The sequence below is a fragment of the Mesorhizobium sp. LMG17149 genome (genome assembly GCF_024518695.1).
GTDB lineage: Bacteria > Pseudomonadota > Alphaproteobacteria > Rhizobiales > Rhizobiaceae > Mesorhizobium.
The window spans coordinates 1-54,727 of the sequence record NZ_JANIFL010000018.1 but is presented as its reverse complement, the minus strand read 5'-3'; the positions used below and the strand labels follow the sequence as shown (position 1 = coordinate 54,727).

The following is a 54,727-nucleotide window of genomic DNA, read 5'->3' as shown; positions in this document are numbered from 1 at the left end:
GCCACATGATCTTCAATGCGGCCGACCGCCCGGAGGCGGACAATGAGTTCGCACAAAATGTGAGCCATACGAGTATAGGCGTCGCGTCTTCCAACGTTGGTGACCCACTCTCGATAGATCGCCGCATCAATTACTGTCGAGCGCCAAAAAACCCTCATGATGGAGGGGTGCTGGTCGCAAATAGCGCGAAGGGCGTCATGCCGCATGAAGCCTACGCGAGAGGGCATTAGAGGTGTAAAACTGCAGTCCATGACCGACAGGTGCAGTCCATGGAGGTCAGGAATATCGCCGGGAACGAAAAACGAGGTGATCTGGCGTTTGCCATCGCCTGTCATTTTGGTCGAGCCTATCAGGCCGTCTAGAACAACAAAGGAAAGCGTCGGCTGGTCGCCGTCGCGCAGAATGTCCGCATTGGCCTGATATTCCTTCTCCTGAATTGCGACGCTTTCCAAAATCGCAGTGTCTGATTGTCTGAGGCCAGAGATCGTCTGGAGCTTACGGATCAAAATGTTCGAGGTAGGAACCTGCGCCATGAAGAACCTGTTGGGGTTGGCTCCCAACTTACAGCGGGCGCTAATGTTCCGCTGCGCTGCCGAGCGGATGACGGCCGTGGCCAGAAAGCGCGGCCATTCTTGCGACCGAAGCCTTTTTTGCGACAATCGAGATGTCACTATCATAGTTGATTGTGGCTGCTGGTGACCTTGCGTAAGGGGCAGCTATCGTAACTGTCCAACAAGGAAACGGTATGTTGTATCCGGGTAGGTTTTTGGAGCCGAGCGATATTGAGATGCTGGCCCGAGTTTGTCACACGGTCTGCAAAGAGCGCGGCGTACCTCTCGCTTCGGAGAGCGGAGGGCACATAGCTGCGCACGTACTCAGGTTGTTTATGAACGGCTTGACTGGGCAGAGTGAACTGCTCGACGCTGAAAGGAACTGGGTCAAGCAGCGTTCGGTCCAGCAGATCGATGGCAACTACGCAGGCATGAGAAAGGCCGCATGATCAGTTTGGTTGTTGCAGCCGAACACCTCTCCACTTGCGAAATGCCGCGTGAACGGGAACCATCCTTACTTTTGAAAGTTTGTAGAGCCGTTTCAGTGGACGACTAACCGAAATGCTCCTTGCCGTGGAAAGTGCGATCTCGACGGCCGTTTTGGCTGGCAGGAGCGCCAATGCGGAAGTTTTCGGTGTGGTCGACCTCACCACTAAAGCTGAGGCCGAAATCGGTCCCATCACCGTGGGAATGGCCATTCAGTTCGTGGCCAACGCCTCCGTGCTTGGATACGACGTTCGCCGAGCCATGGTCTTCTATGGCGAGCCGGGCACGGCGAGCTTAAGGACAAGAGAGTGCGAACGCTTGTGGGCGCAGTTTGGCGGGGCGCTTCTGCGGCCGTAACCCTACCATCTTCCGCACGATGCATCTCGAATGGGAGCATCTCCCATCGGGGTATATGTTTGGCAGATCACCGACAGGACAGTCGATCCGGTCAAGCGCAGGCGCAGGCCTCGGCGCTCGCTCGTCGGTTTGATGCTTAAGATCACCGTCTAGCTGTCCTGCGGGATGCAATTGCCCGCGCCCAAAATCCACGACTTTCCGCACTGTGCTGGCATGACCATGAGAGTTGAGGTTCTCGCTGGCAAGGCCCAGATCCAAAGGGGAGCGCCCGCGTTGCAACCCGCTTTGTACGTTTCCGGCTCTTGATTTTGTAAGGAAGTGGGCCTGAGAATGAGTGGTTGCGTTCTGTCTCTCTGGGAGGATGGGATGGATATTCAAACACCTGTTTGGCCTGCACAGCGCACGGCCAAGGAACTGGTTCGCGAGCTCCTGAAGGACTTTCAACCGGGCGACGTTATCTCCGTGAAAGTGATCATTACAACCATGCGCGAGCTTGGCCCCGGTCTGATGGAAGCCGACTGCCAGTTGGTCGCGATGGTCGTCGATTGTGCCACAAAATGGGGACTGTTCGTTGCTTTCGACGTGGGCGAACCCTGATGCCGCTTCGTTGGTTCAACCCGCCTGTCTACGTCAAGACCGACCGACCGGGGGTCCGGCTTGGGGTCAGCCGTATCGATACTGCCGCCGAAGAACTACTGAAATGGTCCAACCGTGGTCCCAAATGGCGACTGGCGGCGGAGGCCTGCCTGACGGCGATGGATGGCAAGATGCCGACAAACGACTTCCGTCTACTCTTCGAGGGTGCGGCTGAGGAGGAGGACATGCTGCTGCCCGATTAGCAATGTCTGTGCGTCGAGGAATCCCTCTACAACGTTCCGGAGTTCATGGGCCGGACCTAAGTCCCGCCGCCAAAACGCAATGGTCTGGGCGTGGCTTCCGACAGGAACTGTCGCGGACGATAGCAGTTGGTGCGCAGGCGCAGCCACGTCCCTTCCTGCGTCGTTTAGGGTTCGCTCGTCGGTTCGCATTGGCGGGCGAACCCTAACCTCAAATTTGGGATGGGCGGTAGTGTGTTAGCGTTGACGCGTTCTGCGTGGGATGGACGAATGACTATCCAATCTTTGGCCACGGTCACGGGGCTTATCCCGACCGCGGTTTGCCAAATGGATCGAAACTCCCCAAAAGGGACTATCAATGCCCATACCTAATGAGTTGGAGGATGCGGAGCTTGTCTTCGACTGTCCCAAATGCTCCCATCCTATTGTAAGGCGAGGGTCATGGTTCAAGGTGATATCCATGTTTCGCTGCGAGACGTGCGATGCTAAGATTCGTCTCGGCTACCCAGACAAGCTAGTGTTGTTCGAACGGCATCGCCATTTGATAAAAATCCCGCCAGCGGATGCATCGGCTGTTTGAATGAGACCGTAGCTCGGCGGACCTACTCTGGGATTCCGGCGTCGAAGTGAGCGATGGCTTCGACGAAGATGCGGTAAAGGCTATCCACATCCTCATCCAGCTCTATCCTCTTGATGCCGACTGCTTTGGCGTCGGCCAAGAGCTTATGGGTGAGTTCTCCGATTGAGACCGCATCGGGAGGCGCTGTCTCCGGGATGTCGCTAGCAATCCATTTGTGCAGAAAGTTCATGCCGCGTGTGCTCATCTAAAGATCCACCAGCCGCCAAGAGCACAGAACGCAAACACAACGACTGCGGCCGAGATCAAGATTCCCTTCCGGTTCTCACACTTTGGTGCAGGGCCGGGTACCAGCTTCTCGGCATGATCGTTCATTTCAAGACAAGCTACGCCGGGAGATTAGGTTCCGCTAATTTGACGCCGTCGGCGAACGGCAGGGCGCCGGAGAGGTAAGCTGGACGCAGCTAGTCGGCTTTGTGCCTATCGCTTAACCTTTGTTATTGCGGTGGTGCTGCCCTGCGGTATTTACGCTGCGCCGCTACGTCCTATGATCGGTCACCGAGAGCTTCCGAAAATTGAGCACGTGAAGGAATGGACCTATTTTGGGTGATGCCGATGCTCGTCATTGTCCACCTTTCGAGTGTCGCGAACGCCGCAGATCAACAGGATGGATTTGGCCGTGAAAGGAAGCCGACCGAGTATTTCGTTGTTCGATTTTGACATACTCTCCCGGGCTCTTACGTCAGCCGTCAGGGATAACCCGGCTTCCGATTGGAAGGTCCAGGCCCGCGAGCTGGTGCGTCTATACACCGGCAAAAAGTCAGCCGACGAAGATTTGATCGCAGCATTGCTTCATGCCAGTCGCGCCCAGTTGGACTTGGAGGAATCCAAGGCCGGTCGGCCCGGCAAGATTGACTGAATACCTCCACCTGCTCGACGTGCTCTCACCGGGTTCTAGATAGCGTTTCTGATGCAAACTAGATGCAGTGCGGCGGGTTTGACCTCGGGCATCTGAGTCACGCGATAAGGCCGTTCTCAGTTGAAAACACACTCACCACCAGTGGGTGCTGCATGGAACAGTTCCGGCAAATCCAAGTTCGGCTCCGAACGGAGACGGACATGGCGGTGACACAAAGTTCCAACGACAATCGAATGCCAGAACAGAAGCCGTTTGGCCGCGCGGGGGAGATGTCGCGCGAGCAGGCGGAAGAAGTAGTCAGATCGCGACGCAGGTACAAAATGGCGAGACGGGCACGGGAGTCGAAGCGAAGCTCGGCCATGACTCGCATCGTTGCGGTCAGAAGCCAAGAATAGGCCGTTGCCGCTCCCGCTGGTCAGGTTAACGGGAGACGGGTGACACGCGAAAGGCCGGGGCGTCAGAATGTCGGTTTAGTACAAACCCGAGCTTGGTACGTTTCCAACTCTGACATTCCTTCCAGGTCTTTTGTAATCACGGTGGCGGGGGCTCGCCGTGCATCGATTCGCATTCTCCTATGATTGTCGCGCCAAGAGGCGTAGCGTCACAAGATCGTCTGCACGTTTTTACGGGCGCGGACGGCAAGGAGATTGGAAAGCTCTTGCCCCAAGCGGGATTGAGCTATGACCAATCCAGAGAACGATTCCTATAAAAACCAATTGTTGCGTCGGCTTAACCCCGATGACCTGGAGCTTCTGCAGCCACACCTTGAGCCGTGTGCCCTCAATTTAAAAATGAACCTGGAGAAAGCCGCTTTGGAGATCGAGACGGTTTACTTCCTGGAGGACGGCATCGCTTCTGTGGTCGCGACGGCTTCAAGTAAGGAAGCCGAGGTAGGGCTTGTTGGCGTTGAGGGAATGACCGGTGCCGCGCTCGTGATGGGCGCTGACTATGCCCCGCATGAATGTTACGTCCAGTCGCCCGGCAACGCTTTCCGGATTGGGGCTGAGCCATTCAAAGCGGCTCTTATGAAGAGCCCGACGTTGCGCCTCTTCCTCTTGCGCTATGTCCACTACTTCCACATCCAAACCAGCTATACGGCCCTCATCAACGCAAAATCAAACCTTGAAGAGCGTTTGGCGCGATGGCTTCTGATGTGTGATGATCGGGTGCAAGGTAACCGTCTTGCGATCACCCATGAGTTTCTCGCCGTCATGCTCGGCGCAAGACGCCCAGGAGTTACCGTTGGGCTTCAGGTGCTGGAAGGACGTGGGCTCATCTATTCCCGACGTGGCGAAGTGCATATCCGGGACCGCAGCGGCCTTCTGGCATCTGCAAATGGCACCTACGGGCCGCCTGAGGCAGACTACGTTCGGCTGCTTGGAGATACGTCCGCTCGTCTCCAGGCCTGACGTTGGCCCGTTTGGAAGAATCAACGGGTTGCCATTAGAGGTCACGGGAATCTGACGTCCATCCACCACATTCAGGAGGTCCGTCGTCCGCATATGTGAAGATCTTCGGCCGGTGCGCTGCGGCGGAAGAGGGACCAGTAACAAGCGTACAAAGATGCCTGAAGGGACTTTTTACCGAAACAATTCGACCTCGAAAAGATTTCGTGAGGGATGAAACAGGGGCTTCAACATGCCGCGCTATTTTTTCGACTTTCATAACGATGGTGAAGAATCGACGGACGACGAAGGATCGGAGTGGGAAAGCCAACAAGACGCCATAGATGAAGCGGTTAGAGCCCTTGTCGAAATCACAAGGGAATTGCTGCCCGGCACCCTGCAAAAGGAACTCGCTCTCCGAGTTTTCGATGAGGCCCGTCGTCCGGTCGCCACGGCTACGATCAGATTCGAAGTGACGACCTGAATGGAGGAAGCGGGACTGACGACGGGCCGAGCGGCGACCTATCTGGTGGCCAAACTTGCTACAGAATGGGCGACGAGCACGACCCCTCAAGTGCGCACGGATGCGGGCGCTAGGCCAAGTAGGTTTCTTCGGTGAAGAGGACCGTCTTATATTCCGTAGCTCAGCGCAAGCCATAGCGCGGGGACAAAGATCAGGCAGACCGCCATCCCAACTACCAATGCGATGGCCTTGCGCTCGGTCCGCCTGACGAGGTCAGCGATGTTTTCATCATCGTCTGCCAGATAGATGCCGTCGACAGGCGAAAGAAATGCAGGAGCGGCATCATCGTTATCATTTGCAGGGCGGTTTGCGCCGTCACCGACATCGGATCTCTGGATCAAGTTCAACGCTTCTTGCTCCCACTATTCATGACCGAAGCTGGAACTACGGTCGGCGGCCCGGCGGTAACGCATCCGGTCCATACAGGTTGCACCGTAAGACCTCAGTCGGAGCGCTCCGCAGACCTTAGCCCCACGGCGGAACGCAACGCGGCGGGCAACGTTGATGATCCGTAACCGATTGAAATAGGAGAGGAAATCATGGCCGATGGCCCAACTGTTGTCAATTCGGGAGGTGGCGGCGGCACTGCGGTCGCCGTTGTTCTCGGACTGATCGCAATCGTTGTCTTGCTGATTTTCACCGGCGTTATCAACATTCAAGGTGGAAGCGGCAAGGATATCAACGTCAAGGTCGAGGCGCCAAAAGTGGAAGCGCCAGCCGCGCCCTCCAAGCCCTCAGCTCCTGCCCCTGCTGGCTAACGCCACTTGGCACCGCTGACTTATCTCCAAATCCCGAGAAGGACTTTCCAAATGAAAAAATTTGTCGTCAGCGCAACAGGCGCTCTCATGCTCATGGCCGGTATCGGCACTTCGTTTGCCGGTGACGTGCTGATCCTCAAGCCTGAGCAGCAGACGGTCGTTCGCGAATATATCCACAAGCAAAAGCTCGCATCGGTCAGCCTCCTAGGTGTGGAACTCAACGTCGGCACCGCGCTTCCGGATACCGTCGAGCTTCACACGATTGACGTCCCCGACGTGAGATACAAGTACACCGTTGTCGGCGATCATGCAGTGCTCGTAGATCCCGATACGCGCAAGGTCGTGCAGATCATCGAATGATACTATCCACCACGTGGAAGCCGCCCGCCGCTGAAGAGCGGCGGGCGTACTTTGTGAGACAGACACTTGTGCCGGTTGGGCAGACAACTCGAGTCCCGTCCCGGTCCAGACTGAAGCCCTATACGGAAACATTTGGCCTCGCTCGAAATGGCATTGATAGAGGCGAGCGGCACGGGCGACACCCGCCTCAACTACTTCGCTGATGCGGCGTTCTAGCCGCGCTCCATCGCCACCTTGTGCGCAGCATATTCTGGGAACTCGGCCTCGGCCCACGCACTCAGCGGCTTCACCAGAATGAGCGCATCATCGGCATAGCCGTTGCGGCTGTAGAATTTGTGTGTGCGCTCCTTGCCGAGAACCATTGAGATGCGGGTGATGTCGCAGCCGACACGCGCTGCTTCCTCCTCGATCCACGCCATCAGCTTGGCACCGATGCCAGCACTGCGCATCTGGGCATCGACAACTACATGGTCGGCCTCCGCCCACTTTCCTGCCCATAGCTGTACCCCTATCCAGAAGCCCGACATGCCGACCATCCTTTCACCGATGAAGGCGGCAACGCAGCGATAGTTGCCTTGGGCGATCATTGCGGCCAGCCGCTCACGAAACAAGCCCTCCGGCATGGACCCGGTTTGCTCATAGAGCGGGTAGATGGCGGCTATCTCTTCCAGGCCCACCAGTTCGCGAATGAGGATGTCCATTCAAAGCCCTCCCCTTGCACCCGGCGTCACGCCACCGTCATCTTACGTAAGGGAAGACCGTAATGTGAACAAGCCTGGAACCGATCAAGCCGGTGGTTGCCGCCCCTCGCTAGGGTTTTCATGCCGCCCGCGGCACCCACGAGGTGAACGTCGCCCGGTCATCGACACGCTGGTCCCATCGGCATCGCTTATGACATCCATCCTGGCCTCCGACTGTTTGACCAGAGCCTCGACGATAGCTGTTCCAAGGCCGGTAGTCGGTGTGTCGTTGGCGGTCTTGCCGACGCCATTGTCCGAAACGGTCAGTTTCCAGTCGCTGCCCGCGGTCTCGTAGCTCACTTGGATGCGAGCGCCAGCCTTCTGATTGGGGAAGGCATTTGATGGCGTTGAGGACGGGTTCGGTCACGATCAGTCCCAGGCTGACGGCACGCTACGAGTCCATTCTGCCGCCTTCGGCCGTGACGGTGACCGTAATCGGCTGAGCTTCGCCGACCAGCGACGAGGCAAGGCTGCTGCACAACTTCGGTAGCTAAGAGCCGACATCGATTTCGTCGACGCCGGCGGAGGTGTGGAGATGGCGTTGCACCTCGGCCACGGATAGAACGCGCTGATGGGCGTCCTTGAGATGCTGGCGCGTCTCTTCCGACGTGACCGAGCGTGCCCTCAGCAACAGGATCGAAGGCAATGATCTGCAGGCTGTTGGCAACCCGATGCTCCATCTCGCGCAGCATCGTGCTGCTGTTCACCCATGCGGCCCGAAACCTACAAAGCCCACCTATGTTTCATCGGATATGTCACCGACGGCGCCGAGGGCTGTAGGTCTACGTCGGCTTGAACTGCCCGCCACAAGACGGTCCTGATTGCCATCAGGTGCGTGATCTTTTGCACGCCCCCTTGGGAACATGGGTCTGAAATCGAAGTTGTGGATGGGCTTGGTAAGGAAATCTCCTTGAAACAGCCATGCACGGCCCGTCACTGGGGTGTCGAGACCCAGTGGCGGGCCACCCGCGATCAAATCTGTTCGTAGGGGTGGAACCTGTTTCTGAAATCGAAGTTGGAAATGTGCTTGGTTGAGATTCCCCTCCTCAAATCCAAGCTCTGGTGCAAGTGCAAGGCCCGCCGCTGTAATCGTGTCCTCAGCGGCGGGCTTACTCGTAAGAAGACCGACCGTCTCAGTGATGGCCTTGCCAGAGCTTCGCCCTCATGGATCGGCTCAGGGCCGAAGCGACAGCCATTCCGCGATAGCAGCCATATCACAGGGTCGGCCATATATTAGCTTGTTCTTGCGGCGGCCCACCCCGCCAGCCCGGCCGGCTCCAAACAAACCCGCCACAGGCGCCGGCCACCCCTCCCACGCCTCCGGAGATGTGCATTGCGGGCGATGCGCATCATTTATCGGCCCGTCACGCCTTTGACTCGCGGATAGCCCGCAAGGTCGCGTGGCGTAGCTTGTCCTCGCGCTTAAGGGTCTTCACTCGTCCGACAAGGCCAGGTTTGATCCATTCGGCGTCCGGCTTGTCGGCTCCCTTCGGTGGCGTGCCTTTCCCCTCCTCGACCTTGGCCCATAGGCGTTCGCGCATGGCTTTGGTCAGGGCGATGTTTGCTGATCCTACGTAGCGGCGTTCCGCATCGCGCGTTGCCATCAAAGCGAGGGGAGCCGATCCCGGTTTTAGCTGCACGCCGGCAACCTCAAAGTCGATTTCCTCGTAGCATTTGGTTTTCAGCCACGCTTCGGTATCGCCTGACCGATAGACGCTGTCAGGTCGCTTCGACACCATTCCCTCCAGGCCCATGCGATCAACCGCGGCGTAGAAGTCGGCCCCGCCGCCATGGACATGGTGACTGTACTGGATCACGCCCTTGGCAGGCTCGACGAGTTCGAACAGCTTTTCCCGACGTTCCAGCAAAGGCGCGGGGCGCAGGTTGACCCCGTCCAGATACAGCAGATCGAAGGCGACGAAGATGATCCGATCCGGCGCCCATCGCATAGCCGACCGCAGCGAATGGAAATCCGACACGCCCTTCTTGTTGAGGACAATTGCCTCGCCGTCGATGATCGCCGACTTGGGGGAAAGGGTTGCCGCCGCCTCGACAATCGTCTTGTACGTCGATGACGAGCAGCCCAGCACCGATGGTGGCGGCCTGGTCCGGCAAGGACCTGGTAGCATATTCTATACCTGCCCGACATGCGGGCAAAAGGTGGACATGCGCGATCTGCGCCAGGTCATCTTCTGGCACGAAAGGCCGGGGCACCAGCCGCTGGAACCGACAGCGGCAAACGATCCTGGGCGGGCCGCATCCGGATCCCAACAATCAGTGGATGTGTCCGACCAGGCGCGCGTACTCAGCTTCGGGCCTGCCATAAGATCCGTTCGCCATCTTGATCAGACCTGCCCGATCCCGGATGATGATCTCACCGCGATTGGAACGGATCAGCCCTCGTCCCTCCAATGTCTGCAGCGCGACCGTGACGCCCGGCCTTCTGACTCCGAGCATCACTGAGAGGAACTCATGCGTTATGGCCAATGGTTCGCCGTCGACGCGGTCGCCGCACATCACCAGCCACCTCGCCAGGCGCTCCTCCAGTTTCAAACGGGCATTGATCAGCCCGGTGAAGCTAGCCTGGATGTGGAAGTAGTGGGCATAGCGCAGCAGGAAGGTTCGCAACGATGGGCTTTCTGATAGCATCGACCTAACCGGAATGACATCGATGCAAAAAACCTCGGCATCCAATTGAATGTAGCAATCATGCGCCGATCGATCGTCGCCCATAACGAGCGCAGAGCCAGTCATACCTTCGAAGCCGATCATTCCGACTTCCGTGTCAACGTCTGTTCGAAGTTTCGCCACCACCGAACCAATCCCGCTTTCAAAGAAGTAGACGGCCTTGATCGGAACGTTCGCCGTTTCGAGCTGTGTCCTGAGCCCCAGAAATTGGCGGTGCAGGTGAGGCTCCAATAGGGCAATGTCGGTTGGGCACATACGCCGCAACAGTTCATTTCGATAGGTACCAGGCCGGATTTCGATCCGCTGGGTGCTGTCGCGGTCATTTGGCGTGACGAGTGGGGCATTGGGCTCTGTCATAGCTTCGTCTCCCTTGTGGGGCGGAAGCATGATCTTCGCTCACAGCCGGCGACGCCCTGAAAAGTTGTCGCCGATGACCGAACGTACTCCTCCAGGCTCTGAGAGTCCCAGAATTTCTCTGGAAATGTACGATTACAACCTTCCGGCGCGCTTCGTTGACGTACTCCGGATGGAAGTGTTCGGAAATGGATGATCACAATTCCCCCAACAGATCGCTTGGAAAGGCTCCGCCGTGAGGGCACGGGATTGACACGCGAGGCTCGCCTTCTCCGCAGCCAATGCGAGGTCTCCCGCACGCAGATGGCCCACTCGTGCGCCGAACTTAGGGAAATGGTCGAGAAAGCCAAAGCACGTATCGGCATCATATTGGAACGCTCTGGAAGACACGAATAGAGCCGGCCGCCCCTTATCCCTTCGCCTTTGACGGCTGGATAATCACAGCTGAAAGCGATTGTTGATAAGAAAATCGGCGGTTAGCCAAAAGCCGACAGCCATAAAAAACAGGATCGCAAAGGCGATAAACAAAACTCGCATGTGGCGGAATATACCACGCCGGAAATGAAAACCCCGCCGGCGGAAGCCAGCGGGCGGAGGTGGGGCTTCAGCGATTCCAACGCCGATAATCTATCGTGCGGCAGACTTCGACGACGGCATATAAATTGGTTAGCCAGGCCCAGGCAGCGGTCTCGTGCATTAATGGCGTTCCTTCAAAAACCGAGCCTCGCCGAACAGCGAATTCCAATCGGTTCCTACGAGCTTGACCAGATCGTGCGCATCCGACTCCGAATATGCCGACTTCTTTTGATAAACGTCGTGCATGCATTGCTGATTGCCTTTGGCCTCACGCCCGTCACCATCCTTTTTCATTGGGTCCTCCTTTGAACCAACCCAGGGCATGGCGTTTAGTTTCAGAAAATGGAAAAAAGCCCACCTCGCCATCCACAACTGGGGCGGGCCGTCCCAGGGATGAGAGGGACTTTCCGGGTGGATCGTTTTGGTTTGGCGCCGCACTTGCGATAAGCATTCCGGTAGCTTACCAAAACCGTGGCGAACGGATTCTTCCCACTTATCGCGCTGCACTCCGACAGGCACATGATGCCATGATCGGCACCTCTGCATGCGCCAGAGCCTGATCCAACTGCTGTCGGACGTCGCTGATTTCTAGCGCGTCACCCCGTCGGCTAAGGCATTCAAGCAGGCCGTGAAGGCTCCAGACGTTGCGTGGGTGTTGGCAAGGCCGCGGCAACGTCGCATCAAGCCCAAGGTCGGCGCGATAGACAGCCTCAGCTTCGCCATATCGTTCGGCATCCATCAGCAATGCGCCAAGCGCGTGTCGCGTCGGCTGCATCCAACCCCATGGCTCGTCATAGAGCAAATTGTCGTCGAGACCGACCGCACGCCGCAGGAAGTCGAGGCCTTCATGGAGGCGGCCGGACTTGTAATACAACTCCCCCAGCATCATGGCTTCGGCAACCTCGAGGATATCGGCGCATGGGTTGTTGAACAGCATGCGCTCGGGTTGCACTGCATCGCGCGCGGCCGCGAAAAGGCTAGCGCTTTCCTCTGCCTGTGGGATTTTACCGAGATTGGCCAGAGCCACGGTCCGGGCATAATGCAATAGGACGGTGCTGAACGAGTAGAGCTCGGCATCGTCAGGAAAGGCCTCTTCCAGGATGCAGGACCAGCGGCCAAAGCGGATAAGTACGTGCAACTTCATCGGCGCGAAGGCTTCAAACATCTCTGGCATGTAACGCACCACCGGCTCTGGCAGGTTTTCCGCCAGTGCCCTCGCGGCTTCGAAGGCATCTGAAGGGCGACCAAGAAACATGGCCCCGTAGATTTGAAAGTGAAGATTGTGGATCCGGTAGACCGTGTAAAAGTTCTTACCGCCTGCATGGGCGAAATATGAACGATCCACCCGAGCCGCCTGCCGGTTGCGCATCACGACTTTGTGGTAATCGCCGCAAAGCACGTCGATATGCGTCGCCATATGCACAAGATGCCCAGAGTCTGGCACGAGGCGCTCCAACCGATCTGCATGCGGCAAAGCTTTTTCCGGCGTCGACGACATCTCCATCAGATGAATGTAGAAATGCAACAACCCCGGATGTCCCCAGGCTACTGGCTGGGTCGTGAAGGCGCGGTCCAGAGCCGCCCGCGCTTCCTCCGTCGAGGTGCCAGCCGCAGGCTGCCCGGTACGAGTATCCCACAGCGCCCAAGGCGTGCGGTTGATCAGTGCCTCGACAAAGATCGCGGTCACATCCAGATCGTCAGGAAACCTCTCGTATACTGTGCGCATCGCTGCAGCGAAATCGTCATTCCAAGGGCCATAATCCGTAATCTTAGGGTCAGTAGGAAACCGCGACGTCAGCGCATCAAGCAGTGCGCGCTCGACTTCGATTGCAGGCAGATCGCACGCCTCCGCCAACAGCACATGCGCCCGCGTTAAAGCGACAATACGCTCTTCAGGCCCGAAGGAGGTCCATAACTTGTTGTAGTTTGGACCCAGACAGTGGGCAATTCCCCACCGCGCCATGACGTTTGTAGGCGCCACTTCGAGCACACGCTCGTAACAGGCAATGGCCTCTTCGTGGTTAAATCCGTATTGCCAGATCAGCCCCCGGTCGAACCAAATCTGCGCCTCGGAAGGCGTGTTGTTCAGCCGGCGGGAGAAGGTGCCTAGATCGAAATACGTCATCGTATCCAACTCCATGGCTGTCGGCGACTACCTGCCCAGACTACATCAAACCCCCGAAGGAAGGGAATCCGACTTCAGGATCCCGCACGATCATCCATCGCCTGCCGGATGCTTCTGTGCTCGAGCCTATCACGCGGCTGACGGACTCTGGTCGTCGAACGTAGTGTCTAAAGCCGCCATGACTTGCTTTGCCGCTTTGTCCTGCGCCTCATCGGAACGATGGACGACGCGGAGAACTGGTCCGTCCGGTCGCCGCGAGCCCGGCCCAGCAGCCCCCGTCAACTTTAGTCTCTCGCGCCTTGCGGCTTCCGGCTGGACAGAGACGAGGCGCAGAGCAGCCGTTCACTCCAGGTTCTGCCGATATCGCAATAAGTGGACCAGGCGCCGGACGCAGGAGAAGACATATCCATTCGTCAAAGGCGCTAAGGCCGATAAGATTGCCTGGGAGTTCCTCCGACCCAATTGGTTCAAAGGAGGAGCCAATGAAAAAGCATGGCGATGGACGTGTGGACAAGGGCAATTAGCAATTGCTTGCCCGACGTTCATCTGAAGAAGCGGTATTTCAGAGTTGAATGGGCGCATGAAGCTTATCGGTACGGATTGGAATTCGCTGCTTCGTGAAGCCAGATTTTTAAAAGAACGGCATTAGGCGCATAAGAGCCCGTCGCCTATTACGGCGCCGGCGGCGGACCCTGTTAAAGCGGCTACACCCTTGGGAATCGACCGCTCAGAGGGTCAATGTTCCACCTTCGGGACAGTTCCTTAGGATTTTAGGCAATGGGCAGCCCGGTTATGTCAAGACGACAAGGACCGCCTTGTGCTTGGCTGGTCGGGCCAAATTCCTGGCGAATGTCGCGCATGTGGACCTGCTGCCCGCACGCCGGTCCCGTTCTCGTCCGCCGGCTCGCCGCCGTGCTGTTTTCCGAGGATCGATGGTCCATTAGGATAACCTCATCATCGACTGCCCAGTGCTTTCGCTTCGCTCTCCAGCGTGTCACGGTCATTGCCGTGCTTTTTGATAAGTTCCCGGACTTCAGGGATGGTAAGCTGGAATTTGCTGGCGAGATAGCCGACCTCGTATTCCTCGTCGCCCGAAACGCGGTCTCGATCACGAAAATCACGTTTGCTTTTGTCATCTGGCATGGTTGTCCTCCTGAGAGCAGAACAGCGGGAGTGGCGCCGGGTTCCACGTAAGGGTGGCCAGCGCTTGTCGCAGAGTTGGCCCTGCGCCGGCTTGGTTCTGCCCGCACGGGATCCTTTGTGGAGGCTATTGATCTTGTGTGGCGGCCTCGACCAAACGCCGAATCCTGCCGGACCGCTCGATGTTTTGGGCCACCATCTTTTCCGAGCGCTCAATCGCGAGCTCGGCCCGTTCGAGGCGCTGCTTGGCACTGGCGACTTCGGCCGCCATCGCGATTCCCCGGCCTTTCGTGATGTTTGTCATGGGATTGAAACACCGGGAGGGCGGAATCGTTCCTTGACGCCGGCCAGGCGGCGCTCCAGCGACTGCAGCCGCTGGATCAAGATAACGCTCCTCAAGGTGCTCCGGAGCTGCCCAAGCGTCTGGTGCGTTCCTTTGCAACCATTTTAGCTTCTTCTAATTTAAAGTCGGTCAGTCCGAGTTAGCGTATGTTGAAAATTCATCCGGCCGATGTTCCCCACGCTTGTCGAGGTGCCGCCGACAGGGGCCGACTGGATTCACGAAATCAAGTATGATGGCTACCGGACCCAAGTCATTATCGAGAACGGCACTGCCCGAACGATCACGCGGAGAGGCTACGACTGGTCGTCCACGTACAAGACGATTGTCGAGGCTGCGGCAACCCTACCGGCCACGTCGGCAATCATTGACGGCGAGGCAATCGTCCTCAACGAGAAAGGCGTGTCGGATTTCCATTCGCTGCGGTCGGCGATGCGATAGGCGCCAGATCGGATCATCTTCGTCGCCTTCGATCTGCTGCACCATGACGGCATCGACCTGCGCCCCGAACCCTTGCTGGCACGCCGGGAAAAGCTGCTCGAACTCGTCAGGCCTGCCAAGGGCGTGATCCAGTACAGTCACCATGTGCATGGCGGCGGGGCCGACTTCTACGCCGCGGTTGACCGCATGGGCCTAGAGGGCATGGTGTCGAAGCGGCCTGACAGCGTCTATCGGTCAGGCGACACCGAAGCGTGGCTGAAAACGAAATGCTATGAGGAAGTCGACTTTGAAGTTGCAGGCGTGCAGCGAACGCCCGGTTCGGCTCCACTCGCCTTGATGGCAACCCGCGATGCGGAACGCCGCTACGTCGGCTCGGCAAACATCGTCCTGACCAAAGCCATGCGCGAACGCCTCTATGCCAAGGTGCAAGAGGGGAAAGGCGCGCCACCGAGGGGCGCCGACAAGCCCGATGCCGAATGGATCAAACCTGGCCTTGTCGGACGCGTGAAGACCCTTAAGCGCGAAAATAAACTACGCCACGCCACGCTACGGGCGATCCGGGGGCAAAGGCATGACGCATCGCCCACGATGCACATCTCGGAAATCGACCGGTGCGAGGGGTGGCCGGCGCCTGTGGCGGGTTTGTTGGGACGTTAGGCGCCGGCCGGGCGGGCGGGGTGGGCCGCCGCAAGCACAAGCTAATATATCCCGACTCTCATGCCTATGGTGCTATCGCGGAATGGCCTGACGGGCAGTCTAGGCCAACAGGATTAATTGCTGCGCTTTCATTCTGCCAGTAGCTTGCAGGCTTGGTCATTTAGCCCACCTTTGTGTTTTGCAAGGGCGGTGGAAAAGGCCGCGATGATCGCCTCGAGCGACACGCTCAGAGCATTCGAAAAGGTCCTGCCCTTCTGCCAAATCGCGACGTAATGATAAAGAGCTGACGGTTCCACCGGTTTTGCTTCGAGGTTAAACGCTTCGTATTCACGCGCAATGATTTCATTGGTTATGGAAATGCCCAGGCCAGCCGAAACGTATCCGGCCTCGTGACCGTTGCAGTCGAATTCCACCAGTATGTTCGGCTCAACGCCGGCGAAGCGCAAGGCATTGAAGTTCATCTGGTGGGCGGCGAACTGGGGATCGATATCGACGATCGTTTCGCCAGCCAAGTCGTGCGCCTGGATACAGGTCTGTTGTGAAAAGCGGTGGTCGGGATGAAAGATGCACACGTTGCGCGCCGACCCGAGCGGCGCCCATTCAAACAGGCGTGGGTCCAGCGGCAATCTCGAGATCCCCAGATCCGCGCGACCGGCCAAGATGTGCTCGCCGATCTGGTCGTAGCTTCCAGAAATTGACCGGACGTTCGAAGCGGTCTTTGCGTGGATAATCGCCACCACCTTGGGCAAGGTCACGAAACCGAAAACAGAAGGCGCGGCAATCGCAATCCTTTGCTTTTCCTCGTTCTTCATCGCGAAGATTGACGCTTCCAGCTGATCCAGGGACGTCAGGGCAAGTTCAACGTTTCGCAGGAGCTCCCATGCTTCCTGCAAGGGGACGATGCGGTTGGCTGATCTCTTGAAGAGGGTGATGCCGAGCGTGGTCTCGAGTTGCTTCACATGTTGACTGACAGCCGGCTGGCTTATCCCGAGGGCTGCCGCTGCTCGCCTTGTCGAACCGGCCCGCAACACTTCTCGGAAGACTTTCAGTTGACGGAGCTTCAGGTCGCTCTGCAGCAACTCCATTCCGGCGCTCCTTTCCCTGATAACGCCACCCGGGAAGCAGATACCGCCAACCTGGGGAAGCAATAAGCCACCCCAGTATATAAGGGCGGGTTATAGATAAAATATTAAAAATTATAGATTGAGTGTGGAATATTAAGCGATACAATTAGACGATATCTCAAATTAACTCCGAATTACAAATAAAACAATTCGCAACCTTGGGTTAAAAAGCTTGGTCTCAGTGAAAAAGATCGGCGTACCTGGCGGTATTGCGAGTCGAGGAAAGCGCCCTATGGGTGGTTTTACTACTCAGTTTATTGTCGCACTCACCGTGACCATAGGCCTGGCCCTTGTCAGCGGCTGCCTGGGTACGGCATTTGGGTTGTTTCTGGCGATTTCGAAGGGCACGGCACAACCGCGCCTCAACCGTGTCGTGACGGCCTACACCACGGTTGTCCGTGGTGTACCAGAACTTCTCATTATCCTGCTCATCTACTTCGGCGGAACCACGCTCGCCAGCAAGATCGCCGGCCGGTATGTGGAAGTGAATGCATTCACCGCAGGCGTTATCGCGCTCTCGGTCGTCTTCAGCGGTTATGCCACCGAAGTGTTCCGCGGTGCCATTGCGGCAGTGCCAGCGGGTCAAACCGAAGCGGCAAAATCGCTTGGGCTGAACGCCTGGCAGCGCTGGATGTTCGTTATCGGACCGCAGATGCTGCGGCTGGCGCTGCCTGCCTATGGCAATCTCTGGATTTCGCTCTTCAAGGATACCGCGCTGGTTTCGATCGTCGGACTGACCGACATCATGCGCGTGGCGTATGTGGGGGCCGGGTCCTTGCGCGCACCGTTGACCTTCTACCTTGCGGCCTCCGCTCTCTATCTTTCGCTGACCACCGTCACGCTGTTGTCGATCCGGCTGGCTGAGCGACGCTATCCGGCCCTCGGCCGGTAGGAGGGACCGCCGCATGAATCTCGGCTTGATGTTTGACGCCATGGTTGTCCTGCCTTCGGGCATTGGCCTCACCTTGACCCTGACGGTCTCGTCGCTGACGGCCGGATTTGTTCTGTCCGTGCCGCTCGCCTTCATGCGCGCGTTCGGACGTCCCGGCCTCTCGCTCGCGGTCCTCGCATACACCTATGTGATCCGCGGCACGCCGATGCTGGTTCAGCTCTTCCTGCTCTACTACGGCCTCGGTCAGATCGAGGCCGTGCGAACCAGCATCTTCTGGGTGATCCTGCGCGATCCTTTCTGGTGCGCCCTTCTGACATTTTCGCTGAACAGCGCGGCACACACCACCGAAATCCTGTGCCGCGGTCTCCAGTCGGTGCCCAAGGGTGTCACCGAGGCGGCCACGTCTCTCGGCTTGAAGCGCTTCCAGATCGCTCGCCTGGTCACCTTCCCGATCGCTTTCAGGATATCGCTTCCGGCCTACGGCAACGAGGTCGTGGGGATGATCAAGGGTTCGTCCCTGGCGAGCACCGTGACGCTGCTCGAGATCACCGGCATGGCGAGACAGATGGTTTCGACGACGTTCGCGCCTTACGAGATCTTCATCGTCGCCGGAGCGATCTACCTATCGCTCACCTCGATCGCGGTGAAAGCGATCCAGTTCCTGGAACGGCGACTGTCGACCGACGGCCATCGCGTGCGTCGACGAAAGCCGCGATTGCGCCCGCCCTTGCCTGACCCTGAGACCACGACGCCCCTGCCCTGACCCGCGGGTCTTTCGGCAGCCCTTTCCATCCAACCAACGAAGAGGTGCATCATGCGCATACCCCTGGCTATTGCTGTTTCCATCGCATCCCTGATGTCGGCATTTCCTGCCAGCGCCCAAAGCAAGAGCGTCATATCGATTGCCACTGAAGGCGCCTCCCCGCCCTGGGACGGTACCGACGCGAACGGTCAGCTCTACGGTTACGATATCGATGTCGGACTGGAGCTTTGCCGTCGCATCGAGATCAAATGTACCTTCGTCCCGCAGGATTGGGACGGTATCATCCCGGCGCTGCTTGTCGGCAAGTTCGACGTGATCATGTCCGGCATGGCAATCACGGAGAAACGCAAGCAGTCGATCGCGTTCTCGATCCCCTACGCCGCCGGCTTCAACCAGTTCGTGGTGCGCAAGGAGCTGGGTCTCGACGCCGGCGACACCAAGGAGAAGGTCAACCTTTCGACCATCGGGGACAAGGAAAAGGCGACCCTTGAACGCCTCAGGTCGACGCTCGCCGGCAAGGCGATCGGGGCCTTGCGCTCGTCGAATTCGGAAGCCGTCGTGAAGGAAATCCTGGGCGATGTCGTGACCATCCGCAGCTACGACAGCCTGGACAATTTAAAGCTCGACCTGGCCGCGGGTCGCATCGACGGCGGCCTCGCCGACTATTTCACCTGGCGGGATTTCCTGGAGACGCTTTCCGGTTCGGATGCGGTGTTTTTCGGGCCGGAGCTGAAAGGGGGGCTCTGGGGGCCAGGCGTCGGCGCCGGCATGCGAAAGGACGATACCGAGTTGCTCGCCAAGTTCAACGCAGCCATCGCCGCCGCCACCAAGGATGGGACGATCAAAGCGCTGAGCCTGAAATGGTTCAAGAGCGACATCTCGCCTGCCCTCTCGCAATAGGCGGGCACCCGACTTCGACATTGACGGGGCGCAGGCGCGGAACGCCAGCGCCCTCCCCTCCTTCAAGGCGAGTTCCATGAAAGACCAGTTCTGCGCGGTCGTCACCGGCCAATCCCTGATCACGCACGACATCCGTGACGTCAAAGACGAACGCTTCATCGCCGTTACGGACTTCCTGCGCCAAGGCGACGTCGTCTTCACCAACTTCGAGTCGACGATCCTGGGCAAGCACGGCGGCTGGCCGACCAAGGGCAAATACTTCGGCTATTCCAGGGCTGAAGTGCTCGACGCGTTGCAGGCCATCGGTTTCAACGCGCTTGCGCTCGCAAACAACCACGCCTTCGATCTCGGCGCCGGCGGCATCCTCTCGACGCTGGAGGAAGTGGAAGCGCGCGGCTTCCTCCATGCCGGCATCGGGGCCGACGAGACAGACGCGAGGAAACCGGGCGGCCGCCGCCTGGGCGCGAGCCAGGTCGCGCTTCTCGCGATGGATGCAGGCCCTGGCCCGACCAACATGTATGCCGAAGACCGCACGGCCTTCCGGCCGGCTCGGCCCGGCGTCAATCGTCTGACCACCGTTCGCAAGATGGGGGTGCCGGACGGACATTTCCGCAGACTGGCGAGGCTGGGCGCTCATTTGCAAAGCTCCCCTTTTGAACTGGCCAACTATGCGCAGCCGGAGGATCCTGTGGCGGTGTCGGCCGACAAGGAGATCAATTTCTACGGCACCGTGTTCACGCAAGCCGCCGATTTCGGCCGTCTGGTCGAAGTCGATCAGCGGAGCGCGAGTGTCCATCTGTCCGCCATCCGGCATGCGGCGGCACAAGGCGATTTCGTCATTGCCTATCTGCACCACCATCACTGGGAACCAGGTTGGCAGGACGTGCCGCGCTGGGTGCAGACCTTTGCCCGGATGTGCATCGACGCCGGCGCCAACCTTTTCGTCAGCCACGGCGCTCCGGTGCTGCAGGCCGTGGAAATCTACAATGGCGCGCCGATCTTCTACGGCCTCGGCAACTTCCTTTTCCACGTCCACCCCGAAGAAACCGAATGGAATCCCCCGGAGGTCTGGCAAAGCATTGTCGCCGCATGCCGCTATGATGGGAGCGGAAGTCTAACGGGAATAGACCTCCTGCCCGTAGCGATCGGCGCGGACCCCCAGTCCCTTGGCTCAGCAACGGGCAGACTGGTGCCCGTTGCCGTCACGGGAACCGCAGCGCGAGACATCCTGGAGGGATTCGCGACCCGCTCGCGGGCGTTCGGCGTCGAGATCGAAGTATCCTCGACCTGCGTCCGCATCGCCCTGCCCGCACGAAAATTCGGCTGACGGCCCCGACCGGCCGTCAGCCGGTCTTGCATTCGGCAGGCGCGGCTTCGCCGGCCGTCTCGCTATCCGCCTTTATGTCTGGCAGGGCCAGTTCTTCTCCTAACGCTGCGATCAGGGACGAGACGCGACCGCGCACACGCGGCGGAAGGTTCACAAGCCCCTCGATCAGGCGCCGGCCCTCCGCGCTGGCAATGAAATCCAGGCGCTCATCGACCGGCAGGGTCCGCGCCTCGACGCGGGTCTCACCGTTTCCCGGCAGGCCTGCGAAGAAGCGGCCGACAGGAACGCCCAACGAGCTGGCGATCTCGTAGAGCATCGACGCGCTCACGCGATTGCGCGCGTTTTCGTACTTCTGGAGCTGCTGGAAACTGATGCCTATGGATCGGGCAAGCTGCGCTTGCGAGACGTCGGATTGGACGCGAACCGTCGCAATCTGCCTGCCGACATGCTGATCGGCCGGATGAGGGTCACTGTCGATCTTTGGCTTCGGCCCCGTCCGAAGGAGGACGGTGCGTTGCGGTTTCAACAAGGCCTTTCGATCCTCCACTAGTCAGCCGGATAGAGAGTCTGTCGCGCGCGCTCCGGGCCTCTTCCTCCGAGGTCACCTGCAGATCGAATCGCCATTTAATATACCTTATAGGGTTCAAAATAACCCTATAGGTGGCAAAGAAAATCCGCCTGCCGATTGTGGACTCATGGTCAGTCCACGACAGATTCGAGCCGCAAGGGCCTTGCTTGGTTGGTCGCAGCAGGAGCTTGCCGACAAGGCCATTGTCTCGCTGAATGCGCTAACCCGGTTGGAAAACGGCAAGGTCGATTCCCGCATCAGCACTTTGCAGGCTATTGAGGCGGCTCTGATAAAAGCGGGTGTCGAATTCCTGTCCGCTGGCCAAAAGGGTGAAGGTGTACGGCTCTTAGATCCTTCGGTTTGACTGTCCCGTTGACGGAAGGACAGGTTCTCGCAGCTGCTACTCCCACAACTACCCTCCGGCGGGTGACGAGAGGCAAAGTCGTGGTATTGTTGGAATCAGCCATGATCCGAACTCCTGACAGCGCGGTTGTGGCCAGGCCGATCAAAGTGTTCCTGCACCTTGGTCGGTCGTAGTATGCGCGATGCATGTGCATTGCACGTGCTTTGTTATGCATTTTTTCTGCTCCAAGTTCAAGCCGAAAAGCGACAATGATAAAAAAGCCATTCACAACGCGTTTGGACCCATCTGTGCTAGCTCTGGCTGAACAACTCGCAGAGTCGGAACGTCGTTCGGTAACCGCTGTCATTGAGCTCGCATTGATCGAGTATGCAGAACGTCGCGGTGTTAAGGCGCGAGACGCCAAGAACAGCGGGTAGCTTCGTCGCGAATTGAACGGCCGACATGGGGCCGGAAGCTGACGGTCGGCTTTCAACTGTGAAAGGGGTGGAAGCGGACTTTCAGAACCTTGGGGAGCATCGACGCGATCTGACCCATTCCAGTCATTCCCAGAGCATTTCGGCGTCTCCAAAGCGGACACTCAAACCAAGCCGGCGCGCTGATGACCTAAGCGGACATCTTGTCGAGAGAGCATTCCGTTCAGATTCGTGGGTGGAAGGACCGGCGCGTTGCCATTCCGAGTAGCACCGCCATCCTCTAGCTGTGCCATAACACGGTCGCGCACACTCGCGTCCGAAGCAGGACTAGAATAGGCTGGAGCCAAAGCCGCTTGGACCGACCAGGGAAGGCGCAGGGCACGTATGGAGCGACGGCTTACAGCAATACTTGCTGCCGACGTGGTTGGTTACAGCCGCCTCATGGGCGAGGACGAGGTAGGAACGCTTGAGGGACTGAAGAGCTGCCGTCGCGAACTGATCGACCCCGAGATCAAGAAACACCACGGCCGCATAATCAAGCTAATGGGCGACGGCGCGCTCGTCGAGTTCGCCAGCGTCGTCGATGCCGTCCAGTGTGCTGCTGTGATCCAGCGCCGGATGGCCGACCGCAACAAGGGTATACCCGAAGCCCGGCAGCTCCGGTTTCGCATCGGCGTCAATCTCGGCGATGTCATCGTAGAGGGCGACGACATCTATGGAGATGGGGTGAATATCGCAGCGCGCCTGGAAGCGATGGCCGAGCCAAGCGGTGTTTGCATCTCCGGCACGGCGTTCGATCACGCGGCGCACAAAGTGGGTGTCGGTTTTGCGGATCTCGGAGGGCAGCGCCTCAAGAATATCGCCGATCCGGTTCGCGCCTATCGGGTTTTGCTTGATCCCGGAGACGCGGGGAAGATCTTAGCGGCGCCACGCCGGCCAGGTTCGCCCATCATGATTTTGGCAGGAGTAGCAGCGCTGCTCGTCGTCTTGCTTGCAGGCATTTTTGCATGGCAATGGCAAAAACTCTCCGCGCTCGAAAAGCCATCCATTGCAGTACTGCCGTTTACAAACCTGAGCGGCGATCCTGGCCAGGACTATTTTGCCGACGGCATCACTGAAGATTTGATCACTGATCTTGCAAAGCTTTCCGGGCTCGATGTGATCGCCCGTAACTCCGTCTTCGCCTACAAGGGAAAACCCCCCGTTTTGGCAGATATTGGGCGTGACCTTGGCGTGCAATTTGTCGTTGACGGCAGCGTGAGGCGGACCGGCGATCAAATCCGCCTCAACGCGCAGCTCATCGACATCGCCACTGGCGACAATCTATGGGCTAATCGGTTCAATCGCGGCATCGCGGACGTGTTTGCGGTCCAGGACGAGATGAGCCGGGAAATCGCCAAGGCGCTCGGCGTCCAAGCTTCGGCAGCCGAGAGCGAGCGAATGGCACGCCCGCCGACTGCAAATCTCGAAGCCTATGATACCTACCTCCGTGCGGAGCGGGAGGCGCGCACCGGTCGAGGCGACGGATTGCGCGAGGCGCTTGCGCTGTATGAGAAGGCGCAGAAGCTCGACCCCACCTTCGCCGAGGCCTTTGCTGCCGACGCACGGCTGAGTGTCTATCTTTGGCGCACTGCCTCCGATGATATCATTCAGAGCGCGCTTGCGCGAAAGAGAGCATATGAGAAGGCAAGCCGTGCTTTGGAGCTGGATTCGGAGTTTTCATCGCCCTACGCCGTTCTCGGGATTATGCAGGTCATGGATCGCCGCTATGAAGATGCCATCACCTCGGCGGAGCGTGCTGTCGCATTAGGCTCCGGAGACGCTGCGACGCAAATTGCCGTTGGTTATATCCAGCTGTTCGCCGGCAACCATAACAAAGCGGCATTGGCGGTCGAGACGGCATTGAAACTTGATCCCAATCTGGCTCCGATAGACCGGGAGGTTGTCGGGGTTGTCTTGCTTTTGCTCGGGGACATCAGGAAAGCCATTGAGACTCTCGAGCGCGCTCGCGACGATGCTCCAGAGGCGGGCAGCCTTAGGATTTTGCTCGCAGCGGCCTATGCCCGCGCCGGCCGCACAGAGGACGCCAAAGCGGCGATTGCGGACGGCCTCCGGCTGGTGACGAAGACCGAATCCTTGGCTCGACTGCGGTCGTTGGACGCGTTTCGGAATCACTATGCCCATCTTCGCAACGCTGAAGATTTGGCGCCGCTCATCGACGCCCTCCGCCTGGCAGGACTTCCCGAATGGCCGTTCGGCTTCACCGCCGACGAACAGGACCGGTTGAACGGTGCGGAAATCGCATCTTTTGTTGTTGGCAAGACCTTGAAAGGCAACCTCGAACCGGACGGGCTTCCAGCCATTATGCAGATAGAACAGGACGGCACGGCAGTCTTCCGAACGATGACACGAATGCTCACCGAGAGGGTCTACGTCGATCGCGACCTCTTATGTGAGCATAGCGAAAACATGTTTGGGCGGCCCATCTGTGGTCCCGTCTACAGACGCAGGGACGCTGCCGGCAACGGGTATTCTTATGTCAATACAGGTATGGTGTTTCACTTCGTGACAGTGAATTGAGCTCGCAAGACTCAGGGGTTATTGATCAAGTTCCAATCCGGCACGTCGACTGCCAACTTTGCTTCGACGATCGGCCATTTTGCATCGCCCTTCGGAACAAGATCATCGGCATTGTCCGCAAAGGCGGCCGCGTTCCCTTCGTCGTAGATCAAGTAGAGCTTGCCATCGATGATCTTGAACGCTTCCGGATCGACATTGACGGTGACGGATTCGTGGAGTGCGACCTCGCCCGCGCAGTAACCACCGTATTGAGGAGCGTATTTGGCAGGTTCGCTCATGAACATTTCCTTGTGTTCCTTGCTGGCGAAATGCCACGGCGTGCCAAGCCACTCATAGGAAAAATCTTCGGAACCCTTCACGGCCTTGCCATCGGTGAAATAAGCGACCGTGTCGTAGCCCATGATCGCCACTCCGCCGAAGTAGCCGGTATTCACCGAGTCGGCCAGGGCAGAGCCTGCACCGGCCATCAAGGTGAGCGCACATATGACTGCCGACGCCGAATTGCGAACCAGTCTTATCGATATGTTCATCTGCGTTCTCCGTTCAATCGTGGATAGCTTCGCACTTCGCAGCGTTCGCTTCGCCAAGGACTTTCGCCTGGCACGTCGCGCCATGCCGTTTGAGCAGTTTTATGATGTCGGTATTGCCCTTCCAGAACGCGCGGGTAAGCGGCATATAGCCATGACCCTCGGCATGGTTCACATCCGCACCTTGCGCAATCAGGAATTCTGCCAGTTCGACATGGTTCTCCTCCCCCGCTATCACCAAGGGTGTGACCCCAGACTTGTTAGCCGAGTCTTCGAGCACCGCCCCCTGTTCGAGCAACAGCTTGGCGACTGGGAGGCTTCCAGAAAAGGCAGCCGCGTGGAGGGGGGTAAACCCACCGGAATTGCGCGCCATGACGTCGGCGCCCTTGCTCAGCAGGAATTCCGCAATGGGAAGCTGACCATCGAGAGCAGCAGCGATGAGGAGCGTTGCCTGGTCACGTGCCCGGCTGTCGACGTCGGCACCGCCCGCCAAGGCTTGCTCCACGGCACTCTTGTCGCCGGCGGTGATGGAGTCGAACAACGGCTCACCTGCGACTACTCTTGTAGCCGCCAATACCAGCATAGTAAGTGCCAGCAGTCCGCGCATCATGTAGAATAGCATATTAGTCTCGACTTATACAAGCTGCATTAAGCTCGTCGGGGCAAATGCCGGCGGACAGCGCGGCCGGATGTCCGCTTTCGGGATGCGGCTATGGTCTGCTCGACGTCCGACATTGGGCACGAAGCAGCCATTCGCAATCCCGCGTACACGTGTCAGTGGCTGGAAGCGTATAAAGCATTTCAGGAAAAGGCCCATTCCTCATCGGCCGGCGTGACCAACCCCTGCCGAAGTCGGCTGTGAAGTTCTTGCCACGACGGGTCGGACACGAAGCCTCTCATGCTTCCACATGCCTCGGCGAAGGAAATATCGCTCAAACGGTCGATAAGATCACTCATCGCGGCGTTCCTGCCATTTAGGAATAGCTCGAGTGGATCATCATCGCACTCAATGACCCGATGTCCCCAAGCTCCCGGCACGTCGTCCGTTGCGAGGGCTTGACGAAGATCTTCATCCACGCCTGCGACCTCGAGCGCCCGACAGACGACATAGCGCATCAGGGGGTAGTAGATCGGCTGATAGCTGCCTCCAAGCGCGCGCACGCCGGGCAGGATTGACACAACCAGAAACATCAGCAGGAGATTCGGGACAAGGCTGCGGTTTGCCAGCCGCTTGAGAATGTCGGGGGCTGTGAAGCACGCCACCTTCGTACCGGTCGCAGGATCGATGAGTTCGCCGGCGATCAGACGCAGCGGACGGCGCTTGCCATTTTCATAGAACCAGAAGAAATCAGTACCGCGCGCGAGCCAGCCACTCCACGGGCCGGACGCGAGCCCGTCGAGGCCGGCAAGGATATTGGCAGCGAACTTCGGGTCTTCCAGAAGTCTCATGCGTAGCCAGGAATTTTCGTCCACCAGATGGTCCGCCACCAGGTCGGCAATATCCTCGTCGTCGATCTGCAGAAAGGCAAAGCGGCCTCCGAACATTCTTGGCCAAAGGATGAGATTGGCTGCCTTGATGGCATGCGCGGGCCGCTCGAAGTGCGTTGTTGGCAGCAGGCTACGAAGCAGCGTGAGCGCCTCTCCCTCAGTGTCTGGTTCGGTCGGCAACAAGTCGAACCTATAGGGTCCTGGTCCGGCTAGCAGGCTATATCCAATCATCCGGCTTCGGCTGAGGCCGAAGACGTTGATCGGTTTCCCGTCGACAGTGAGCCAGCCTGGTCCCTTGCGTGCCTTCTCAACAAGGCTCACCGTCGAAACCGCATAGGAAACGTAGGTCGAACAGCCATGCGCCGAGAGTCCAAGGAGGCTGAAGATGTGTGTGTAATAGGCTTCCGGCTCCGTGAGGAGAAACAAGTGAGGGCCTGTCTGCATCACACGGCGCTTTTCGAATTCTCTGCAGATTTGTGAAACGGCATTGATGGGCAATCCGTTTCGCTCTCCTGCGTTTTTGATCGTGTCGAGCAACTTGGTAAGGGCGTGACGGCGAATTTCCGGCACGGTTTTCGAAGCTGGCGCCTCGAACAAGCGGAACGCATAGTCGCGGATCGGACGGGGATGATAGGATCGCATCCATGGGTAGAGCGCGGCTAGCGACTCGAGCACTGCCTGTTTCGCGTCTGCGCCTGCTGTTAGCTCTTCCACCTCACGTTTCACCCTTTTCTTGCGTCTGAACGACATCGACGCTCAAACACCAAATACTGATGAGCAGCATCATTCCAAAGCTGAAGAAAATCGTCGAAGGAAGTACTCGATCTCCTACCGCGGCGGCGATGCCGAAGACGAGTAAACCGAGCACCACGGCCACACAATGCATAATGCCTTTTGCCCGGCCCAACAGATAAACGGGTACACGCGACTGCAATGTGACTTCAACGCTAACGCGTCCAAGATTGTATAGAAATCCGAGCGCGGCAAAAAGGATCACTGTCCAGGGCATGTGCAGATATGCCAGCGCCATGAGTACCAGCGCCGTAGAGCCCAAAAGAATCAGATGCCGCGCTTGGCTACTCATTGCTCTTTCAATGCCGAACAGCGAGATCGCGCCGATCAGTGAGCCCGCCGACCATGCAGCCTCAAGGTAGCCGAAATCCACGGCAGTACCCTTCTGCTCCTGGAAGACGAAGCTAGATCCCATTACGCTGACAAGCACCGCGCTTGTATAGAGAAGCGCGTAGACGACGATGAGACGACGCAGGCTCAGATCAAATCGTGCTGCCGAGATTTTGGCGATGCGGACATCGCGCGAAACCGGTTCCAGCCGCATCAAGGCCAAGCAACCTGCTGAAAACAGAAAGAAGGCAGCAAGAACGGTGAATGGCAGGGCTGGCGACTGCTCATGCAGCAACGGCCCTGCGAGCAGAGCTGCCCCAAGACTGCCGAACTGCATGACGAAGAAGACGGCGGAATTCGATGCTACAAGATCGCGGCCGTCAGCTATGACGGGGATCATTGATTGAGAGCTCGTCAGCGCGACACGGTCGCAAAACGAACACAGGACCGCTGACAGACAGATGACCAGGAAAACGTCCATGTAGAGAAGCGCGCAAGCGGTGGCCAGCATCACGACGAAGCGGCTGAGGTCTGCCGCAACGTTCAGGCGTCGTCTGTCAAATCGATCCGCCGCTACGCCGGCCAGAGGGCTCGCGATAAATTCGACAATGCTAACGATCGCAAGGAACGTCGCCAAACCGGCAGTTCCGTATCCTCGCTCGACGAGAATCCAGGCAGATGCGATATAGTAGCCGCTTCGGGCAACGGCCGCCGATAGCGTGCTGGCCAGGAATCCGAAGCAGGGATTGGGCCGGTAGACCCGTCCTTTGCGATGATGAGTACGAACCAGGTTTGACATGAGCGGCGTATCCGGCTGATCGCCGTTGATACTTTCTTCCGCCAAGCCTGCTTTACTGTGACGTGAGGGTTTTCCGATACTTGCTAATAACCCACAAGCGTCGACCTAGATTCTGCTCTTACGACGAAATTCCGTGGGGCTCGCGCCGAAGCTCCGCTTAAAGGCAGTGGCGAAATGGCTCGAACTGCCGAAACCGCATTCCAACGCGATTTCCGTGGCCGACAAATTGGTCGATCGCAGCATATCCGCCGATTGCTCCAATCGGCGCTGCGCTATGAATGCGTGCGGCGTCATGCCTGTCGACTGCTTGAAGGCCCTCCAGAAATGGAACCGGCTAATCCCAACCTCTTTTGCCAAATCGGCGAGCGTAGGTCTGCCGTCCGACATGGCCTCGATCATGCCCACGGCGCGCTTGAGGTCGAACGACGACAAACCGCCTTTTGCCGGCTCCTGATGGACGCCGTTCAACCTGAACATCTGCACGAGCAATTGCGTGGCCTGGCTCTCCACCATCGTTGCGCTGATTGGGTCAGGCTGCTTTAGCTCCAAGGCAATCCTCTGCAACGCCAACTCTACAGTGCTGTCCCGAAATCCGATCGAAGGCGGCAGCACCGCCGGGCGATGGCGAGCCATGCCCGCAAACACCTCTTCGGCGAACCCTTTTTCAATTGAGACCAGGAGGTAGGAAGCGGTCGCGTCACCCTCATCCCACCCATTCCAATCACTGCCGGCGGGCATGAAAATGATCGAACCGGCCCGGCGCGGCAAAAAGGCAATCCGGCGCCCATCCACAATGTCTTCTCCACGGCACGCTGTGCCCTTCAGGTTCATCAAGAACACATGGTTTGGCTGGAGGATTCTTGTCTCCTGACGCTCAAGCCCAGTTCTTTTGATTACGTCCGCCCGCACGCTCCCCCAACTCTCATACTTGTGGGCAAGCGATTGGTGCCGTGAACGACGATTCTCGGTCGGGTCGAGGGCTAGAGTATTCACGTATCCACAGCCTCCTTACTGGCGAGGAGCCAGTTGCGTGATGTGGAGAACCATGGGTTGCTGAACAACACGAAAATAACTCTGGATTGGTAGAAGATGTGACTTCAGCGAAAAAATGACAATCAAGTGAAAGACCCCTTCAACACGCAGGCCTACCAGTTGGCTCAGCCAATACTTGAGCTCGGTGGAATATTAGAAACCGCTTATCTTAGTGGATTTTCCCCCATCGACGTATCGGCATCTCACCAATCGAACGGTGTCGGAGGCATACTGCGATGCGTGGACTCGACGACTTTCTGGCTGAGTGCGACCATGGCCCACGCCTCAACGGACTCGCCGGCTTTTTCGCGGCGACCGCCGCTGGCAAGAGCGGGATGCCAATCCGGAAGCCTGTGGCGGACGCCCGCCTACTGCCGAGCGATGAACTCCTACGCGATCTGGTTGCGCTGCACGCGACCCGCCAAGGCTTTTTTGACCAGCACTATCACGGCAGCATTCCCTATAGATTGGAAGAGGAGTGCCGGATGGCCCATGCAGTGCTAAAATATTCCCGGGATCGTCGCGCTCCCCTTTCGCTATACAGCCTCGGAACAGCGGAAGGCACGATGGCGAGAACGTTGTCCGAACTGTCCGAGGGGCGGATACGCACACTGTCGTGCAGCCCGAACGCAGAGAATTACACAAGCTTCATGGCCTATGGCGAACCACCGCACGCCGACTTCTTCATTGGCCCATTCCACAAGTTGACCAAGGACGTCCTGAGCTCGGATCCGCGACTGGCAAATTTCGCTCACGGATTCGATATCATTTTGGAAGACACGACCTTTCAGATGTACTCGCCAAGCAGAGCGAGACAGATCGAGTTCGTGACCCAGCATCTCAAGCAGGACGGAATTTTCGTCTTCGTCGAGAAGTTCCGGGCAGCCGAGGAGCCGGATTACAGGCGTCGCGAATACCAGAAGGATTTCGGCTTCAAGGCGCGCTATTTTCCCCCAGACGAAATCGAGAAGAAGCAAACCCTCGTCCTGAACACGATGTTCGGCAATGAGGTGACTTTGGCGCAGATGGCTGACGCAATACACGCGCATTTCAGCTACTGCTCCTTGACGTGGAATAGCGGAAATTTCTCCAGCCTTGCGGCGAGCAATAGCGAAGAGAACCTGAACCGCTACCTTTCCCAGATGGCCGCTCCAGCCATTCCGCACGAATACGTCTACGAAACCAGCGTGTCTCGCAACCCTGCCGACTAGTCGTCGCAGCCCGCCCAAGAGTGATGAGCAGCCGTCCCGGCGATCCGACGTGACGGGACACTCGCGAACCCATGTGGAGGTTTCCATGCATCGGTCATGCTTGATACCGGGCGCCATCCATCTGGAAACCGTGCTTCGCAGCTTTGCCATGGCACGGGCCTCTCCGGCGCTGACGAACATGACCGCCCGGCGTGGCGTTCGCGTCGGCCCCGCTGCACGGCACCACACGGAACTGCATGCGCGAGGCTCTTAAGCCTTTGAGACAGGCCAACAACACATTGCGCCGTCTGGACCATGTCTTCGCAGCTGTCGACCATGGCAGCCTCAGGCAGGCGGCAAGAGTTCTCAGAGTGAGAGAATCCTGTGTCAGCCGCAACATCGTTGCTCTCGAGCAATTGCTGGACATGCAGTTGTTTGACCGCGACGTCCATGGCGTTCGGCTGACCGAAGCGGGCCGGGCCTGGATTGACCTTGTCCGGGCTCATTACGAAGGCTTGCATGATGCCCTGGCCGGCGGCGGTCGAGGCCACCAGGATGCCAAAACGGTCAGGATAGGATTTTGTGCCCAAATGGGTCGTGCATTCGTTGTGCGCCTCATAGATCGTTTTCGAAGCTTGCATCCGGACGTGAGCGTGGCCATTGAGGACATTCCACACGAACAGTGCCTGGCGGCAATACGCCGCCGGCGCGTCGACATCGTCTTCACGCACGGGCTTGAGAACGCCAGCTTATGCCGCAGCGAAATCGTTGCGCACGAGCGCTTGTTCGTTCTCCTACCCGTTGGCCATCCGCTCGCCGAAAGGCCGGCAGTCACATGGGCGGATCTTGCAGATACGTGTCTGCTGATACCAGTCGGATCGCCGCAGGATCCGGTTTTGCTCGAAAAGATCGCCTCGGATGGTGGCCCCACCATTCAAATATGTCGCGCTAGCGATGCAACTGTCATCCTCAGGGTCCAACTCGGTCAAGGTGTGACTTTGGCGGGCGAAGGATTTGCCGGGACAGTCGCCATAGACGCCACGGTGTGGAAGCCCATCAGTGGACAGAGCAGCACCAGTTCGATCAAGGCAGTGTGGCTGGAATCGAATCCGAAGCGTGCGCTCCTGAGGCTGGTTGGAACTGCAAGCAACATGGTGACTGCGACGAGCTAGGCCCACCCAAGTCAATGCGAAAATAGGAAACCTCCAGTGCGATTTCTAAAATCCCTCCATGGATGGACTGACCCCATTCGAATTCAGTCGGCCGGCCTTAACCACCCTCAGAACGCTTTGCCCTGGAGAAGCCCCGATCCGTCGCCATGAACCGCTCCAGCATCGCGACGATGAGGCGCGGCGCATCGGCGGGTCGTTGCCCCGCCTCGCGGCCGAGGATCTCGGCATAGGCTGTCAAGTCACGATGCAATGCCGCTGGGAGTTCCACCATGACCTTGACAGGTTTGTCGTCGGCGATTGGCCCCAGTTTCAGCTTGGTCATTTCAGCCTCCATAAGGTTCGAGCACGAGGTCGTGCGTGACGATGACGCGTACCGGGAATCCCGGTCGGATGGTGAGCGTCGGCGCTATGTTGAGCTGCCGCTGGACGATCTGCTGGCCTGCCTGGCTGATGCTGTCGGAAGCCCCTTGGCGCAGGGCGCGCACGATGTCGCTCTCCTGGCCTGATGAGCCTGCCTGCGCGCCGATGCTCAGAACCGTGGAAAGTGCTGCAGCCTTGAACAGCTCGCCCCAATGATAGTCGACGCCATCCTCAAGACCAGCATAGCCCTCGGCATCCGCCCCGGGCTCACGTTCCAGCACGATGGAGCGGCCGTCTGGAAAAATCAGCCTGGTCCAGACCAGCAACACGCGACGCTGGCCGAAGCCGACACCATTGTCATACTGGCCGACGAGGCGCGTCCCCTGCGGAATAAGCAGGATGTGGCCGGTGGGGCTGTCATAGACATTCTCCGTCACCTGCGCGGTAATCTGACCCGGCAGGTCGGAACGAATGCCGGTGATGAGGGCGGCTGCGATCACCGCACCCGCCTGCAGGACGTTCTTTGACGCCGGCGCCGCAATACGATCCGACGACACGGTACGCTTGTCAGGCGGCTGATTGAGGAACGCGAGTTGGCGGTCCTGCGCCGCGGGCGTCGCTGGCTGCGGCACGAGGCCAAGGCTGGCGAGATCGGGCCGTGGCGTAGTCTCTGTCGTGGCTTGAGCGACCGTCGCGTCATTTGCGGGCCGCGTTTGCGTGGACGCAAACAGACGCGCGGTCCTCGCCGCTTCCAGTTCCTGCTCCCGGCGCTGCTGCTCGGGGTCCGGTGCAACGGGGCCGGTCGATGGCGCGGGGCCGCCATTTTGCGCGTTGAGGATCGGGCGGCCGAGATCACCGGGAAGCGGTGGGCCAAGCTTCGGAACGCCTGCATAGTCCTTTGGCAGGCCGGCGAGCCCATCGGGCGTCGAACGATTGTCGGTTGAATACAGCTCCTGCCCTTGGCCTTGTTGACGGTTCTGCAGCGCGTAGAGCAACGCACTGCCGACAGCGAGGCTTGCGGCGAGCCCCAAGCCGGTTAGCGCCTTTCGGGAAAGACGCGTCACGCGCGGCGGCTCGGCGCGAAGCCGCATGGCCGCGATTGGCTCGCCTGTCAACGGCCGGGCGTCATCCTCGACCGGTGCCTCCGGCCAGGCGTCATTCGCCGGCCCCGGGCCTTCTTCCTTCCCGGGACCCATTTTGTCGCTCATGATGACGACCCTCCCCTGTCTGTTCGGGGGTACGTCGCTGGCGGGGTCTCACCAGGGCCACGCATCCATGAAAATCGACTGCTCCTTACCCCATCGGTGCGGGAGACGCGGACGCGCTTCTGGTTCTTGCCGGCGCCGAAGCGCAACTCGGCGGCGGCAAACAGCCGATCTACGATCATGTAGTTGCCGCGCACGCGATAGTTCACCAGCTCCGACGTGTCGCCTTCCGGGCCGACCACGAACAGCGGCGGCATCTCGCCCTGGCCGATGCCTCGCGGGAACTCGATGAACACCTGTTTGCCATCGTCGAAAGCACGCAACGGCCGCCACGGTTCGCGATCGCCCGTCACCTCGTAGCGGAAATTGACGCGAGAAAGATCGATGCCCGTCGAGACCGGCTGTGCCGCTTCGGCCTCTTGGCTCTGACGGCGCAAGGCAATGAGCTGGTCCTGCGGGTACTGCCAGGTAACCGATGCCATATAGGTCGACGGCGTCGATCGCAGTTCCAGGTGATAGGTGCGCCGATCTGTATTGATGACGAGATTGGTGATGAGATCGGCCCGGGTCGGCTTGACGAGGATGTGGACTTGCTTTGCCCCGCCCGTACCGCTCTCGGTATCGCCGATGATCCAGCGCACGGTGTCGCCGGCGGCGACGGGACCCGAGCCGACGAGTTGCTCGCCGGGCTGAAGCGCGATGTCGCTGATCTGCCCCGGCGAGGCATAGACCTGATAGAGCGCGCCATCGACGAAGGGATAGACCTGCATCGAATTGATGAACCCGTTGCGGACAGGCTGGACGCGGGCTGCGGCGTTGGCCAGGTTCACGCGCGCGGCCGGATCGGTCGGTTCCGCCTCGGGCTTTGGCTCCTTGCCGACCGGCTTCAACTGCCCGGGAAGCGGCAGCGGCTTTGACATCTCTACCACTTTGATCGGCGGGGACGGATCGACGGCCTGCACGGCCGGAATCGGATCGTCATAGGAAATCTCCGGCGGCTTCTGCCTGGTGGCACAGCCCGCAAGCGCCGACGTGCAAAGCAGCAGCGCTGGAATGGCGATTTTGCGGAAAGCCGGCAATGCGTGGATGAGGAAAGCCGGACACCCTGCACTCCAGGGGGCGGCTTTGAATGCAGGCTTCATTGTCCAAGCTCCTTCGACCAGTTGATGGCGTTGATGTAGATGCCGAGCGGGTTCTTTCTCAGCGTGTCGGCGTCGCGCGGGGGCTGCACGACAATGGTGAGAATGGCGGACCAGCGCTCCGTGGAAGCGAGGGAGCCGTCCTGATAGCGGCGTTCGACCCAGGCGATGCGAAAACTCACCGGGGATGCGCGGATGACTGACGACACGTCGACGGCGACCTGCTGCTTACCGACCTTGGTGAACGGGTCATTGGCGCGCGCATAGTCGTTGAGAGCCTGCGCCCCGCCCTGCGTCGTGAAGTCGTAGGCGCGCAGCCAGTTCTGCCGCACGACGATCGGATCGGCGGGGATCGACCTCACCTGTTCGATGAAGTGCGCCAGGTAGAAAGCGATCTGCGGATCGTTCGGCTGATAGTCGCCGACCGCCGGCGCGACAGCCTGCGCCTGGCCGAGACGATCGACCTGCACCACCCAGGGCACGACCGAGCCATTGGCGGATTGCCAGACGAGTGCGGCGGAGAAGCCGGCGGCGAGTGCCAGGCAACCGAAGGCCATGTAACGCCAGTTGCGCGCCTGCACGCGGGCGGAACCGATGCGCTCATCCCAGACCTGGGTAGCGCGTTGGTAGGGCGTCTCGGGTTGTGGAGATCTGCCGTAGTGCGTGGACGGTCGTTTGAACATGCTCAGTCTCTTTCAGAGAGGTTGATGGAGGAGCCGCCGCCATGGCTGTCACCGCTGCGAACGGCGTGAGCGGCGGCCTGGACGCCATGGGTCATCTGTTGCGAGCGCTTCATGCGCTTCGCCCAGGCGGGCTGACTTTCGGTTGCCGAAGAAGCGACGGGAGCGGAGCCGGCTTTGCCAGTGTTCGCGCCGATCGTGCCGGCGGTGGATGATCCGCCCGTCGTCTCGAAGGCAGCGCGAGCGCCGGATTGATAGCTGTCCTTCACGCTGCCTGCCGCATGGCTGGCGGCGCGCTTGAGCGGTGAGATGGCGCCCTGGGCGCCGGCGCTGATGACACCGCCGAGCCCGGGTGCAACGCTGGAAAAGCCTGACTGTCCGGCTGCGCCGAGGCCGTAGGCTGTGGATGCCCTGCCTGCGGTAGCGGCCCCGCCACGAGCCGCCGCTGCAGCACCGCCGCTGATAGCCGCGCCGCCGGACACCACGGCGCCGCCGGCCGCGGCGCCCGCCACGACCATGCCGCCGGCGGCAAGCCCGGTGCCGACCGCCGCACCCGCGCCGAGCTGCGGGCCGCCGGAGACCAGACCGTTGGCAATGCCCGGTCCGAAGATGCCAAGGCCGAGCAGCGACAGGGCGGCCAGTACGATCGCCATGGCGTCGTCGATCGACGGCGTGGTCCCGCCGAATCCCGAGGTGAACTCGGAGAAGAGGGTCGAGCCGATGCCGATGACGACGGCGAGCACCAGCACCTTGATGCCGGACGAGATGACGTTGCCGAGCACCCGCTCGGCCATGAAGGCCGATTTGCCGAACAGACCGAAGGGAATCAGCACGAAACCGGCGAGCGTCGTCAGCTTGAACTCGATCAGCGTGACGAAGAGCTGGATTGCCAGGATGAAGAAGGCGAGCAGCACCAGCGCCCAGGCGAAGAACATGCAGGCGATCTGGATGAAGTTCTCGAAGAAGGACCAGTAGCCCATCAGGTTCGAGATCGAGTCCAGCAAGGGCCGGCCGGCATCGAGCCCGGTCTGCGCCACCTTGCCCGGGCGCATGAGATCGTTCACGGCAAAACCCGTACCCGAGGCCTTCAGGCCAAGCCCGGCGAAGCTTTCGAAGACGATGCGGGCGAGATTGTTCCAGTTGGAGATGAGATAGGCGAAGACGCCGACGAACAGCGTCTTCTTGACGAGGCGCGCCATGATGTCGTCGTCGGCCCCCCAGGACCAGAAGAGCGCCGCCAACGTGACGTCTATGACAATCAGGGTCGTGGCGATGAAGCCGACCTCGCCGCCGAGCAGGCCGAAGCCGCCGTCGATGTAGCGCGTGAAGACTTCAAGGAAATGATCGATAACGCCCATGCCGCCCATGTCAGCGAGCCTCCGGCCGGGGCGGCTCGACCTGCATCGCGGGAGCGGTCACATCCGCCCGCCCTCCTTCTTTCCGGATTGGGTCCGCGGACGCGGGCAAGTCAGGGAATAGCGTCGTCGGGGCAACCGCAGCAGGCGCGGTTGCCGAGTCACGTTGACCGAGAAACCGGCGCCGGCTCTCTACCCACGCTTTCAGGCATCCGGGATCGCGAGGACCGGCTTCGCCGATCCCGGAACAGCGGCGCAATTCGGCCGCGAGTGGGTCTTGTGACGCGATGGAACGGTCCCGCGTCGCCGGGGCGTCAGGCCCATCGTCCCTGCTGCTCATCTCGATCGCGGTCACCGTCAAAGCGACCGCGATGAAGACGATTGCAATGGCACGAGCGAAGATCTTGCCTTGCATCGCGCCGGCCTCAGTTCTTGCCATAGAACATCTGCGCACCGCCGGGCTGGTAGCCCGAGCCCCGCGTCAGGAAGCGGCGGCGCTGCTCCCGGCCCTGGTCGGCGGCGGTGGCCTGTTCGGCCGATTGCAACGCCTGCGCCCGACCGTTCGCGGCGACGACCGCGGTGAGATCGGCGAGCTGCTGCGCCTGAAGCGCGAGCAGCTGGTTGCCGGCCTGTGTTGCCTGAAGCGCTCCGGTCGCACCCTGGCTCTGCCCGACCAGCGCCGACATCTGGCTGCGGTTGGTGTCGATGTTGTCGACGACGCCCGCCTGCACACGCATGGCGTCCTGAAGGCCACCAACCGTGTTGCCCCAGCGCGAGCGCGCCTCGGCGACGAGTTGCTGATCCGAAGCCGACAGCGAGACGTTGCCGTATTTCTGCTGGAAAGCCTGATCGATCTGCTGGACGTCATAGGCAACGTTCTGCGCCTGGCCGAGCAATTGCTGCGTGCGTTGCACGGACTGCTGGAGCTGTTGCTGCGAGGAAAACGGCAGGCTGGCGAGATTGCGAGCCTGGTTGATGAGCATCTGCGCTTGGTTCTGAAGCGAGGTGATCTGGTTGGTGATCTGCTCGAGCGAGCGCGCTGCCGTCAGGACGTTTTGCGAATAGTTCGAGGGATCGAAGACGATGAAGGCGTGTGCCGGCGTCGCCAGCATCGGCGAGAGCGCGGCGGGAGCGACAAGCAGCGCGGCCGCGAGCCGCATGCCAAGGGAACGGCGCAGTTTCATGGGGATTTCTCCTTGTTGGTGAGGACGGGGCTGGTTAGGGCGGGAATGAGTTCAGCGGCCCAGCCGACGCCACGGTGGTTGAGCCAGGCAGTGAGGAAACCATCGCTGCCGTGCTCAGCGACGATGCGGGCGATCGCGGCCTGGTCGGTCTTGGCGGATACAGCGCAAAGCGCGAGTGCCACATCCGATAAGCCAAGCTCGAACAGCCGGTTGCCACGACGGGACTGGCAGTAATAGTCGCGCTTCGGCATCGCCCGGGCGATGATCTCGATCTGCCGGTCGTTGAGGCCGAAGCGGCGATAGATTGCCGTGACCTGCGGCTCGATGGCGCGCTCGTTCGGCAGCAGAAGCCGGGTCTGGCAGCTCTCGATGATCGCCGGCGCGATTGCCGAACCATCGATGTCGCTGAGCGACTGCGTGGCGAAGATGACGCTGGCGTTCTTCTTGCGCAGCGTCTTCAGCCATTCGCGGAGCTGGCCGGCAAAACCGTCATCGTCAAGCGCAAGCCAGCCTTCGTCGATGATGAGAAGGGTTGGCGCGCCATCGAGCCGGTCCTCGATGCGATGGAAGAGGTAGGACAGGACTGCGGGCGCGGCACCCGTTCCGATCAGCCCTTCGGTTTCGAATGCCTGGACCGACGCCGATCCGAGATGTTCGCGCTCGGCATCGAGCAACCGGCCGTAGGGACCGCCGACGCAATAGGGGCGTAATGCCTGCTTGAGATCATTTGATTGCAGCAGCACGACCAGACCGGTGATGGTGCGCTCCTCGACGGGGGCGGACGCCAGCGAACTCAACGCCGTCCAGATATGCTCCTTGACTTCAGGGGTGATCGTCACGTTCTCGCGCGTCAGGATGGCCACGATCCAATCGGCGGCCCAGGCGCGCTCGGGGACATCATGGATGCGGGCGAACGGCTGAAGGCTGATGCTGTCGATCGCCCCATCGCTGAGATCGCCGCCGAGATCGTGCCAGTCGCCGCCCATGGCGAGTGCGGCCGCGCGGATAGAGCCGCCGAAATCGAAGGCGAATACCTGTGACCCGGCGTAGCGGCGGAACTGCAGCGCCATCAGTGCCAAAAGCACGGACTTGCCGGCGCCGGTCGGGCCGACGATCAGCGTATGGCCGACATCGCCGACGTGAAGCGAAAGCCGGAACGGGGTCGAGCCTTCGGTCTTGCCGAACAGCAGAGGGGGCGCTGCCAAATGCTCGTCCCGCACCTCGCCCGCCCACACCGCGGAAAGCGGGATGATGTGGGCGAGATTAAGCGTGGAGATGGGAGGTTGACGGACGTTGGCGTAAACATGACCCGGCAGGCTGCCTAGCCAGGCGTCGACGGCGTTGATGGTTTCGATGATCGCCGTGAAATCGCGGCCCTGGATGACCTTTTCGACCCGGCGCAGTTTTTCGTCGGCGATGCCGGGATCGTCGTCCCACACCGTCACCGTCGCGGTGACATAGGCCATGCCGGCATAGTCGGCACCGAGCTCCTGCAGCGCCATGTCGGCGTCGGCGGCCTTGTTTGCGGCGTCGGTGTCCACGAGGACCGACGCCTCGTTGGTCATCACTTCCTTGAGGATCGCGGCGACCGATTTGCGCTTGGCGAACCATTGACGCCGGATCTTTGTCAGCAGTCTGGTCGCATCGGTCTTGTCGAGCAGGATCGCCCGTGTCGACCAGCGATACGGGAAGGCCAGCCGGTTCAGTTCGTCGAGCAGACCCGGCGTGGTCGCGGTCGGGAACCCCGTGACGGTCAGAATGCGCAGATGCGACGCGCCTAGCCGCGGCTCGAGCCCGCCGGTCAGCGGCTGGTCGGCCAGCATGGCATCGAGATACATCGGCGTTTCGGGAACGCGGACGCGCTGGCGATTGGTCGAGACGCAGCCATGCAGATAACTCAGCGTCTCGCCGTCATCGAGCCAGCGGCACTCCGGCATGAAGGCTTCGACAAGGCGCAGGACGCGGTCGCTGCGGTCTGCGAAGCCCGTCAGCACCGCATTGGGGTCGAGGCCCCTCTTCTCGCGCCCTTCGTAGAGCCAGCTTTCCGCTCGCGCGCTGTCTTCGGCGGGCGCGAGATAGGTGAGTGTGAGGAAGTAGCTGGACTCGAAATGCGCGCCGGCCTCCTCGAAGCCCGCCTTTCGCTCGGCATCGACCAGAGCGGAGGCCGCATCCGGAAAGATGCTGACGGGATAGCGGGTCGAGGCATGGCGCTGCGCCTCCACGAAGATCGCCCAGCCGGAGCCGAGACGGCGAAAGGCATTGTTGAGCCGGCCGGTGACGGCAACCAGTTCGGCCGGAACGGCGCTGTCAAGATCAGGACCGCGAAAGCGCGCGGTCCGCTGGAAGCTGCCGTCCTTGTTGAGGACGATGCCGGCGCCGACCAAGGCCACCCAGGGCAGGAAGTCGGAGAGCCGGCTGCTACGGTTGCGGTATTCGGCAAGGTTCATCATCGGCGCAACCTCACTCAGACAGTGAGGTGCGCAGGGATGCGCAGATGCCGGCGAACGACGTCGGCGAACAGCGGATCGCGCTTGGCGGCCCAGACGGCGGCAACATGGCCGATCGCCCAGATGGCGATGCCGACGAGCCACAGACGCAGCCCAAGCCCCACGGCGCCGGCGAGCGTCCCGTTCATGATGGCAATGGCGCGCGGGGCGCCGCCGAGCAGGATCGGCTCGGTCAGCGCCCGGTGCACGAGGACCGTATAGCCCGGCACTGCATAATCGGGCATTGGCCCGCCCTGTTCGACAGCGCCCGCCATCAGACCAGCGCCCCGCCGCCGAACGAGAAGAACGACAGGAAGAAGCTCGACGCCGCGAAAGCGATGGACAGGCCGAACACGATCTGGATGAGCCGGCGGAAGCCGCCCGACGTGTCGCCGAAGGCGAGCGTCAGGCCGGTAACGATGATGATGATCACCGCCATGATCTTCGCGACTGGGCCTTCGATCGACTGGAGTATCTGTTGCAGCGGTTGTTCCCACGGCATCGACGAGCCGGAGGCATAAGCGGGCGCGGCCATCACCAGGATGAGGGTGGGAACGGAAACGGTCATGGCAAGACGATGGCGCGCGAGGCGCAGGCGTTGGATCACGGATTTTCTCCTTTGGGGCTTTGGATGAGCAAGGTCGGGCTGTCGCCGCCCTCGAGGACCGCTGGCGCGATCCGGTAATCGCCGTCTGGGCGCAGGCCATCGACCCGGATGAGTTCGGACAATCGGCGGGCGGTGCCGCGGCCGGAAAGAATGGCAACCAGGTCGATCGTCTCGGCGATCAGCGCGCGCGGGACGGTGACGACGGCTTCCTGGATAAGCTGTTCCATCCGTCGCAGCGCGCCAATGGCGCTGCCGGCGTGGATCGTGCCGAGCCCGCCGGGGTGGCCGGTGCCCCAGGCCTTGAGCAGTTCGAGCGCCTCGGCTCCGCGCACTTCGCCGACCGGAATGCGGTCGGGGCGCAGGCGCAGCGACGAACGAACGAGATCGGAGAGCGACGCGACGCCGTCCTTCGTTCGCATCGCAACGAGATTCGGCGCGGCGCATTGCAGCTCGCGCGTATCCTCGATGATGACCACGCGATCGGCGGTTTTAGCCACTTCGGCCAACAGCGCGTTGACCAGCGTGGTCTTGCCCGTGGATGTGCCGCCTGCAACGAGAATGTTGGCGCGGGTGGCAACTCCCTGGCGCAGCGCGTCCGCCTGGTGCGCCGACATGGTCCCGGCCGCGACATAGTCGTCAAGGGTAAAGACCACGACCGCGGGCTTGCGGATCGCGAAGGCGGGCGCCGCGACGACGGGAGGAAGAAGCCCCTCGAACCGCTCCCCCGTCTCGGGCAGCTCGGCCGAGACGCGTGGCGCGCCGGCATGGACCTCGGCACCGACATGATGAGCGACAAGGCGAACGATGCGCTCGCCATCAGCTGCCGACAGGCGCTCTCCCGTGTCGGAGAGCCCCTGCAACAAGCGGTCGATCCACAAACGCCCATCGGGATTGAGCATCACTTCGACGATGCCTGGGTCGTCGAGATAACTTGCGATCGCAGGTCCGAGCGCTGTGCGCAGCATGCGTGCGCCGCGCGCGAGGCCTTCTGAACTGTGCTGCGAAGTCGCCATGCTGTCCCCGTTTCGATCCGGGGCAAGATGAACGCCCCAGAACGGGGATGATTAAGAGAGCCGCATCTCGAGTGGATTCAACAACTTTGTCGAGGCGTCGTAGCCTAGCGTGCAAATACAGGCGGTCGGCGGTTCGGACCGGCAGCCCGGATTGCGGATTCGCGCCAGACTTGGTCCCGGTGGAGCCGCGGCATCGACTCAACGTCGGTGCCGTGTTGGCAACGCGACCCCCTCCAGAGTCTCTCCTGCCAGGCTCGACAGGCTGGGGAGAACTTATCTATGATAACATATCACCGTGGCACTTCGATATGTTTTTACATATCCTCGTTTGCAAAATCCTCGCCAAATGATATATTTACGCATATAAATTTTGAAAAACGATATGTAGAGGCATATCAATGGTCTATTCGACGGACGAAATTCTCCAGACGCTCCGCAACGCGCGCGAGCAAAGCGGGTTGAGCCAGCGCGACCTCAGCGCTCGCATTGGCCTTCCGCAAAGCCATATTTCAAAGATTGAAAATGGCGGGACCGACCTCAGGCTTTCGAGCTTGGTTGAGTTCGCACGAGCGCTCGACCACGAACTGGTCCTGGTTCCGCGCAAGGCCTTGGCAGCGGTCGAAGCCGTCGTCAGCAATGCTTACACAACGCTTGACGGCGAAGACCGCCAGCGCTCCGTGGTGTTCAATCGCGCCCAGGCTGCCCTTGCACGGCTGAACCGCGACCATCCCGACGCTGGCGAATTCAAGCGTCTCGACCAAACGCTGCGCGAGCTTGCAAACTTTCGGTTGGGCAAGACCGATCTCGATACGTTGCGCGCCATCACCGAAAAGCTGATGAAGCTGCCGGTCGGTGCGGGCGCGACCGCTGCCGTCGAGCGCGCCTCCAAGCAGCTTGGAGCACTGCGCAACAGGATCGCCCACGCGCTCCCCGACATGCCCCGCCCTGCATACCAACTCGACGATGAGAGCGAGGATGCCTGACGTTTCCGTCCTCGACGTTCGCCTCTATGGCGAGAAGATCGCAACACTCACGCTCATTCCGGGCGATCGTACGCTGTTTGCCTTCGACAAGGCCTATATCGACGATCCCGAGCGGCCCACGCTTAGCCTGTCGTTCAAGGACCAGTACGGGCAGCTCCTGACCGAATTCCGACCGTTCAATGTCAGGGTTCCTCCGTTCTTTGCGAACCTCCTGCCGGAAGGGCCACTGCGGGCCTACCTTGCCGAGCGCGCGGGCGTGAGCGAAAAGCGCGAATTCTTCCTGCTCTGGGTTCTCGGCCGCGATCTTCCTGGTGCGCTTACCATCGTGCCGGCGGACGCAGAAGCCTGGCCAGACCTGAGGGACGAGGGCGACGCAGAAGCACGCCGTGCGCGTCGGAGCAATGCCCTGCGATTTTCACTCGCCGGCGTGCAGTTGAAGTTCTCGGCGGTGAGGAACAGCGGAAAGGGCGGCGGGCTTACGATCCCCGCCGACGGCGTCGGCGGTTCTTGGATCGTCAAACTGCCCTCACAGCTCTATGAGGGCGTCCCCGAGAATGAATTCTCGATGATGAGTCTCGCGGCCAGGCTCGGCATGGACGTGCCAGAGGTCCAACTCCTCGACGTCGATGCGATCGACGGCCTTCCCGAGGGCATGCGCAGCATGAAGGGCCAGGCACTGGCCATCCGGCGCTTCGACCGCACCGGCGACGGTCCGGTGCATATCGAGGATTTCGCCCAGGTGTTCGGCGTGTGGCCGGACGACAAATACAAGCGGGCAAGCGCACGCAACATCGCGACGGTGCTTGGCATTGAGGCCGGAGACAGTGGCGCCTCCGAGTTCATCCGCCGGCTCGTCTTCAACACGCTGATCGGCAATGCCGACATGCACCTCAAGAACTGGTCGATGATCTATCCCGATCGGCGGACAGCGGCGCTCGCTCCAGCCTACGATTTCGTATCGACAATTGCCTACATGCCGGACGAGTTCGCCGCCATCAAATATGCCCGCACCAAGCGCATGCGCGAGCTCTCGCTCGACGAGCTCCGTTACCTGGCGGCGAAGGCGCATCTGCCCGAGAAGCTGGTCGTCGACACGGCGCGCGAAACCGTCACCCGCTTCCGCGACGAGTGGCCCGAGGCGAAGAAGACGCTTCCGGCGGCGCGCGCCGTCGCCGACGCGATAGACACTCACCTGCAAAACCTTGCGCTGATCGCCGAGGCCTGAGCACCGGCCGCGCCGCCGACGAGCTGCCGATCTGCGGCGACGGCGATCCGACCGTCTAATCATTGCCCCGGCACGCCGGTCCTGAGTGTGTCGAAACCGGCGTCGATGTCCTCGCTGATTTCTTGCCTCAGCTTCGGTCCTTTCGCCAGGCGCCGGCCAAGCGCCGTGACGAAGGCATCGTAGCGCTCGCCAGCCTTGGCGTGAGCAGCCCGCGCCGCGGGCTCGGGCAAAGCCGGAGTTGTCGCCAGCCAGAAGCGGACGAAAACGGCGAGCGTCTCAACGGCAATTGCGAGATCGCGCTCATGGCGCGTCATTCGGCGATCGAGCTGGTCGAGTCGCTTGGTGATCGCCGCCTCCTGGCGCTCGGCGGCATCGGGTGAAAGGAACGATTCGATGGCCGCCTCGGCGACGAGAGACCGTGAAAAATCACGGCGTGCCGCATGCTCAGCCAGCCTGCTCATCACCCTCGGATCGAGATAGACCGAAAGACGTTGTTTGCGCGGAACCTTTGCCATCGGAGCCTCACATGTCCACGCCGTCACCGGGGTCGAGCGATGCCTGCCGCGCAATGCCTTGCATCAGGCGCGTCAGTCGACGGTTGCGGGCGACATTGTCATCTACGTCGTCGAGGTGATCGATCTCGAACTCGTTCTCGGGCGAAGACTTCACGAGCAGCTCGACGCGGCTGAGCTCGGGTTGCCGACGACGCTCGGAATCAGTCGGATCCTCATTCCCGGCGGATGACTCCGGCGGCATCGACGTCGCTTCGGCAATTTGGGGACGGAAAGGCAGAGGCAGCTTCGTCCAGTCGTCCGGTTTCCCCTCCGCCTCCGCCGTCAGCACCGGCGGCGGCAGGATACGCTCCCGGAAGCGAGCATCCTCATGATAGCGCGCCTTCTTGGCGCGGATCGGCGGCGCACCCGAGACCATGACAATTTCGTCGGTGGCCGGCAATTGCATCACTTCACCCGGCGTGAGCAGCGGGCGAGCCGTCTCCGAACGGGAGACCATCAGATGGCCGAGCCACGGCGACAGCCGGTGGCCGGCATAGTTCTTCATAGCCCTCATCTCGGTCGCTGTTCCGAGTGCATCGGACACGCGTTTGGCGGTGCGCTCATCGTTGGTGGCAAAGCTTACCCGGACATGACAGTTGTCGAGGATTGAGTTGTTGGCGCCGTACGCCCTCTCGATCTGGTTGAGGGATTGAGCGATCAGGAAACTTTTCAGCCCGTAGCCGGCCATGAAGGCGAGCGCCGACTCGAAAAAGTCGAGGCGGCCAAGCGCCGGGAACTCGTCGAGCATCAACAGCAGCCGGTGCCCTCGCGCCCTCACCTGCAGATCTTCCGTCAAGCGGCGGCCGATCTGATTGAGGATCAGGCGAATGAGCGGCTTGGTCCGGTTGATGTCGGACGGCGGAACGACGAGGTAGAGCGTCGTTGGATGCTTGTCGTCGACAAGATCCGTGATGCGCCAATCGCAGCGGCGCGTGACCTCGGCCACGACAGGATCGCGGTAGAGGCCAAGGAAAGACATGGCGGTGGACAGCACGCCGGAGCGCTCGTTATCAGATTTGTTCAAGAGCTCTCGCGCGGCGCTGGCGATGACCGGGTGCGCACCGGCCTCACCCAGATGCGCCGTTTTCATCATCGCCGACAGCGTCCATTCGATCGGACGCTTTGGATCGGAGAGGAAGCCGGCAACGCCGGCAAGCGTCTTGTCCGACTCGGCGTAGAGAACATGCAGGATCGCGCCGACCAGAAGGGCATGGCTGGTTTTCTCCCAATGGTTTCGCCTCTCGAGCGAGCCTTCGGGATCGACCAGGATGTCGGCGATGTTTTGCACGTCGCGGACTTCCCATTCGCCGCGGCGCACCTCGAGCAGCGGGTTGTAGGAGGAGGATTTCGGATTGGTCGGATCGAACAGCAGGACCCGGCCATGCCTGGCGCGGAAGCCCGCGGTGAGCTGCCAGTTCTCGCCCTTGATGTCATGCACGACGGCTGAGCTCGGCCAGGTCAGCAGCGACGGGACGACGAGGCCGACACCCTTGCCCGAACGCGTCGGCGCAAAGCACAGCACGTGCTCCGGTCCGTCGTGGCGCAGATAGGCGCCGTCATATCGACCAAGCACCACGCCATCGGAGCCGAGAAGGCCAGTTGCCTTGACCTCCTGCTTATCGGCCCAGCGGGCGGAGCCGTAGGTCTCGACCTTCTTGGCCTCGCGAGCCCGCCAGACCGACATGCCTATGGCGACGGCGACGCAGGCGAAACCACCGGAAGCCGCAATAAAGGCACCCTCCACGAAGATCGACGGCGCGTAGGCATCAAAGCCATACCACCACCAGAAGAAGGACGGCGGAAGGTAAATCGGAAAGCCCAGGACATGGAACAATGGCCTGCCGAGCTCGGGCTGGAATGCCAGGCGCCAGGCCACCCATTCCGTGGCGCCCCAGGTCGTGATCAGCACGATCGCCAGGACGGCGAAGACCTGGCCCCAGAGAATCTTGGTGGCGGACATAGAAGCAGTCCTTTCTTCAACATGAGGTTAGATGCCGAGCCCACGGTTGCGGCCGAAGCTCCAGTCGATGCCGCCTTCATCGCGAGCCACGCCAGAGACGTGGCGGCCAAGGTGCTTTTCCAGGGACGGCGTCCAGGGCACCAGTTGGAACCCGAGGCCGTCATCGATCATGGCGAAGCGGCCGGAGGCGAGCGTGAAGCGTTGCCGGTAGGAACCGGTGACGTAATCGCCGCTGCGGGCGCGGTTGAAGGGCTGGCCGGTGTCGGCCGAGAGCTTTTCGCCGAGCGCCTCCAACTCGCGGCGACGCAGCGTGTCGATCAGGTTGCGGGTGAAGGTTGTGCGTTGGCCATGCCGCTCGCCGAGGCCCTGTTCGACGAGATGGTCGGCGCGGCGCTGCATGGCCAGCCGCACCTCGGCGCCGAAGCCGCCTTCCGACAACGCAATCGGCTCGCGGGCGATATTCTGGCGGTCAAGCCAGGTCGCGCCGGCGGCGGTAACCTGCCGCTCAATATCGAGGTCGGATCGGACAGCGAGTGCTGCGCGCCCATGCCCCTGCACATCATGGAACCTGCGCAACTCGACGATCGAACCGGGAGCGCCGTCGCCCGCGGCGTCGAGATCGGACAGCCTGATGTGATGTGTGCGGCCGTCGGTGCCATCAACCACGGCGTAGGCGCTGCCCTTCAGCTCATCATCGAGGCCGCGGTCGACCAGCCGGCCGACGATCGGCGTGTCGAGGCGCTCCGCCGCCAGCACATAGTTCGCCGCGCCGCGCTTGATACCCTGTTCTGTCAGCGCGCGGTGCATCCGCTTGATGATGTCGCCGCGCTCGCCAAGCTCGCGCAGCGTCGCCTCGGCCTTGTCGTCGATCATCCACTGGCCAGGGCCGACCTGTTCGGCAAGGCCAAGGGTTTCGAGCTTGCGCATCCGCCCGACCTTCAGCACGTGATACGCGTCGGGCTGGACGTTCGCGGGGGCGGCCAGGTCGATGACGCCTGTGTCGCGCCCGTCGCGAACAAGCTGCCGGTCAAGCTGGGTCCAGCCTTCGGCTTCGACCTGGCGCTCAAGATTGCGCCGGATGTCGAGATCGGTGCGGGGGCCCAGCTCATGGGTGACAAGATCGGCCGCGCGGGCGCGCATCCCCTCCTTGATGTAATCGCGTGAGATTACGAGATCCTGGCCGTCATCGGTTTGGCCGCGCAAGATGATGTGAAGGTGCGGGTTGTCGGTGTTCCAGTGATCGACGCCGGTCCAATCGAGCTTCGTGCCGAGGTCCTTTTCCATCTGGCCCATCAGGTCGCGGGCGAAGGCTTTGAGGTCGGCCATGTCGACGGCATCTTCGGGTGAGACGATAAAGCGGAAGTGGTGCCGATCATCGCCACAACGCGCGGCAAAAGCACCGCCATCCATCGCATCGATTTCCGGCCCGAACAGCCTTGTCTTCTCCCCGTCACGGGTAACGCCTTCGCGGCGCAGATAGGTGAGATGGGCAGCAAGCGGCGCTGCGCGCGCGTGATGGCGCACCAGCCGTGTCTTGATGATCACGGTGCGCGAGCGGCCGGTGAGGAGGCGATTGGCACGCACGCTCGCCGTGCGGCCACGCCCGAAGGTCGAGCGATTGCACGAATTGATCCGGCCGGTGCGAGAGATCCGGGCGCCGGCCTTCTGGGCGGCGGCAAGCGCCTGCGCAATGAAGGGCCTGGCGCGCTGGGCACTGGGCGAGCGGATGCGGCCTGGGCGAATTCGAAGATCGTCCTCGCCAGTCATCTTAGAGATCCCGCACATCGTGCCAAGCCACGGAAATCACGGGAAAATCGATGTTCTGACGCGGTGCGCCGCTTGCTAGCACCTCGCGGAAGTCCTGCATAACCTATTGAAACAACACAACCGACCGACGCCGCACCTCGCGGCCTTTTATCTCGCCATCTTCCGGTTGTTCTGCACACCTTCCGCCTCCATCCACGCCACGGTGCGCTGGAACTCGCGGTTGCGCGAAAACGTCCATACGCGCTCATGGCTGGATCCCTTTGCCCGCTCGCGCCACGAAGAGGCCTTCGGACAGCGGCACGATGGCGGAGACATCGCGCACGGTGGGTGCAGAGCTCGCGTCATTTGGCGGTCGCTCGGCCGGTACGGAGGCGGCAGCTTGGATGCGATCCTGATGACCTACGAAGAGCGCGCCGTGCTTCCAGGGAATGGCCTCGACAGATGTGACTGCGAAAGGGCGTATACCCTCGCTTCCACCGACAAGGGGGGCGAGCGTCTCGACATAGGCGCGGGTCTCGGCCGGTAAAGGACGCCCAGTGAGGTAGGCTTCGTAGCGCGCAGGACCCGCGTTGTAGGCGGCCAGAAACCCCGGCGAGCCGTAGCGATCGTGCAGTTCGCGCAGATACGCCGTTCCTGCCAGGATGTTATCGCGGGGATCGAACGGATCGCGGCCAAGCGACCAGCGGGCGCGCAGATCATCCCATGTGCCGGGCATGATCTGCATCAAGCCGCGGGCGCCGGCGCTGGAGACGGCGCGCGCATCGCCAGCACTCTCCTTGCGCATGACGGCGCGTATCCACGCGATCGGAACGCCGAAGCGCTGCGAGGCTTCGCTGATGTGCGCACCAAAGGGGTCGCGTGGCGACGATCGCGCGATGGCCAAGTCCTGCGCCACTGTCGCCGCCGGCATGACGGTCGCGACGGACAGACCGCAAAGGAGGAGCAGAGCCATGCGCCGGGCAGCGCGAAGCGGCCCGGGCGCACCGCGATGGCTCGTCGACGGACGGCGAGCGCGCATCATTCACTCCTTCTCGCTGCGGTCGCGCGGGCGCGCCCAGTGCAGCGACCAGGACGTCTTGTCGTCGCCATTGCGAAAGAGGTTCGCGCGGATCGGCTGCGCGAACGTCGGGTCGTCGATCGGGATCGAGACATAGTCGCCGGCCTTTTCGCTGGAGCGTTTCCAGCCGGCGCCGATCTCGGGGCCGTCCTCGCTTCCGGTGTGAACGCGGTAGTCAGGCGCATTCTCCGTTTCGCTCGCCTCTGCCGTTACGATAGCGATATCCAGGTTGAGGCTGAGCGTGTGGATGCGCCCGCTATAGCCAGTCTTCTGGCGCGTGAATTCCCCGATCTGTTGCATGTCAGGCTCCTGTTATCAGTGGTGCGGTGATGATGGCTGGCGGCACGACGCGCCGCCGGTCGCGCGCTCACCGCGTTGGCGCGCGCCATTCGAAGCGGCCGTTGCCGCCCTCGTCCGTCCAAAGTGGGACGGCGCGGCCGATGATCCGGCTGGTGGAGATGAGGCCGAAGTAACGTCCGTCGAGGCTGTCGCGGACCTGCCAGTTCATCAGGAAGACTTCCCCCGTCGAGATGCGGCGGCAGCCCTGCCAGACCGGCAGGTCACGGCCGGCCCGATCACGTTCGAGCGCCACCCCCGCCTTGACGCCATCGACGGTGATGGTGAGGTTCGAGCGACAGACAATTTGCCCGGAAACGCCAAGGATGTGCTTCAAGAGTGGCACGCCCGCCGGCAGATAGCCGCGATTAGCGAGGAACGCGGCGAGTGGCTCGGGCGCATCGACGGCCACAAGATCGGTGACCTCGAAGGGTCCGTGGAACTCGATGGTGTAGAAACCGATCGGCGCGCTGGCTGACGCATTCCAGATGAGCTTCGTGGGCATCGAAGCGAGGCCGGGATAGCCGACGCCCATGGTTGCGAGAACGCTAGCGAGAAATATCCCGGCGCGCGTCACGGTTCGGTCCTCTTGCGCAGCAGGAAGGCGCGGTGTTGATCGAGTGTGTAGCTGCGCGGCGCGTGCCCGGCGGTTATCCGGTTTTGGATGTGCCGCCAATGATCGTGCGACACCAACTCAGGCTCGACGTCGAGGCGCTGGATGGCGTCGATCGCCTGCAGCACGCGTTCGACCTTGGGCCAGCTCTCGACCTTCAGAAGGATGTCGCCGCCGGGGCGCACGAAGGGCAGTGTCTGATAGGCTTCGCCACGTGCGACAGCACGCACGATATCGATGCGTGAGATGATCGTTCCGAAGTCGTTCGCGGCCCAGCGAACGAACGCGAAAACCGCGCCGGGGCGATAGGACAAGATGCGTCGGCGACGATCAACGATTTGTTCCAGAGCGTGGGTACCGAACCGTATCCAGTTCTCTTGTCTCTTCTCGATCCACGTCAGTTCGACATGAACGAGATCGTCGGGAGCGTGGTGCGTGGCCGGGAACGCGGCACGCATACGAGGAGCCGCGATGCCAGTCATGAGAGTTCTCCTGATGTTGCGGGAATTCGCGCGAGCAGCTCGCGCAGCGTGTCGGCGATGATGACATCGCGCTGGAAAGCGGCGATGCTGTCGCGCAACTGCGGCATCACCTCGGTGGTCGGGCGCACGACGAAGGCAGACCGATTGACCGTCCGAGGCGGACCTGATCAGCGTATCCGGACCTGACGGCCGCGATGCAAGGCAGTGCTTTCGGGACCACTCGCTCATGGCGCGATCCTCGATCTCGCGCATGGGTGCGACGCTCTTTCGCGTTGCCGTGCGATTGCCATCCAGGACGAAAAACGCCGCTCCGGCTGGCAGATGCGCGCCTCGCGGAGACGAGCCAGAAGCTCGGCCAACGCCGATCCATGAAAGGCGAAGGTTGCACTTGAGCAGCACGAGGGCGGCGAGCAGGGCGAGCCGATTTCCCTTGCAGGCCAATTCGCCGACGAGATGCAACGTCCAAGTCGCCTTGCCGAAACAGCTCTTCTGATTGAGGAGCATGGCGATCATCGGATGCCTCCGGAGGGCGGATGTTGAGCCGGATTCGGGGCTTCGGAGACGCTGGTTGCCGTGTTGCTGCCATCAGAAACCGATGGCGTATTCGGGGTCTTGTCGGTGTCTATGCTGCGTGTGCCGCTGGCTCGTCGGATGAGCTTTTGCACACCACGCGCGCGCGCTTTAAGGTTAGAATCTGGGTTAGAGTCTAAGTTAGACGCGTGATTTCGGTTTTGCTTTCTGCAGGTTAGAGCCTGTCTGGGTTCCTGATAGCACGAGCCCGCGGTTCCCGATGGCACGATAGTTCCGGTCCCTGATGGCACGAGGCCGTCCACAGGCCTTCCACAGGAGCCGATCCGCTCGAAGGCGAGCACCGCCCGGCCGCCAATCTCCACTTCCAGCGCAAGGGTGTAGCCGGGCAGCGGCTGGCGGCGGATGATGTCGCGCAGCTCGAAGGCAAAGCGCTTGTGGGGCGACAGGCTGCCGGATTTCTGGTGAAGGTGACGGAAGTCGAAACGCCAGCCGTCGCGCTGGCGCCCACCATGCTTGCGCACCAGCCTATAGAGCCAGCGCTCGAGACCGCCAGTCAGGTCGAAATAGGCGCGATCGATCGTCAGCACCAGCGCGTCATCAAGGACTGCCTGGTAGAACCAGTCGGGGACGATCAATTCAATCCCCGCGGGTCTGCCATGACGATCGATGCGCTCTTGCCACTCATTGATCCATGAGAAGCGGTGACGCCGACCTTCGGCGGGCTGACGGATAGTCGTCGAGACAGTGGTCGACTGCAGCCGATCAAGCCCCGCCTTCAGGCGTTGATAGTCGCGCAGGCTCTTGCCGCGGCCAACGAAGGTGAGAACCTCATAGGGCGTGGCGGCCATCAGGCGCGAGGTACGAAGCCCGTTGTCGCGCGCCTCGACGATCTGGCTCGCGGCCCAGATCAGGATGTCGGCGTCCCAGATGGTCGCCATGCCATGATCGGGTACGGCTTCGACCCGGATCGAGACGTTGCCGGCGGCAAAATCGATCGGGGTGGTGCGATGCGTCTTGGAAAGGGAGAAGAACGGATAGGCCATGAGATCCTGCGCGTCTCGAGCGGCGAAGTCGCCAGGCAGCGCCCGGAAAAGGTCGAGCTGTCCGCGCTCCGAAAGGGATTGGTTTCGCGCCACCATTTGGAAATCCGCGCGCGGTCAGCGTGCGTATCGTCCGCCATGCGCCGGCGGCGTCGTTGTGTGACGCTTGGCCGGCAGGACCGAGCCACGCGGATCGGATGTAGAGGTGACGGCGCCGCGTTCGGCCCAGGCCTGAAGATCATCGACGGCATAGACGACACGGCCGCCGAGCTTTCGGTAGCCAGGACCAGTGCCATAGGTACGGTGCTTTTCGAGCGTGCGGGCGGACAGGCTGAGGAAATCCGCGGCTTCCTTGGTGCGCAGGAAGCGTGGCGGCAAGACGGTGATATCGGGTCGCATGGATCGGGCCTCCGTGGGGTTTTGGACGGCCGCTGGCGTTCAGCGGGGAACGGAGACCACGGTGGCGGAGAGTAGGCTTCGCCGGGGATGGGGAAGTTGAGGGGGGCTAAAACGCCACCCCTCTTTGCGCAGGCAGACCCGCTAGGATCGACGGCGATGACGCAGGATTTGCAAATAACCGCCACCAATCATGCCGGTGGCGCCTTCGACGAGACCGATCACCGCGTCGCGCAGCGCGGAGGTTTTCCAAGGATCAGCGGCGACGCGCTTATACCCGTAAAGAGCCACGGCAATGTCGCGATAGCTCGCGCTATTCGAGCGGCCGTCAGCGGCCTGTATCATCAGCCGGAAGCGGCGGCGTTGCTGCGGGGTCATCCGCGTGTCCGAAGGTGCTGGGCGCCCCTGCCAGGCACGCCAGAAACGGGTAAGGGCTTCGATCCGTCCCAACGTTTCTGCATCCAAGGGAATCAACGCCGCCAAAGGGCCGTGCGGCTCGCTACCGGGCAGAAGGAGAAGTTGAGTGGCGACACCTGCATTATGGACGGTGTGGCGTCCTTCAACGCTGTCGCGGCTCGCGCCCACGCCGGTCAACGGCGCCGATCGCAAGGAAGACAGGAATTCCGGCGCCGGCACGAGAGAAACCACAGCTGGATCGACGTCAGGCGACCAGAAAACGTCTTGCGCCAAGGCGGACAAATCCGGCGTCGCTGGGAAATCGCAACCCCCACTGCCGCTGTGCCTCAGGGTGGAAGGGGGCTTTTTCGGCTCTTGCGGTCAGAAGTGCTTGATAGTGCCGTTGATAGGGTTCGTGACGCCGCAGACACTCCCAGGCGAGCCCTTCGATGGGCAATGCATCGAAATAATCATAGCTGGCATTGTCTCGCCAATGTGACGTATCCGGCCTCATCGAAGAGCTCCTCGCAAGAAACGCGTAGCCCCCGCTTCAAAACAATTCCGGGTTGCACCGATCGGCGGAAGACCCTCGCCGGGCATCGCGTGATGCCGCTTCGGCATCACCCGGGACGACAGCGGCTGGGGCTAGTTGCCGGGTTGACGCAAAAGATGACGGTAGCCAGCTCGCGCCATCCAGCGCGCTCGCGCCAGATGGCTGTCATGGATGCGCCGGGCGCGTTGTGGCTCCCTCGTCAGATCAATGCCGAAGACAATTTCGACCACCTCGCGCCAGTCGGCGCCGTCGTCGGCGGCGTCCAACAGGCGAGCATAAAGTTTAACGTGTTCCCGATCGTACTCGGTGAGTTCTTCACCGGTCGGCGCGGTGTCATCAAATGGCTCGATCATCGCTTGCCCTCCTCTTCACCAGAGTGAAAACCTGCATTTTATAGAAACAACAGCACTGACGGAGGGTGGCTGATCAGCATCAGGCGATGCGGTTTCGGCATCGCTTCGGCTTGAGTGGATGAAGCGGCCGGCCGCGAAAGAAGGCCCCGGCCTTCTGGCCGGGGCCTCAGACTGCTGACAAACCCCTGGCATTTGCTGGGGGTTTTTGATTCACTGGGTCATGTTGAAGCGACCCGCCCCTGAACAGACCGCGCTCGAGATGGTGACGCTGGATCAGTTGGTTCCTGCCGATCACCTTTTGCGCAAGATCGACCGTGTGATCGATTTCACCTTCATCCACGATCTGACCGCGCCGCTGTATTGCCCCGACAATGGCCG

The 54,727-nt window shown here is 60.8% G+C and carries 61 protein-coding genes and 2 pseudogenes (1 of these 63 cut by a window edge); 20 read left to right on the top strand and 43 right to left on the bottom strand.

Features of this window, described 5'->3' with window-relative positions; genetic code table 11:
- On the bottom strand, positions 1-533 hold the 5' portion of the coding sequence (locus NP945_RS30930; RefSeq protein WP_256748437.1) for a Crp/Fnr family transcriptional regulator. Its footprint begins 211 nt before the window's first position; 533 of the gene's 744 nt are visible here — the first part of the coding sequence; it begins with the start codon at positions 531-533; the stop codon falls past the left edge of the window.
- A 579-nt stretch (positions 534-1,112) separates the two neighbouring features.
- Between NP945_RS30930 and NP945_RS30925 the strand changes: the two genes are divergently transcribed.
- The 3 genes from NP945_RS30925 to NP945_RS30915 all read left to right on the top strand — a co-directional run bounded on the left by NP945_RS30925 (position 1,113) and on the right by NP945_RS30915 (position 2,233).
- Entirely contained in the window at positions 1,113-1,394 is a 282-nt protein-coding gene (locus NP945_RS30925; protein ID WP_256748436.1) for a hypothetical protein, read from the top strand.
- A 366-nt stretch (positions 1,395-1,760) separates the two neighbouring features.
- Positions 1,761-1,991 (top strand): hypothetical protein, encoded by a 231-nt coding sequence (locus NP945_RS30920; protein ID WP_256748435.1) that lies wholly within the window; start codon positions 1,761-1,763, stop codon positions 1,989-1,991.
- Positions 1,991-2,233: a DUF982 domain-containing protein gene (locus tag NP945_RS30915; RefSeq protein WP_256748434.1), complete on the top strand. Its 243-nt coding sequence runs from the start codon at positions 1,991-1,993 to the stop codon at positions 2,231-2,233. Before NP945_RS30920 ends, NP945_RS30915 begins: the two co-directional genes overlap by 1 nt.
- Before the next feature lie 599 nt (positions 2,234-2,832).
- Here NP945_RS30915 and NP945_RS30910 read toward each other — a convergent pair.
- The gene (locus tag NP945_RS30910) at positions 2,833-3,054 is read right to left on the bottom strand and encodes a hypothetical protein (RefSeq protein WP_256748433.1); all 222 of its coding nucleotides are present in this window, start codon (positions 3,052-3,054) and stop codon (positions 2,833-2,835) included.
- Positions 3,055-4,406: 1,352 nt separating this feature from the next.
- Between NP945_RS30910 and NP945_RS30905 the strand changes: the two genes are divergently transcribed.
- On the top strand, positions 4,407-5,135 hold the full coding sequence (locus NP945_RS30905) for a Crp/Fnr family transcriptional regulator (RefSeq protein ID WP_256748432.1): 729 nt from the start codon (positions 4,407-4,409) through the stop codon (positions 5,133-5,135).
- A gap of 229 nt (positions 5,136-5,364) precedes the next feature.
- Positions 5,365-5,595, top strand: a complete 231-nt coding sequence (locus NP945_RS30900; protein WP_256748431.1) for a hypothetical protein — start codon at positions 5,365-5,367, stop codon at positions 5,593-5,595.
- A 146-nt stretch (positions 5,596-5,741) separates the two neighbouring features.
- Here NP945_RS30900 and NP945_RS30895 read toward each other — a convergent pair whose 3' ends face one another.
- On the bottom strand, positions 5,742-5,981 hold the full coding sequence (locus NP945_RS30895) for a hypothetical protein (RefSeq protein ID WP_256748430.1): 240 nt from the start codon (positions 5,979-5,981) through the stop codon (positions 5,742-5,744).
- Positions 5,982-6,173: 192 nt separating this feature from the next.
- Here NP945_RS30895 and NP945_RS30890 point away from each other — a divergent pair, with 192 nt between their 5' ends.
- Positions 6,174-6,392: a hypothetical protein gene (locus tag NP945_RS30890; protein WP_127808031.1), complete on the top strand. Its 219-nt coding sequence runs from the start codon at positions 6,174-6,176 to the stop codon at positions 6,390-6,392.
- A 51-nt stretch (positions 6,393-6,443) separates the two neighbouring features.
- On the top strand, positions 6,444-6,752 hold the full coding sequence (locus NP945_RS30885) for a DUF1236 domain-containing protein (protein WP_256748429.1): 309 nt from the start codon (positions 6,444-6,446) through the stop codon (positions 6,750-6,752).
- A 212-nt stretch (positions 6,753-6,964) separates the two neighbouring features.
- Here the strand turns inward: NP945_RS30885 and NP945_RS30880 are convergent, their stop codons facing one another.
- The 9 genes from NP945_RS30880 to NP945_RS30845 form a co-directional block, all read right to left on the bottom strand.
- On the bottom strand, positions 6,965-7,453 hold the full coding sequence (locus NP945_RS30880; protein ID WP_256748428.1) for a GNAT family N-acetyltransferase: 489 nt from the start codon (positions 7,451-7,453) through the stop codon (positions 6,965-6,967).
- Between the two features lie 84 nt (positions 7,454-7,537).
- Positions 7,538-7,792, bottom strand: a complete 255-nt coding sequence (locus tag NP945_RS32075; RefSeq protein ID WP_372338000.1) for a hypothetical protein — start codon at positions 7,790-7,792, stop codon at positions 7,538-7,540.
- Positions 7,793-7,982: 190 nt separating this feature from the next.
- Positions 7,983-8,159, bottom strand: coding sequence for a histidine kinase dimerization/phosphoacceptor domain -containing protein (locus NP945_RS30875; protein ID WP_256748427.1), 177 nt, complete (start codon positions 8,157-8,159; stop codon positions 7,983-7,985).
- 697 nt (positions 8,160-8,856) lie between these two features.
- Positions 8,857-9,621, bottom strand: coding sequence for an ATP-dependent DNA ligase (locus NP945_RS30870; protein ID WP_256748426.1), 765 nt, complete (start codon positions 9,619-9,621; stop codon positions 8,857-8,859).
- A 145-nt stretch (positions 9,622-9,766) separates the two neighbouring features.
- Positions 9,767-10,435 carry a Crp/Fnr family transcriptional regulator gene (locus tag NP945_RS30865; RefSeq protein ID WP_256748473.1) on the bottom strand — a complete coding sequence of 223 codons (669 nt, stop codon included), beginning with the start codon at positions 10,433-10,435 and terminating at the stop codon, positions 9,767-9,769.
- A gap of 795 nt (positions 10,436-11,230) precedes the next feature.
- Positions 11,231-11,404 carry a hypothetical protein gene (locus tag NP945_RS30860; RefSeq protein WP_256748425.1) on the bottom strand — a complete coding sequence of 58 codons (174 nt, stop codon included), beginning with the start codon at positions 11,402-11,404 and terminating at the stop codon, positions 11,231-11,233.
- A 199-nt stretch (positions 11,405-11,603) separates the two neighbouring features.
- A complete protein-coding gene (locus NP945_RS30855; protein ID WP_256748424.1) occupies positions 11,604-13,235 on the bottom strand; it encodes a tetratricopeptide repeat protein in 1,632 nt (543 codons plus the stop codon).
- Between the two features lie 954 nt (positions 13,236-14,189).
- Positions 14,190-14,378 carry a DUF3606 domain-containing protein gene (locus NP945_RS30850; protein WP_256748423.1) on the bottom strand — a complete coding sequence of 63 codons (189 nt, stop codon included), beginning with the start codon at positions 14,376-14,378 and terminating at the stop codon, positions 14,190-14,192.
- Positions 14,379-14,502: 124 nt separating this feature from the next.
- Positions 14,503-14,679, bottom strand: a complete 177-nt coding sequence (locus NP945_RS30845) for a hypothetical protein (RefSeq protein WP_256748422.1) — start codon at positions 14,677-14,679, stop codon at positions 14,503-14,505.
- Between the two features lie 207 nt (positions 14,680-14,886).
- On the opposite strand from NP945_RS30845, the pseudogene NP945_RS32070 reads away from it, so the two are divergent.
- Together NP945_RS32070 and NP945_RS32065 are read left to right on the top strand one after the other, a co-directional pair.
- A pseudogene (locus NP945_RS32070) lies at positions 14,887-15,411 on the top strand (hypothetical protein); the annotation flags it as partial.
- Positions 15,412-15,492: 81 nt separating this feature from the next.
- Positions 15,493-15,813 carry a hypothetical protein gene (locus NP945_RS32065; protein ID WP_372338002.1) on the top strand — a complete coding sequence of 107 codons (321 nt, stop codon included), beginning with the start codon at positions 15,493-15,495 and terminating at the stop codon, positions 15,811-15,813.
- Between the two features lie 128 nt (positions 15,814-15,941).
- On the opposite strand, the gene NP945_RS30835 is transcribed toward NP945_RS32065, so the two are convergent.
- Positions 15,942-16,898, bottom strand: a complete 957-nt coding sequence (locus NP945_RS30835) for a LysR family transcriptional regulator (protein WP_256748421.1) — start codon at positions 16,896-16,898, stop codon at positions 15,942-15,944.
- 271 nt (positions 16,899-17,169) lie between these two features.
- Here NP945_RS30835 and NP945_RS30830 point away from each other — a divergent pair, with 271 nt between their 5' ends.
- From NP945_RS30830 to NP945_RS30815, 4 genes are all read left to right on the top strand, one after another.
- The gene (locus NP945_RS30830) at positions 17,170-17,829 is read left to right on the top strand and encodes an ABC transporter permease (protein ID WP_256748420.1); all 660 of its coding nucleotides are present in this window, start codon (positions 17,170-17,172) and stop codon (positions 17,827-17,829) included.
- A 13-nt stretch (positions 17,830-17,842) separates the two neighbouring features.
- A complete protein-coding gene (locus NP945_RS30825; protein WP_127327793.1) occupies positions 17,843-18,592 on the top strand; it encodes an ABC transporter permease in 750 nt (249 codons plus the stop codon).
- Between the two features lie 51 nt (positions 18,593-18,643).
- A complete protein-coding gene (locus NP945_RS30820; protein WP_256748419.1) occupies positions 18,644-19,492 on the top strand; it encodes a transporter substrate-binding domain-containing protein in 849 nt (282 codons plus the stop codon).
- Positions 19,493-19,568: 76 nt separating this feature from the next.
- Complete coding sequence (locus NP945_RS30815; RefSeq protein WP_256748418.1) at positions 19,569-20,819, top strand: CapA family protein; 1,251 nt, start codon at positions 19,569-19,571, stop codon at positions 20,817-20,819.
- A gap of 16 nt (positions 20,820-20,835) precedes the next feature.
- Here the strand turns inward: NP945_RS30815 and NP945_RS30810 are convergent, their stop codons facing one another.
- Positions 20,836-21,345, bottom strand: coding sequence for a helix-turn-helix domain-containing protein (locus NP945_RS30810; protein WP_256748417.1), 510 nt, complete (start codon positions 21,343-21,345; stop codon positions 20,836-20,838).
- Between the two features lie 169 nt (positions 21,346-21,514).
- Between NP945_RS30810 and NP945_RS30805 the strand changes: the two genes are divergently transcribed.
- Positions 21,515-21,751 carry a helix-turn-helix domain-containing protein gene (locus NP945_RS30805; protein ID WP_256748416.1) on the top strand — a complete coding sequence of 79 codons (237 nt, stop codon included), beginning with the start codon at positions 21,515-21,517 and terminating at the stop codon, positions 21,749-21,751.
- A 797-nt stretch (positions 21,752-22,548) separates the two neighbouring features.
- Entirely contained in the window at positions 22,549-24,744 is a 2,196-nt protein-coding gene (locus tag NP945_RS30800; protein WP_256748415.1) for a tetratricopeptide repeat protein, read from the top strand.
- A gap of 11 nt (positions 24,745-24,755) precedes the next feature.
- Here the strand turns inward: NP945_RS30800 and NP945_RS30795 are convergent, their stop codons facing one another.
- The 5 genes from NP945_RS30795 to NP945_RS30775 form a co-directional block, all read right to left on the bottom strand.
- Positions 24,756-25,274, bottom strand: coding sequence for a YHS domain-containing (seleno)protein (locus tag NP945_RS30795; RefSeq protein WP_306283340.1), 519 nt, complete (start codon positions 25,272-25,274; stop codon positions 24,756-24,758).
- A gap of 13 nt (positions 25,275-25,287) precedes the next feature.
- Positions 25,288-25,878, bottom strand: coding sequence for an ankyrin repeat domain-containing protein (locus NP945_RS30790; RefSeq protein WP_256748472.1), 591 nt, complete (start codon positions 25,876-25,878; stop codon positions 25,288-25,290).
- A 194-nt stretch (positions 25,879-26,072) separates the two neighbouring features.
- Complete coding sequence (locus NP945_RS30785; RefSeq protein WP_256748414.1) at positions 26,073-27,509, bottom strand: hypothetical protein; 1,437 nt, start codon at positions 27,507-27,509, stop codon at positions 26,073-26,075.
- Positions 27,475-28,725: an MFS transporter gene (locus tag NP945_RS30780; RefSeq protein WP_256748413.1), complete on the bottom strand. Its 1,251-nt coding sequence runs from the start codon at positions 28,723-28,725 to the stop codon at positions 27,475-27,477. The genes NP945_RS30785 and NP945_RS30780 overlap by 35 nt, the downstream gene beginning before the upstream one ends.
- Positions 28,726-28,785: 60 nt before the next feature.
- Positions 28,786-29,511 (bottom strand): AraC family transcriptional regulator, encoded by a 726-nt coding sequence (locus NP945_RS30775; protein WP_245466345.1) that lies wholly within the window; start codon positions 29,509-29,511, stop codon positions 28,786-28,788.
- 437 nt (positions 29,512-29,948) lie between these two features.
- On the opposite strand from NP945_RS30775, the gene NP945_RS30770 reads away from it, so the two are divergent.
- Entirely contained in the window at positions 29,949-30,923 is a 975-nt protein-coding gene (locus NP945_RS30770; protein WP_256748412.1) for a class I SAM-dependent methyltransferase, read from the top strand.
- Positions 30,924-31,159: 236 nt separating this feature from the next.
- A complete protein-coding gene (locus tag NP945_RS30765; RefSeq protein WP_256748411.1) occupies positions 31,160-32,074 on the top strand; it encodes a LysR family transcriptional regulator in 915 nt (304 codons plus the stop codon).
- 97 nt (positions 32,075-32,171) lie between these two features.
- Here NP945_RS30765 and NP945_RS30760 read toward each other — a convergent pair whose 3' ends face one another.
- From NP945_RS30760 to trbB, 11 genes are read right to left on the bottom strand one after another with little or no spacing between them, the layout of a single operon-like run.
- Complete coding sequence (locus NP945_RS30760) at positions 32,172-32,396, bottom strand: DUF2274 domain-containing protein (RefSeq protein WP_128287977.1); 225 nt, start codon at positions 32,394-32,396, stop codon at positions 32,172-32,174.
- A 1-nt stretch (position 32,397) separates the two neighbouring features.
- Positions 32,398-33,642, bottom strand: a complete 1,245-nt coding sequence (locus tag NP945_RS30755; protein WP_256748410.1) for a TrbI/VirB10 family protein — start codon at positions 33,640-33,642, stop codon at positions 32,398-32,400.
- Positions 33,639-34,781, bottom strand: a complete 1,143-nt coding sequence (gene trbG, locus NP945_RS30750) for a P-type conjugative transfer protein TrbG (protein WP_256748409.1) — start codon at positions 34,779-34,781, stop codon at positions 33,639-33,641. Before trbG ends, NP945_RS30755 begins: the two co-directional genes overlap by 4 nt.
- Positions 34,778-35,461, bottom strand: coding sequence for a conjugal transfer protein TrbF (gene trbF / locus NP945_RS30745; RefSeq protein WP_127327869.1), 684 nt, complete (start codon positions 35,459-35,461; stop codon positions 34,778-34,780). Before trbF ends, trbG begins: the two co-directional genes overlap by 4 nt.
- Before the next feature lie 2 nt (positions 35,462-35,463).
- A complete protein-coding gene (trbL, locus tag NP945_RS30740; RefSeq protein WP_256748408.1) occupies positions 35,464-36,825 on the bottom strand; it encodes a P-type conjugative transfer protein TrbL in 1,362 nt (453 codons plus the stop codon).
- Position 36,826: 1 nt separating this feature from the next.
- Positions 36,827-37,228: a putative entry exclusion protein TrbK-alt gene (trbK-alt, locus tag NP945_RS30735; protein WP_256748407.1), complete on the bottom strand. Its 402-nt coding sequence runs from the start codon at positions 37,226-37,228 to the stop codon at positions 36,827-36,829.
- Between the two features lie 10 nt (positions 37,229-37,238).
- Positions 37,239-37,997 (bottom strand): P-type conjugative transfer protein TrbJ, encoded by a 759-nt coding sequence (trbJ, locus tag NP945_RS30730; protein ID WP_127327873.1) that lies wholly within the window; start codon positions 37,995-37,997, stop codon positions 37,239-37,241.
- Positions 37,994-40,447 carry a conjugal transfer protein TrbE gene (gene trbE / locus NP945_RS30725; RefSeq protein ID WP_256748406.1) on the bottom strand — a complete coding sequence of 818 codons (2,454 nt, stop codon included), beginning with the start codon at positions 40,445-40,447 and terminating at the stop codon, positions 37,994-37,996. Before trbE ends, trbJ begins: the two co-directional genes overlap by 4 nt.
- 14 nt (positions 40,448-40,461) lie before the next feature.
- On the bottom strand, positions 40,462-40,758 hold the full coding sequence (locus tag NP945_RS30720; RefSeq protein ID WP_127327876.1) for a VirB3 family type IV secretion system protein: 297 nt from the start codon (positions 40,756-40,758) through the stop codon (positions 40,462-40,464).
- Positions 40,758-41,051, bottom strand: coding sequence for a TrbC/VirB2 family protein (locus NP945_RS30715; protein WP_245466354.1), 294 nt, complete (start codon positions 41,049-41,051; stop codon positions 40,758-40,760). The genes NP945_RS30720 and NP945_RS30715 overlap by 1 nt, the downstream gene beginning before the upstream one ends.
- 35 nt (positions 41,052-41,086) lie before the next feature.
- Positions 41,087-42,103 (bottom strand): P-type conjugative transfer ATPase TrbB, encoded by a 1,017-nt coding sequence (gene trbB, locus NP945_RS30710; protein ID WP_127327880.1) that lies wholly within the window; start codon positions 42,101-42,103, stop codon positions 41,087-41,089.
- A gap of 398 nt (positions 42,104-42,501) precedes the next feature.
- Here trbB and NP945_RS30705 point away from each other — a divergent pair, with 398 nt between their 5' ends.
- Together NP945_RS30705 and NP945_RS30700 are read left to right on the top strand one after the other, a co-directional pair.
- Positions 42,502-43,086: a helix-turn-helix domain-containing protein gene (locus NP945_RS30705; RefSeq protein ID WP_256748405.1), complete on the top strand. Its 585-nt coding sequence runs from the start codon at positions 42,502-42,504 to the stop codon at positions 43,084-43,086.
- On the top strand, positions 43,079-44,311 hold the full coding sequence (locus NP945_RS30700; protein WP_256748404.1) for a type II toxin-antitoxin system HipA family toxin: 1,233 nt from the start codon (positions 43,079-43,081) through the stop codon (positions 44,309-44,311). Before NP945_RS30705 ends, NP945_RS30700 begins: the two co-directional genes overlap by 8 nt.
- A gap of 59 nt (positions 44,312-44,370) precedes the next feature.
- On the opposite strand, the gene NP945_RS30695 is transcribed toward NP945_RS30700, so the two are convergent.
- The 13 genes from NP945_RS30695 to NP945_RS30635 all read right to left on the bottom strand — a co-directional run bounded on the left by NP945_RS30695 (position 44,371) and on the right by NP945_RS30635 (position 54,349).
- Positions 44,371-44,826: a CopG family transcriptional regulator gene (locus tag NP945_RS30695; protein WP_127327885.1), complete on the bottom strand. Its 456-nt coding sequence runs from the start codon at positions 44,824-44,826 to the stop codon at positions 44,371-44,373.
- A 7-nt stretch (positions 44,827-44,833) separates the two neighbouring features.
- Positions 44,834-46,825: a conjugal transfer protein TraG gene (locus NP945_RS30690; protein WP_256748403.1), complete on the bottom strand. Its 1,992-nt coding sequence runs from the start codon at positions 46,823-46,825 to the stop codon at positions 44,834-44,836.
- 27 nt (positions 46,826-46,852) lie between these two features.
- On the bottom strand, positions 46,853-48,592 hold the full coding sequence (locus NP945_RS30685) for a VirD2 family relaxase/mobilization nuclease (RefSeq protein ID WP_256748402.1): 1,740 nt from the start codon (positions 48,590-48,592) through the stop codon (positions 46,853-46,855).
- A gap of 244 nt (positions 48,593-48,836) precedes the next feature.
- Positions 48,837-49,610, bottom strand: coding sequence for a lytic transglycosylase domain-containing protein (locus NP945_RS30680; protein ID WP_256748471.1), 774 nt, complete (start codon positions 49,608-49,610; stop codon positions 48,837-48,839).
- A 3-nt stretch (positions 49,611-49,613) separates the two neighbouring features.
- The gene (locus NP945_RS30675) at positions 49,614-49,949 is read right to left on the bottom strand and encodes a DUF736 domain-containing protein (RefSeq protein WP_256748401.1); all 336 of its coding nucleotides are present in this window, start codon (positions 49,947-49,949) and stop codon (positions 49,614-49,616) included.
- A gap of 67 nt (positions 49,950-50,016) precedes the next feature.
- Positions 50,017-50,562, bottom strand: coding sequence for a S26 family signal peptidase (locus tag NP945_RS30670; protein WP_127327893.1), 546 nt, complete (start codon positions 50,560-50,562; stop codon positions 50,017-50,019).
- The gene (locus tag NP945_RS30665; protein ID WP_256748400.1) at positions 50,559-51,080 is read right to left on the bottom strand and encodes a DUF2840 domain-containing protein; all 522 of its coding nucleotides are present in this window, start codon (positions 51,078-51,080) and stop codon (positions 50,559-50,561) included. Before NP945_RS30665 ends, NP945_RS30670 begins: the two co-directional genes overlap by 4 nt.
- Positions 51,077-51,208, bottom strand: coding sequence for a hypothetical protein (locus NP945_RS30660; RefSeq protein ID WP_256748399.1), 132 nt, complete (start codon positions 51,206-51,208; stop codon positions 51,077-51,079). Before NP945_RS30660 ends, NP945_RS30665 begins: the two co-directional genes overlap by 4 nt.
- Positions 51,209-51,589: 381 nt before the next feature.
- Positions 51,590-52,750 carry a replication initiator protein A gene (locus NP945_RS30655; RefSeq protein ID WP_256748398.1) on the bottom strand — a complete coding sequence of 387 codons (1,161 nt, stop codon included), beginning with the start codon at positions 52,748-52,750 and terminating at the stop codon, positions 51,590-51,592.
- Positions 52,751-52,768: 18 nt separating this feature from the next.
- On the bottom strand, positions 52,769-53,050 hold the full coding sequence (locus NP945_RS30650; protein ID WP_127327897.1) for an AlpA family transcriptional regulator: 282 nt from the start codon (positions 53,048-53,050) through the stop codon (positions 52,769-52,771).
- Between the two features lie 141 nt (positions 53,051-53,191).
- On the bottom strand, positions 53,192-53,737 hold the full coding sequence (locus NP945_RS30645) for a DUF2285 domain-containing protein (RefSeq protein ID WP_245466348.1): 546 nt from the start codon (positions 53,735-53,737) through the stop codon (positions 53,192-53,194).
- Complete coding sequence (locus NP945_RS30640) at positions 53,709-53,957, bottom strand: transcriptional regulator domain-containing protein (RefSeq protein ID WP_127327901.1); 249 nt, start codon at positions 53,955-53,957, stop codon at positions 53,709-53,711. The genes NP945_RS30645 and NP945_RS30640 overlap by 29 nt, the downstream gene beginning before the upstream one ends.
- A 131-nt stretch (positions 53,958-54,088) precedes the next feature.
- Positions 54,089-54,349, bottom strand: coding sequence for a DNA -binding domain-containing protein (locus NP945_RS30635; protein ID WP_127327903.1), 261 nt, complete (start codon positions 54,347-54,349; stop codon positions 54,089-54,091).
- Positions 54,350-54,569: 220 nt separating this feature from the next.
- Here NP945_RS30635 and NP945_RS30630 point away from each other — a divergent pair.
- Positions 54,570-54,727: pseudogene (locus NP945_RS30630) on the top strand (IS5/IS1182 family transposase); the annotation flags it as partial.

Coding starts and splice junctions, on each gene's coding strand:
- NP945_RS30925 (WP_256748436.1), top strand. CDS start 1,113: ATGCTCCTTGCCGTGGAAAGTGCGATCTCGACGGCCGTTTTGGCTGGC.
- NP945_RS30920 (WP_256748435.1), top strand. CDS start 1,761: ATGGATATTCAAACACCTGTTTGGCCTGCACAGCGCACGGCCAAGGAA.
- NP945_RS30915 (WP_256748434.1), top strand. CDS start 1,991: ATGCCGCTTCGTTGGTTCAACCCGCCTGTCTACGTCAAGACCGACCGA.
- NP945_RS30910 (WP_256748433.1), bottom strand. CDS start 3,054: ATGAGCACACGCGGCATGAACTTTCTGCACAAATGGATTGCTAGCGAC.
- NP945_RS30905 (WP_256748432.1), top strand. CDS start 4,407: ATGACCAATCCAGAGAACGATTCCTATAAAAACCAATTGTTGCGTCGG.
- NP945_RS30900 (WP_256748431.1), top strand. CDS start 5,365: ATGCCGCGCTATTTTTTCGACTTTCATAACGATGGTGAAGAATCGACG.
- NP945_RS30890 (WP_127808031.1), top strand. CDS start 6,174: ATGGCCGATGGCCCAACTGTTGTCAATTCGGGAGGTGGCGGCGGCACT.
- NP945_RS30885 (WP_256748429.1), top strand. CDS start 6,444: ATGAAAAAATTTGTCGTCAGCGCAACAGGCGCTCTCATGCTCATGGCC.
- NP945_RS30880 (WP_256748428.1), bottom strand. CDS start 7,453: ATGGACATCCTCATTCGCGAACTGGTGGGCCTGGAAGAGATAGCCGCC.
- NP945_RS30870 (WP_256748426.1), bottom strand. CDS start 9,621: ATGCTACCAGGTCCTTGCCGGACCAGGCCGCCACCATCGGTGCTGGGC.
- NP945_RS30865 (WP_256748473.1), bottom strand. CDS start 10,435: ATGTGCCCAACCGACATTGCCCTATTGGAGCCTCACCTGCACCGCCAA.
- NP945_RS30860 (WP_256748425.1), bottom strand. CDS start 11,404: ATGAAAAAGGATGGTGACGGGCGTGAGGCCAAAGGCAATCAGCAATGC.
- NP945_RS30855 (WP_256748424.1), bottom strand. CDS start 13,235: ATGACGTATTTCGATCTAGGCACCTTCTCCCGCCGGCTGAACAACACG.
- NP945_RS30850 (WP_256748423.1), bottom strand. CDS start 14,378: ATGCCAGATGACAAAAGCAAACGTGATTTTCGTGATCGAGACCGCGTT.
- NP945_RS30845 (WP_256748422.1), bottom strand. CDS start 14,679: ATGACAAACATCACGAAAGGCCGGGGAATCGCGATGGCGGCCGAAGTC.
- NP945_RS32065 (WP_372338002.1), top strand. CDS start 15,493: ATGGCAACCCGCGATGCGGAACGCCGCTACGTCGGCTCGGCAAACATC.
- NP945_RS30835 (WP_256748421.1), bottom strand. CDS start 16,898: ATGGAGTTGCTGCAGAGCGACCTGAAGCTCCGTCAACTGAAAGTCTTC.
- NP945_RS30830 (WP_256748420.1), top strand. CDS start 17,170: ATGGGTGGTTTTACTACTCAGTTTATTGTCGCACTCACCGTGACCATA.
- NP945_RS30825 (WP_127327793.1), top strand. CDS start 17,843: ATGAATCTCGGCTTGATGTTTGACGCCATGGTTGTCCTGCCTTCGGGC.
- NP945_RS30820 (WP_256748419.1), top strand. CDS start 18,644: ATGCGCATACCCCTGGCTATTGCTGTTTCCATCGCATCCCTGATGTCG.
- NP945_RS30815 (WP_256748418.1), top strand. CDS start 19,569: ATGAAAGACCAGTTCTGCGCGGTCGTCACCGGCCAATCCCTGATCACG.
- NP945_RS30805 (WP_256748416.1), top strand. CDS start 21,515: ATGGTCAGTCCACGACAGATTCGAGCCGCAAGGGCCTTGCTTGGTTGG.
- NP945_RS30800 (WP_256748415.1), top strand. CDS start 22,549: ATGGAGCGACGGCTTACAGCAATACTTGCTGCCGACGTGGTTGGTTAC.
- NP945_RS30795 (WP_306283340.1), bottom strand. CDS start 25,274: ATGAACATATCGATAAGACTGGTTCGCAATTCGGCGTCGGCAGTCATA.
- NP945_RS30790 (WP_256748472.1), bottom strand. CDS start 25,878: ATGCGCGGACTGCTGGCACTTACTATGCTGGTATTGGCGGCTACAAGA.
- NP945_RS30785 (WP_256748414.1), bottom strand. CDS start 27,509: ATGTCGTTCAGACGCAAGAAAAGGGTGAAACGTGAGGTGGAAGAGCTA.
- NP945_RS30775 (WP_245466345.1), bottom strand. CDS start 29,511: ATGAACCTGAAGGGCACAGCGTGCCGTGGAGAAGACATTGTGGATGGG.
- NP945_RS30770 (WP_256748412.1), top strand. CDS start 29,949: ATGCGTGGACTCGACGACTTTCTGGCTGAGTGCGACCATGGCCCACGC.
- NP945_RS30765 (WP_256748411.1), top strand. CDS start 31,160: ATGCGCGAGGCTCTTAAGCCTTTGAGACAGGCCAACAACACATTGCGC.
- NP945_RS30760 (WP_128287977.1), bottom strand. CDS start 32,396: ATGACCAAGCTGAAACTGGGGCCAATCGCCGACGACAAACCTGTCAAG.
- NP945_RS30755 (WP_256748410.1), bottom strand. CDS start 33,642: ATGAGCGACAAAATGGGTCCCGGGAAGGAAGAAGGCCCGGGGCCGGCG.
- trbG (WP_256748409.1), bottom strand. CDS start 34,781: ATGAAGCCTGCATTCAAAGCCGCCCCCTGGAGTGCAGGGTGTCCGGCT.
- trbF (WP_127327869.1), bottom strand. CDS start 35,461: ATGTTCAAACGACCGTCCACGCACTACGGCAGATCTCCACAACCCGAG.
- trbL (WP_256748408.1), bottom strand. CDS start 36,825: ATGGGCGGCATGGGCGTTATCGATCATTTCCTTGAAGTCTTCACGCGC.
- trbK-alt (WP_256748407.1), bottom strand. CDS start 37,228: ATGCAAGGCAAGATCTTCGCTCGTGCCATTGCAATCGTCTTCATCGCG.
- trbJ (WP_127327873.1), bottom strand. CDS start 37,997: ATGAAACTGCGCCGTTCCCTTGGCATGCGGCTCGCGGCCGCGCTGCTT.
- trbE (WP_256748406.1), bottom strand. CDS start 40,447: ATGATGAACCTTGCCGAATACCGCAACCGTAGCAGCCGGCTCTCCGAC.
- NP945_RS30720 (WP_127327876.1), bottom strand. CDS start 40,758: ATGGCGGGCGCTGTCGAACAGGGCGGGCCAATGCCCGATTATGCAGTG.
- NP945_RS30715 (WP_245466354.1), bottom strand. CDS start 41,051: ATGACCGTTTCCGTTCCCACCCTCATCCTGGTGATGGCCGCGCCCGCT.
- trbB (WP_127327880.1), bottom strand. CDS start 42,103: ATGGCGACTTCGCAGCACAGTTCAGAAGGCCTCGCGCGCGGCGCACGC.
- NP945_RS30705 (WP_256748405.1), top strand. CDS start 42,502: ATGGTCTATTCGACGGACGAAATTCTCCAGACGCTCCGCAACGCGCGC.
- NP945_RS30700 (WP_256748404.1), top strand. CDS start 43,079: ATGCCTGACGTTTCCGTCCTCGACGTTCGCCTCTATGGCGAGAAGATC.
- NP945_RS30695 (WP_127327885.1), bottom strand. CDS start 44,826: ATGGCAAAGGTTCCGCGCAAACAACGTCTTTCGGTCTATCTCGATCCG.
- NP945_RS30690 (WP_256748403.1), bottom strand. CDS start 46,825: ATGTCCGCCACCAAGATTCTCTGGGGCCAGGTCTTCGCCGTCCTGGCG.
- NP945_RS30685 (WP_256748402.1), bottom strand. CDS start 48,592: ATGACTGGCGAGGACGATCTTCGAATTCGCCCAGGCCGCATCCGCTCG.
- NP945_RS30680 (WP_256748471.1), bottom strand. CDS start 49,610: ATGCGCGCTCGCCGTCCGTCGACGAGCCATCGCGGTGCGCCCGGGCCG.
- NP945_RS30675 (WP_256748401.1), bottom strand. CDS start 49,949: ATGCAACAGATCGGGGAATTCACGCGCCAGAAGACTGGCTATAGCGGG.
- NP945_RS30665 (WP_256748400.1), bottom strand. CDS start 51,080: ATGACTGGCATCGCGGCTCCTCGTATGCGTGCCGCGTTCCCGGCCACG.
- NP945_RS30655 (WP_256748398.1), bottom strand. CDS start 52,750: ATGGTGGCGCGAAACCAATCCCTTTCGGAGCGCGGACAGCTCGACCTT.
- NP945_RS30650 (WP_127327897.1), bottom strand. CDS start 53,050: ATGCGACCCGATATCACCGTCTTGCCGCCACGCTTCCTGCGCACCAAG.
- NP945_RS30640 (WP_127327901.1), bottom strand. CDS start 53,957: ATGAGGCCGGATACGTCACATTGGCGAGACAATGCCAGCTATGATTAT.
- NP945_RS30635 (WP_127327903.1), bottom strand. CDS start 54,349: ATGATCGAGCCATTTGATGACACCGCGCCGACCGGTGAAGAACTCACC.